This is a genomic window from Streptomyces sp. NPDC002232, from assembly GCF_042890295.1.
Taxonomy (GTDB): Bacteria; Actinomycetota; Actinomycetes; order Streptomycetales; family Streptomycetaceae; genus Streptomyces.
Genome location: NZ_JBIARV010000005.1, coordinates 171,690 through 227,239, shown reverse-complemented (window position 1 = coordinate 227,239; position 55,550 = coordinate 171,690). Strand labels below are relative to the sequence as shown.

At 73.6% G+C, this 55,550-nt stretch carries 51 protein-coding genes (2 of these 51 cut by a window edge); 25 read left to right on the top strand and 26 right to left on the bottom strand.

Annotated elements, in window-relative coordinates; genetic code table 11:
• The 3 genes from ACFYXU_RS24160 to ACFYXU_RS24150 form a co-directional block, all read left to right on the top strand.
• Positions 1-399, top strand: the 3' portion of a protein-coding gene (locus ACFYXU_RS24160) for a polysaccharide deacetylase family protein (RefSeq protein ID WP_389459881.1). It extends 396 nt beyond the left edge of the window; only the last 399 of its 795 coding nucleotides appear in the window; its start codon lies off the left edge, out of view; its stop codon occupies positions 397-399.
• Between the two features lie 71 nt (positions 400-470).
• Positions 471-2,657: a hypothetical protein gene (locus ACFYXU_RS24155; protein WP_389459879.1), complete on the top strand. Its 2,187-nt coding sequence runs from the start codon at positions 471-473 to the stop codon at positions 2,655-2,657.
• Between the two features lie 167 nt (positions 2,658-2,824).
• Entirely contained in the window at positions 2,825-3,130 is a 306-nt protein-coding gene (locus ACFYXU_RS24150) for a hypothetical protein (RefSeq protein WP_376511699.1), read from the top strand.
• Positions 3,131-3,295: 165 nt separating this feature from the next.
• On the opposite strand, the gene ACFYXU_RS24145 is transcribed toward ACFYXU_RS24150, so the two are convergent.
• A complete protein-coding gene (locus tag ACFYXU_RS24145) occupies positions 3,296-3,790 on the bottom strand; it encodes a carboxymuconolactone decarboxylase family protein (protein WP_376511697.1) in 495 nt (164 codons plus the stop codon).
• Between the two features lie 118 nt (positions 3,791-3,908).
• Between ACFYXU_RS24145 and ACFYXU_RS24140 the strand changes: the two genes are divergently transcribed.
• The 5 genes from ACFYXU_RS24140 (at position 3,909) to ACFYXU_RS24120 (ending at position 9,640) form a co-directional block, all read left to right on the top strand.
• Positions 3,909-4,832, top strand: a complete 924-nt coding sequence (locus ACFYXU_RS24140) for a pirin family protein (RefSeq protein WP_389459877.1) — start codon at positions 3,909-3,911, stop codon at positions 4,830-4,832.
• A 51-nt stretch (positions 4,833-4,883) separates the two neighbouring features.
• The gene (locus ACFYXU_RS24135; RefSeq protein WP_376511689.1) at positions 4,884-5,228 is read left to right on the top strand and encodes a GNAT family N-acetyltransferase; all 345 of its coding nucleotides are present in this window, start codon (positions 4,884-4,886) and stop codon (positions 5,226-5,228) included.
• 318 nt (positions 5,229-5,546) lie between these two features.
• Positions 5,547-6,959 carry a family 2B encapsulin nanocompartment shell protein gene (locus tag ACFYXU_RS24130; RefSeq protein WP_389459875.1) on the top strand — a complete coding sequence of 471 codons (1,413 nt, stop codon included), beginning with the start codon at positions 5,547-5,549 and terminating at the stop codon, positions 6,957-6,959.
• A 278-nt stretch (positions 6,960-7,237) separates the two neighbouring features.
• Positions 7,238-8,740: a family 2 encapsulin nanocompartment cargo protein terpene cyclase gene (locus ACFYXU_RS24125; protein WP_389459872.1), complete on the top strand. Its 1,503-nt coding sequence runs from the start codon at positions 7,238-7,240 to the stop codon at positions 8,738-8,740.
• 15 nt (positions 8,741-8,755) lie between these two features.
• Positions 8,756-9,640 carry a geranyl diphosphate 2-C-methyltransferase gene (locus ACFYXU_RS24120; protein WP_361406536.1) on the top strand — a complete coding sequence of 295 codons (885 nt, stop codon included), beginning with the start codon at positions 8,756-8,758 and terminating at the stop codon, positions 9,638-9,640.
• 55 nt (positions 9,641-9,695) lie between these two features.
• Here the strand turns inward: ACFYXU_RS24120 and ACFYXU_RS24115 are convergent, their stop codons facing one another.
• Positions 9,696-11,192 carry an MFS transporter gene (locus ACFYXU_RS24115; protein WP_389459870.1) on the bottom strand — a complete coding sequence of 499 codons (1,497 nt, stop codon included), beginning with the start codon at positions 11,190-11,192 and terminating at the stop codon, positions 9,696-9,698.
• A 155-nt stretch (positions 11,193-11,347) separates the two neighbouring features.
• Here ACFYXU_RS24115 and ACFYXU_RS24110 point away from each other — a divergent pair, with 155 nt between their 5' ends.
• Positions 11,348-11,788 (top strand): MarR family winged helix-turn-helix transcriptional regulator, encoded by a 441-nt coding sequence (locus ACFYXU_RS24110; protein ID WP_389459868.1) that lies wholly within the window; start codon positions 11,348-11,350, stop codon positions 11,786-11,788.
• A gap of 149 nt (positions 11,789-11,937) precedes the next feature.
• On the opposite strand, the gene meaB is transcribed toward ACFYXU_RS24110, so the two are convergent.
• The 3 genes from meaB to ACFYXU_RS24095 are packed head-to-tail and all read right to left on the bottom strand — an operon-like array spanning position 11,938 to position 16,903.
• A complete protein-coding gene (gene meaB / locus ACFYXU_RS24105) occupies positions 11,938-12,921 on the bottom strand; it encodes a methylmalonyl Co-A mutase-associated GTPase MeaB (protein ID WP_389459866.1) in 984 nt (327 codons plus the stop codon).
• Positions 12,918-15,092 (bottom strand): methylmalonyl-CoA mutase, encoded by a 2,175-nt coding sequence (gene scpA, locus ACFYXU_RS24100; RefSeq protein WP_389459864.1) that lies wholly within the window; start codon positions 15,090-15,092, stop codon positions 12,918-12,920. The genes meaB and scpA overlap by 4 nt, the downstream gene beginning before the upstream one ends.
• Positions 15,092-16,903, bottom strand: a complete 1,812-nt coding sequence (locus ACFYXU_RS24095) for a methylmalonyl-CoA mutase family protein (RefSeq protein WP_376511677.1) — start codon at positions 16,901-16,903, stop codon at positions 15,092-15,094. Before ACFYXU_RS24095 ends, scpA begins: the two co-directional genes overlap by 1 nt.
• Positions 16,904-17,045: 142 nt before the next feature.
• Here ACFYXU_RS24095 and ACFYXU_RS24090 point away from each other — a divergent pair, with 142 nt between their 5' ends.
• Positions 17,046-17,753 (top strand): DUF2470 domain-containing protein, encoded by a 708-nt coding sequence (locus tag ACFYXU_RS24090; RefSeq protein ID WP_389459862.1) that lies wholly within the window; start codon positions 17,046-17,048, stop codon positions 17,751-17,753.
• A 135-nt stretch (positions 17,754-17,888) separates the two neighbouring features.
• Positions 17,889-20,171: an MMPL family transporter gene (locus ACFYXU_RS24085; protein ID WP_376511675.1), complete on the top strand. Its 2,283-nt coding sequence runs from the start codon at positions 17,889-17,891 to the stop codon at positions 20,169-20,171.
• Positions 20,172-20,180: 9 nt separating this feature from the next.
• Here the strand turns inward: ACFYXU_RS24085 and ACFYXU_RS24080 are convergent, their stop codons facing one another.
• Complete coding sequence (locus ACFYXU_RS24080; protein ID WP_376511671.1) at positions 20,181-21,107, bottom strand: LLM class F420-dependent oxidoreductase; 927 nt, start codon at positions 21,105-21,107, stop codon at positions 20,181-20,183.
• A 77-nt stretch (positions 21,108-21,184) separates the two neighbouring features.
• Here ACFYXU_RS24080 and ACFYXU_RS24075 point away from each other — a divergent pair, with 77 nt between their 5' ends.
• Positions 21,185-21,688 carry an HD domain-containing protein gene (locus tag ACFYXU_RS24075; protein ID WP_376511669.1) on the top strand — a complete coding sequence of 168 codons (504 nt, stop codon included), beginning with the start codon at positions 21,185-21,187 and terminating at the stop codon, positions 21,686-21,688.
• Positions 21,689-21,706: 18 nt separating this feature from the next.
• Here ACFYXU_RS24075 and ACFYXU_RS24070 read toward each other — a convergent pair whose 3' ends face one another.
• Complete coding sequence (locus ACFYXU_RS24070; protein WP_389459859.1) at positions 21,707-22,624, bottom strand: glycerophosphodiester phosphodiesterase; 918 nt, start codon at positions 22,622-22,624, stop codon at positions 21,707-21,709.
• 170 nt (positions 22,625-22,794) lie between these two features.
• On the opposite strand from ACFYXU_RS24070, the gene ACFYXU_RS24065 reads away from it, so the two are divergent.
• Both ACFYXU_RS24065 and ACFYXU_RS24060 read left to right on the top strand, forming a co-directional pair.
• Complete coding sequence (locus ACFYXU_RS24065; RefSeq protein WP_376511665.1) at positions 22,795-23,523, top strand: helix-turn-helix domain-containing protein; 729 nt, start codon at positions 22,795-22,797, stop codon at positions 23,521-23,523.
• A gap of 158 nt (positions 23,524-23,681) precedes the next feature.
• A complete protein-coding gene (locus ACFYXU_RS24060) occupies positions 23,682-24,152 on the top strand; it encodes a hypothetical protein (RefSeq protein ID WP_389459857.1) in 471 nt (156 codons plus the stop codon).
• Positions 24,153-24,217: 65 nt separating this feature from the next.
• On the opposite strand, the gene ACFYXU_RS24055 is transcribed toward ACFYXU_RS24060, so the two are convergent.
• The 4 genes from ACFYXU_RS24055 to ACFYXU_RS24040 form a co-directional block, all read right to left on the bottom strand.
• On the bottom strand, positions 24,218-25,660 hold the full coding sequence (locus tag ACFYXU_RS24055) for a GH1 family beta-glucosidase (RefSeq protein ID WP_389459855.1): 1,443 nt from the start codon (positions 25,658-25,660) through the stop codon (positions 24,218-24,220).
• Between the two features lie 50 nt (positions 25,661-25,710).
• The gene (locus ACFYXU_RS24050; RefSeq protein ID WP_376511659.1) at positions 25,711-26,622 is read right to left on the bottom strand and encodes a carbohydrate ABC transporter permease; all 912 of its coding nucleotides are present in this window, start codon (positions 26,620-26,622) and stop codon (positions 25,711-25,713) included.
• Positions 26,623-26,626: 4 nt separating this feature from the next.
• Positions 26,627-27,637, bottom strand: a complete 1,011-nt coding sequence (locus tag ACFYXU_RS24045) for a carbohydrate ABC transporter permease (protein ID WP_376511657.1) — start codon at positions 27,635-27,637, stop codon at positions 26,627-26,629.
• Between the two features lie 90 nt (positions 27,638-27,727).
• A complete protein-coding gene (locus tag ACFYXU_RS24040; RefSeq protein WP_389459852.1) occupies positions 27,728-29,071 on the bottom strand; it encodes an ABC transporter substrate-binding protein in 1,344 nt (447 codons plus the stop codon).
• 511 nt (positions 29,072-29,582) lie between these two features.
• Between ACFYXU_RS24040 and ACFYXU_RS24035 the strand changes: the two genes are divergently transcribed.
• From ACFYXU_RS24035 to ACFYXU_RS24025, 3 genes are all read left to right on the top strand, one after another.
• The gene (locus ACFYXU_RS24035) at positions 29,583-30,608 is read left to right on the top strand and encodes a LacI family DNA-binding transcriptional regulator (protein ID WP_389406214.1); all 1,026 of its coding nucleotides are present in this window, start codon (positions 29,583-29,585) and stop codon (positions 30,606-30,608) included.
• Positions 30,609-30,831: 223 nt separating this feature from the next.
• Positions 30,832-32,379, top strand: a complete 1,548-nt coding sequence (locus ACFYXU_RS24030; protein WP_389459850.1) for a carboxylesterase/lipase family protein — start codon at positions 30,832-30,834, stop codon at positions 32,377-32,379.
• Between the two features lie 40 nt (positions 32,380-32,419).
• Positions 32,420-32,884 carry a pyridoxamine 5'-phosphate oxidase family protein gene (locus tag ACFYXU_RS24025; protein ID WP_389459848.1) on the top strand — a complete coding sequence of 155 codons (465 nt, stop codon included), beginning with the start codon at positions 32,420-32,422 and terminating at the stop codon, positions 32,882-32,884.
• 229 nt (positions 32,885-33,113) lie between these two features.
• Here ACFYXU_RS24025 and ACFYXU_RS24020 read toward each other — a convergent pair whose 3' ends face one another.
• The 4 genes from ACFYXU_RS24020 to ACFYXU_RS24005 form a co-directional block, all read right to left on the bottom strand.
• Positions 33,114-33,749: a lactate utilization protein C gene (locus tag ACFYXU_RS24020; RefSeq protein ID WP_389406211.1), complete on the bottom strand. Its 636-nt coding sequence runs from the start codon at positions 33,747-33,749 to the stop codon at positions 33,114-33,116.
• Positions 33,750-33,887: 138 nt separating this feature from the next.
• Positions 33,888-35,312, bottom strand: a complete 1,425-nt coding sequence (locus ACFYXU_RS24015; RefSeq protein WP_389459846.1) for a LutB/LldF family L-lactate oxidation iron-sulfur protein — start codon at positions 35,310-35,312, stop codon at positions 33,888-33,890.
• Entirely contained in the window at positions 35,309-36,025 is a 717-nt protein-coding gene (locus ACFYXU_RS24010) for a (Fe-S)-binding protein (RefSeq protein WP_389459844.1), read from the bottom strand. The genes ACFYXU_RS24015 and ACFYXU_RS24010 overlap by 4 nt, the downstream gene beginning before the upstream one ends.
• A gap of 79 nt (positions 36,026-36,104) precedes the next feature.
• Entirely contained in the window at positions 36,105-36,278 is a 174-nt protein-coding gene (locus tag ACFYXU_RS24005; RefSeq protein WP_389406468.1) for a hypothetical protein, read from the bottom strand.
• Between the two features lie 116 nt (positions 36,279-36,394).
• Between ACFYXU_RS24005 and ACFYXU_RS24000 the strand changes: the two genes are divergently transcribed.
• Positions 36,395-36,625 (top strand): hypothetical protein, encoded by a 231-nt coding sequence (locus tag ACFYXU_RS24000; RefSeq protein ID WP_389406208.1) that lies wholly within the window; start codon positions 36,395-36,397, stop codon positions 36,623-36,625.
• Positions 36,626-36,713: 88 nt separating this feature from the next.
• Here ACFYXU_RS24000 and ACFYXU_RS23995 read toward each other — a convergent pair whose 3' ends face one another.
• The 6 genes from ACFYXU_RS23995 to ACFYXU_RS23970 all read right to left on the bottom strand — a co-directional run bounded on the left by ACFYXU_RS23995 (position 36,714) and on the right by ACFYXU_RS23970 (position 43,140).
• A complete protein-coding gene (locus tag ACFYXU_RS23995; RefSeq protein WP_389406207.1) occupies positions 36,714-37,517 on the bottom strand; it encodes a phosphatidate cytidylyltransferase in 804 nt (267 codons plus the stop codon).
• The gene (locus ACFYXU_RS23990) at positions 37,514-39,304 is read right to left on the bottom strand and encodes an aminotransferase class I/II-fold pyridoxal phosphate-dependent enzyme (RefSeq protein WP_389406206.1); all 1,791 of its coding nucleotides are present in this window, start codon (positions 39,302-39,304) and stop codon (positions 37,514-37,516) included. The genes ACFYXU_RS23995 and ACFYXU_RS23990 overlap by 4 nt, the downstream gene beginning before the upstream one ends.
• A 183-nt stretch (positions 39,305-39,487) precedes the next feature.
• A complete protein-coding gene (locus tag ACFYXU_RS23985; RefSeq protein ID WP_389406205.1) occupies positions 39,488-40,936 on the bottom strand; it encodes an amidase in 1,449 nt (482 codons plus the stop codon).
• Positions 40,937-41,016: 80 nt separating this feature from the next.
• Entirely contained in the window at positions 41,017-41,547 is a 531-nt protein-coding gene (locus tag ACFYXU_RS23980; RefSeq protein ID WP_389406204.1) for a hypothetical protein, read from the bottom strand.
• A 94-nt stretch (positions 41,548-41,641) separates the two neighbouring features.
• Positions 41,642-42,574, bottom strand: coding sequence for a ketopantoate reductase family protein (locus tag ACFYXU_RS23975; protein ID WP_389406203.1), 933 nt, complete (start codon positions 42,572-42,574; stop codon positions 41,642-41,644).
• Positions 42,571-43,140, bottom strand: a complete 570-nt coding sequence (locus ACFYXU_RS23970; RefSeq protein WP_389406202.1) for a winged helix-turn-helix transcriptional regulator — start codon at positions 43,138-43,140, stop codon at positions 42,571-42,573. Before ACFYXU_RS23970 ends, ACFYXU_RS23975 begins: the two co-directional genes overlap by 4 nt.
• Positions 43,141-43,220: 80 nt before the next feature.
• Here ACFYXU_RS23970 and ACFYXU_RS23965 point away from each other — a divergent pair, with 80 nt between their 5' ends.
• The 3 genes from ACFYXU_RS23965 to ACFYXU_RS23955 all read left to right on the top strand — a co-directional run bounded on the left by ACFYXU_RS23965 (position 43,221) and on the right by ACFYXU_RS23955 (position 46,539).
• Positions 43,221-44,429, top strand: a complete 1,209-nt coding sequence (locus tag ACFYXU_RS23965) for an ROK family protein (protein WP_376511632.1) — start codon at positions 43,221-43,223, stop codon at positions 44,427-44,429.
• A 194-nt stretch (positions 44,430-44,623) separates the two neighbouring features.
• Complete coding sequence (locus tag ACFYXU_RS23960) at positions 44,624-46,060, top strand: WGR domain-containing protein (RefSeq protein ID WP_361404992.1); 1,437 nt, start codon at positions 44,624-44,626, stop codon at positions 46,058-46,060.
• On the top strand, positions 46,057-46,539 hold the full coding sequence (locus ACFYXU_RS23955) for a hypothetical protein (protein ID WP_389406201.1): 483 nt from the start codon (positions 46,057-46,059) through the stop codon (positions 46,537-46,539). Before ACFYXU_RS23960 ends, ACFYXU_RS23955 begins: the two co-directional genes overlap by 4 nt.
• A gap of 22 nt (positions 46,540-46,561) precedes the next feature.
• On the opposite strand, the gene ACFYXU_RS23950 is transcribed toward ACFYXU_RS23955, so the two are convergent.
• From ACFYXU_RS23950 to ACFYXU_RS23940, 3 genes are all read right to left on the bottom strand, one after another.
• Positions 46,562-46,984: a DUF350 domain-containing protein gene (locus tag ACFYXU_RS23950; protein ID WP_329853530.1), complete on the bottom strand. Its 423-nt coding sequence runs from the start codon at positions 46,982-46,984 to the stop codon at positions 46,562-46,564.
• 164 nt (positions 46,985-47,148) lie between these two features.
• Positions 47,149-47,763: an HdeD family acid-resistance protein gene (locus tag ACFYXU_RS23945; protein WP_361404998.1), complete on the bottom strand. Its 615-nt coding sequence runs from the start codon at positions 47,761-47,763 to the stop codon at positions 47,149-47,151.
• 35 nt (positions 47,764-47,798) lie between these two features.
• A complete protein-coding gene (locus tag ACFYXU_RS23940; RefSeq protein WP_376511626.1) occupies positions 47,799-49,175 on the bottom strand; it encodes a dipeptidase in 1,377 nt (458 codons plus the stop codon).
• 170 nt (positions 49,176-49,345) lie between these two features.
• On the opposite strand from ACFYXU_RS23940, the gene ACFYXU_RS23935 reads away from it, so the two are divergent.
• Both ACFYXU_RS23935 and opcA read left to right on the top strand, forming a co-directional pair.
• A complete protein-coding gene (locus ACFYXU_RS23935; RefSeq protein ID WP_376511624.1) occupies positions 49,346-49,885 on the top strand; it encodes a DoxX family protein in 540 nt (179 codons plus the stop codon).
• An 81-nt stretch (positions 49,886-49,966) separates the two neighbouring features.
• The gene (opcA, locus tag ACFYXU_RS23930) at positions 49,967-50,878 is read left to right on the top strand and encodes a glucose-6-phosphate dehydrogenase assembly protein OpcA (RefSeq protein ID WP_361405005.1); all 912 of its coding nucleotides are present in this window, start codon (positions 49,967-49,969) and stop codon (positions 50,876-50,878) included.
• Between the two features lie 686 nt (positions 50,879-51,564).
• Here the strand turns inward: opcA and ACFYXU_RS23925 are convergent.
• Positions 51,565-52,332, bottom strand: a complete 768-nt coding sequence (locus ACFYXU_RS23925) for a class I SAM-dependent methyltransferase (protein ID WP_389459842.1) — start codon at positions 52,330-52,332, stop codon at positions 51,565-51,567.
• Positions 52,333-52,363: 31 nt separating this feature from the next.
• Positions 52,364-53,545, bottom strand: a complete 1,182-nt coding sequence (locus tag ACFYXU_RS23920; protein ID WP_389459840.1) for a cytochrome P450 — start codon at positions 53,543-53,545, stop codon at positions 52,364-52,366.
• A gap of 281 nt (positions 53,546-53,826) precedes the next feature.
• Between ACFYXU_RS23920 and ACFYXU_RS23915 the strand changes: the two genes are divergently transcribed.
• Positions 53,827-55,017 (top strand): cytochrome P450, encoded by a 1,191-nt coding sequence (locus ACFYXU_RS23915; protein ID WP_389459838.1) that lies wholly within the window; start codon positions 53,827-53,829, stop codon positions 55,015-55,017.
• Between the two features lie 359 nt (positions 55,018-55,376).
• On the top strand, positions 55,377-55,550 hold the 5' portion of the coding sequence (locus tag ACFYXU_RS23910) for a hypothetical protein (RefSeq protein ID WP_376515500.1). 108 nt of this gene lie beyond the right edge of the window; only the first 174 of its 282 coding nucleotides appear in the window; the start codon lies at positions 55,377-55,379; its stop codon lies beyond the right edge, outside the window.

Genomic DNA, 55,550 nt, shown 5'->3' with positions numbered 1-55,550 from the left:
CACACCATGACCCACGACACCACGATGGACAAGAAGTCCGTCGCGTACCAGAAGCGGCAGATCCTCGACGCGAAGCGGCTCATCGAGAACGCGGCCGGGGGAGCGAAGGTCGAGTACTACCGGGCCCCGGGCGGTGCCTTCACCCCCGACAGCCGCAAGATAGCCGCCGCCGTGGGGATGCGGCCGCTCGGCTGGAACGTGGACACCAAGGACTTCGAGCAGCCCGGCACCGCCGCCATCGTGCAGACCGTCAAGAACGAGCTGTCCAACGGGCCCACGATCCTCTTCCACGACGGCGGCGGCGACCGCAGCCAGTCCGTCGCCGCCCTGCGCCAGGTGCTGCCCTGGCTCAAGCAGAACGGGCACACCTTCAGCTTCCCCGTCATCACCACGCCCTGAGACCGCGTACGTCCGCCCCGCGGCCCGAAATCCGCGTGCACCGGGCCGCGCGGGGCTGACAGCATGCCGGAATGGTCCACGCTCTCGAACGTCTGGTCGTCCGGCACACCCATCGCCTGCCCCTCCCGGAGGCCACCGCCTCCGGTGACGGGCGGGGCCACGGGGACGTCGCGGCGCGGAGGTTCGACGCCGCCCTAATGTCGGTCGGGTTCAAGCTCTCGGCCGGCCTGCTCGAAGAGCTGGCCCGGCTGCCCGAGGAGACGGTCGTCGCCGTCGCCGCCCGCACCCTCGACACCGTCCGCGAGCTCGTCGGCGACCACGTCCGGCACAACGCCTACTTCGTCGACTTCCCGGCCCACGTCCCCGACACCTTCGACTTCTGGATGCGCTGCGTCGCCGAGGCCCTCGACGACGACACCGCCCGCCCCGGGGTGCTCGAACGGCTGCGCGCCGGCGTCCTCGACCTCCTGACCCTCCCCTCGTACGGCACGTACCGCCACACCTACGAGGAGATGCTCGCCGGGCACGACGAACTGATCGCCGCGGCGGGCGACCGCATCACGGTCCTGCACGTCGGCGGCGCCGCCGACGAGGAGATCACCGCCCTCTACCTGTCGCTGGCCGGGAGCACCACCCCGCTCGGTGACGACCACCGCGACGACCTCGCGCTGCTCGCCGCCCACCTGGTCGACGGGCCCCAGCCGGAGACGATCCCCGTCCGGGAGCACCGCGCCGTCGTCAACCGCGCCCGTCTCGACGCCGGAGCGGGTCTCCTCCTGGACACGGTCACCGACGTCCTGCGCCTGGCCTGCGCCCTGTCGGACGGGGACGTCGGACTGTACGAGCCGACCCGCTTCCGCGCGCTGTCGCGCCCCGTGCGCCGCGCCCTGCTCGCCGGTCTCGACGCCGTCGTCGCCGGGGCACCCGCGAAGCTCGGCGACGTCGCCGCCCACCGGGAGGCGTGGAAGCGCCTCGGAGAGCGGCTGCACCCGCACGAGTACCCGCGGTGGCCGCATGCCGCCGAGGTCTTCGCCGTCGCCCGCGGGGAGCGGAAGGCCCCCAGCTTCGACGGCCGCGTCGAGGAACTCCTCGGCGGCGGCGACGTCGTCGGCGCGGCCGCACTCCTCACCTCCGCCCCCGGCCGGCTGCTCCGGGCCCTCGACCGGCTGCTGTGCGCGGCGGACGGGCCGGGGGAACTCGACGCCGTACTGGCCGCGTTCGAGAGGGCCGTCCCCCAGGCCTCCGGGTGCGTCCTCCTCTCGCTCCGCGAGCACGTGCAGAACCGCACGGGCGCGGAGGGGGACCGGCGGGTGTTCGTGAACCGGGTCGGAGCCGCCTGGGTCACCCCGGAGACCCGCCCGCCGCTGCCGCCCGAGGTGCGGCAGCGGCTGTGCGCCGTGCTCGACGCGGAGACGCGGCGCCGGCTTCCCGCACCGGAGCGCCTGCTCGTCGACCCCGCCGTCCTGGACGTGGCGCTGCCGCTCAGCGGCCGGGCGACGGCGGCGGGGCTCGGCGTGCTGCCGCGCGGTTCCGTCTCCCCGGTCGAGGGAGAGCTGCTGCGCTTCTTCACGTACTGGAAGCAGACCGCACGGTGCACCGACTACGACCTGTCGGCGCTGGTCCTCGACGACGGCCTCGCGACGGTCACCTGGCTCTCGTACACGGCCCTCACCGACGTCGAGGGCGTGCACTCCGGCGACATCACCGAGGCGCCCGACGGCGCCACGGAGTTCATCGAACTGCGGCTCGGCGCGGTCCGGGGCCGCTATGTCGTCCCGCAGGTGAACCTCTTCTCCGGCGAGGACTTCGAGACGGTCGAGGAGTCGTTCTTCGGCTTCATGCTGCGCGAGACCGAGCAGCGGGGACGGCCGTTCGAGCCGCGCACGGTCCGGATGAAGTCCGATCTGCGGGGGCCCGGCCGGGTCGCGCTGCCGCTGGTGTTCGAGCGGGGGGAGGACGGCGTGTGGCGCGCGCGGTGGCTGCACCTGTACCTGCGGGGCACCCCGTCCGCGAACCGGGTCGAGGAGAACCGCGTGTCGGTCGCGGTCCTGCTCCGGGGCCTGCTGGCCCGCACCCCGCTGACGGTCCGCCACCTGACGGGTCTGATGGCCTCCGAGGCCACCACGACGACCTGGTGGGACGGCTCGACGGTGCCGGACGGGCCCGTCACGTACATCGGTCTGGACCGGCCCGAGGGCCTGCCGCCGGGCTCGCGCGTCCTCACGCCCGAAAATCTGCGCGACCTGATCCCCGCCTGACTGCTACGGTCGTCGCAGGGCGAGGCCATGGAGAGGCTTCCTTCTCACACCTCCTTGAAATAGCCTCTCCGCTTTCCTCGCCCGCCCTCTTGGCGCCGGGACCCCCGTTCGGACGGTGAGTGCGGGGGCGGGCCGTGTCCCCCGGCAGCCCGGTCCGTTGTGAGGGTGTGACCTCTACACGACGCATCTCCTCGATCCTCGCCGTGGCCGCCGCCTTCTCGTGCCTGGGCGCGTCCGCGGCCTCCGCCGCGACCGCCGCCGACACCACGGGACCGCTCGGCCCGAAGGTGAACCCCGTCAGCGAGCTCGACGCCCTCACCACGACCGGCATCCCCGAGGAGTCCCGAGGGCGCTTCCCCGGGATCGCCGAGCAGCTGGGCGGGCTCAGCCGGGTGAACGAGCTGGGGCAGCTGCGCCAGCTGACGGACCTGGCGGCGCCCGTCACCGGCATCCTCCCGGAGATCTCCACCTGACCGGTCCGCACACCCACGTCACGAAGGTCCGGCGCCCCGGCGGCCCCGGACCTTCGCCGTGCCCGGGGCCGCCGGGGCCAGGGACTCCACCGGGCCCGTGCCCGGGGCCGTCCATGCCGGGGACTGCCCGTGCCTCGGGCCGCCCGTGTCCACGAGTGGGCGCGTTCAGGAGACGGCGGTGGCGGCCTCCCGTACCGGGTGCTTGCTGAGGATCGAGACCCGGTTGAAGGCGTTGATCGTGATCGCCACCCAGACGACCGCCGAGATCTCGTCGTCGGTGAGCGACCCGCGCGCGACCGCGTACGCGCGCTCCTGCGCGAGCGCGTCCGAGGGCGCCGTGGTGGCCTCCGCGAGGCCCAGGGCCGCGCGCTCCCGCGCGGTGAAGAGCGCGGTGTCCCGCCAGGCGGCGAGGACGCCCAGGCGGCGGTGCGTCTCACCGGCGCGCAGGGCGGCCCGGGTGTGCACGTCGAGGCAGTACGCACAGCCGTTGATCTGGGACACGCGGAGGTTGACGAGCTCCACCAGGAGGCGGTCCAGGCCCGCGTCGGCCGCCGTGGCGCGCACCGCCTCGGCCGTCTGCACCAGCGCGTGATAGGCCTGGGGGCTCTGCTTGTCGACGTAGACCCGCCGGTCCTCCGTGGTTACCGCCGTGTCGTTCACCCTGTGCTCCTTCCCGAGGCCTCACGGCCTCGCCGGCCGACGGTGCGCCTCACCGCCGTGGGAGCTATCATCGTCCATGATTGTTGAAAATGGAACTAATTCCATGGAGGGGTCGGGGATGAGCACCACGGAGATCGAGGTCCTGACGGCACGGGACGTCCCCCTGGGCGGGCCGCGCGCCATGACCGTACGGCGCACGCTCCCGCAGCGGGCCCGCACCCTGATCGGGGCCTGGTGCTTCGCCGACCACTACGGCCCCGACGACGTCGCCGAGTCCGGCGGCATGGACGTCGCACCCCACCCGCACATCGGACTGCAGACCGTGAGCTGGCTCTTCAGCGGCGAGATCGAGCACCGCGACAGCCTGGGCAGCCACGCCCACGTGCGCCCCGGCGAGCTGAACCTCATGACCGGAGGCCACGGGATCAGCCACACCGAGGTCTCCACCGCCCGCACCACCGTCCTGCACGGCGTCCAGCTGTGGGTGGCCCTCCCCGAGGAACACCGGAACACCGCGCGGGACTTCCAGCACCACGCCCCCGGGACGGTCCGCGTCGACGGCGCCGACGTCCGGGTGTTCCTCGGGTCGCTGGCCGGTTCGACCTCCCCGGTCCGCACCTTCACCCCGCTCCTCGGCGCCGAACTCCTCATCGACGCGGGAGCGACCGTCACCCTCCCCGTGGACCCCGCCTTCGAGCACGGTCTGCTCGTCGACGAGGGGGAGGTCATCCTGGCGGGCGTGCCCCTGCGCCCGGCCGAACTCGGCTACGCCCCCGCCGGAGCCGCGACGCTGACCGTCACCAACACGTCCGGCGCCCCCGCCCGCGCGGTCCTGCTCGGCGGGACGCCGTTCGAGGAGGAGATCGTGATGTGGTGGAACTTCATCGGCCGCAGCCACGAGGACATCGTCGAGGCCCGCGCGGCGTGGGAGCGGGCATCCGACCGGTTCGGCGAGGTCGACGGCTACCCGGGCGCCCGCCTCCCGGCCCCCGCCCTCCCGCACGCCCGCATCGCTCCGCGCGGGAACCCCGCGCGCCGCTGACGGCCGGTGCGGTCCGTACCCCGAACACCCCTCACGCGAAAGGCACTCCCCATGACCGAGCAGACCCCCGCCGCCCCCGTCGTCCGGCGAGTGGACCCCCGGCACCGCTACGAGATCCTCGTCGACGGCGCCCGCGCGGGCCTCACCGCCTACCGCGACCGTGACGACCGGCGCGTCTTCTTCCACACCGAGGTCGACGAGGCCTACGCGGGCCAGGGCCTGGCCGGGATCCTCGTCGAGCAGGCGCTCACCGACGTCCGCTCCGCCGGCCTGCGCATCGTCCCCGTCTGCCCCTACGTCGCGAAGTTCCTCAAGAAGCACGAGGAGTTCGCCGACATCACCGACCCCGTGACCCCCGAGGTCCTCGAATGGCTCGACGGGCAGCTGCGCCGCTGACCCGCCCGACGGTGCCGTTCGGCCCCCGGTGAGCGGGGCCGAACGGGACATCGGAGAGGCGGAGTTCGCGCACGTCGTGGGCCGACTTCGATCGGTTGGCCGGAACCATACTGATCAAGCGGATAAACATGGTTTCGAGCAAGATCACTGCATGGAGGTAATGCCCTCGGACTCTTCGGGCGAGGCGGGCTCGGCGGCCGTTAGTGTTCCCCGAGATCTGGACGGACCTCCGGATCTTCGCCCCTCTTCATCTTCTCTCACCTGATTCCGGCGCACTCGTGCGCCGGGCTCCGGTGCCCGCGAAGGAGAGCTCGCCCGATGACCGTTGACGACCGCCCGGACGTGACGTCGGCACCGCCCCGGCAGTCCAGCCTCAGCACCGCCGCCGCCCGCAACCTGGCCCACACGACCAAGTCCGCCCCCCAGATGCAGGAGATCAGCTCCCGCTGGCTGCTGAGAATGCTCCCCTGGGTGGAGACCAAGGGCGGCGCCTACCGGGTGAACCGCCGGCTGAGCTACACCGTCGGCGACGGGCGCATCGAATTCGTCCAGGACGGGTCCCGCGTCCGCGTCATCCCCCGCGAGCTCGGCGAACTGGCCCTGCTGCGCGGCTTCGAGGACGACGGCGTACTCGAAGCGCTCGCCGGCCGCTGCGTCCAGCGCGACTTCCAGGCCGGTGAGGTGCTCGCCCGGCGTGGCGGCCCCGCCGACCGGATCCACATGATCGCCCACGGCCGCGTCAGCCAGACCTCCCTCGGGAAGTACGGCGACGAGGTGGCCGTCGCCGTGCTCGCCGACGGCGACCGCTTCGGGGAGAACGCCCTCCTCGACGACGACGCCGGCTGGGACTACACCGCCACCGCCGAGACGGCGGGCACCCTGCTCACCCTCTCCCGCGCCGACTTCGCGAACATCCTGGCCTCCGCGCCCAGCCTGCGGTCCCACATCCAGGGCTTCAGCTCGCTGCCCCTCCAGCGGCAGAACAAGCACGGCGAGGCCGAGATCGCGATGTCGGCCGGCCACAAGGGCGAGGCCGCCCTCCCCGGCGCCTTCGTCGACTACGAGCTCAAGCCGCGCGAGTACGAACTCTCCGTCGCCCAGACCGTCCTCAAGGTCCACACCCGGGTCGCCGACCTCTACAACGGGCCGATGAACCAGACGGAGGAGCAGCTCAGGCTCACCATCGAGGCGCTGCGCGAGCGCCAGGAGCACGAGCTCATCAACAACCCGGAGTTCGGGCTGCTCCCCAACGCCGACTTCAAGCAGCGGATCCAGCCGCACGCCGGCCCGCCCACCCCGGACGACCTCGACGAGCTGCTCTGCCGCCGCCGCGGCACCAAGCTCTTCCTCGCCCACCCGAGGACCATCGCGGCGATCGGGCGCGAGTGGAACAGGGCCGGTCTCTACCCGGACACGGTGGAACTCGACGGGCACCGCGTCCCGGCCTGGCGCGGGGTCCCGATCCTGCCCTGCAACAAGATCCCCATCAGCAAGGAGAACACCAGCTCGATCCTCGCCATGCGCCTCGGCGAGGACAACCAGGGCGTCATCGGTCTGCGTCAGAGCGGTCTGCCCGAGGAGTACGAGCCGGGCCTCTCGGTGCGGTTCATGGGCATCAGCGAGCAGGCGATCATGTCGTACCTCGTGACGACGTACTACTCCGCCGCCGTCCTGGTCCCGAACGCGCTCGGCGTCCTGGAGAACGTGCAGATCGCGCGCCGGCGCGACTAGGGCGGGCCGTCGCACTCCCGTCTGCCCGCGACGCCTGCTGGCACGGGCTCTCGCCGCACCGGGCGAAAGCCGAGCACGTCCCGTACGCGTGCTTCCACCCGGCGCAGCCGAGAGCACGCACCAGACGCCGCGAGGCCGCCCTCCGGGCGACGACGGGAGTGCGACGACCCGCCCCAGCCCCCTCACGACGCCCGCCACCTCCACCCGGACCCTCCGGGCCGGCCCGGCATGCCCGGAGTCCGGGACGGCCCACCCCCCCTCTCTCCAAGGAGTCACGGATGCCCGATCCCGGGCTTTCCCCTCTGCAATCCAGCCTGCCCGGCGCCGCGGCCTCGTTCACCGCCCGCGTCCTCGCCGACCTGGCGTCCCACGGCATCGCGGTGCCCCAGGGCGTCGCCTCGCCCGAGGGCCTCACCGAAGCGGGCAGCGCACCCGCCGCACCTCACCCGGAACCCCCGGCCGAGGTCCCGGCCGCCAGGCTGCCCGCCGGACCGCCGACCGGTCTCCCGGCGGGTCCTGCCTCCCGGACCTCCGCCGCACCGCCCGCCGGTGTCCGGTCCGGTCCCGCCGCAGAGGCGGGCCCCCTCGGCCTCCCCACCGGGGTACCCGTCCGCGTCCCCGCCGGGCCGCTCACCGGCCTCCGGGTGGCCCTTCCCGCCGACACCCCCGCCGCGCCCGCGCCGACCGCGCCCGAATCCGGCCGGCTCCCGCGGGGGCCCCGGGGGCTCGGGACGGCGGGGCTGTCCCTGGCGCCCCGTACGGAAGCACCCGGGCTCCCGGCGGAGCCGGCCGCTCCGGCGGACGCCCTGATCATCCCGGGTCTCTACTGGCATCCGGTCCCGGAGCCCGACCCGGTGCGGGTGGCGGAGGTCAGCCGCCGCATCAAGTCCTGGGCGCTCGACGAGATCCAGCTCTACCCCGACGACTGGGAGGGGGACTTCGACGGGTTCCACGTCGGGCGCTACATGGTGGCCTGCCACCCGGACGCCCCGACCCTCGACCACCTCATGGTCGCCACCCGGCTGATGGTCGCCGAGAACGCCGTCGACGACTGCTACTGCGAGGACCTCGGCGGCTCACCCGTCGGTCTGGGCGGACGGCTCCTCCTGGCGCACACCGCCCTGGACCCGCTGCACTCGACGGCCGAGTACCAGCCCGCGTGGGCCGAGTCGCTCCACGCGGACGCGCCGCGCCGCGCCTACCGCTCGGCCATGGAGTACTTCGTCCGTCAGGCGACGCCCTCGCAGGCCGACCGCTACCGGCACGACATGGCCCGGCTGCACCTGGGCTACCTCGCCGAGGCCGCGTGGGACCAGACGGATTACGTGCCGGAGGTGTGGGAGTACCTCGCGATGCGGCAGTTCAACAACTTCCGTCCCTGTCCCACCATCACCGACACCGTCGGCGGCTACGAACTCCCCGCCGACCTGCACGCCCAGCCCGCCATGCAGCGGGTGCTGGCCCTGGCGGGCAACGCCAGCACCATCGTCAACGACCTCTACTCGTACACCAAGGAACTCGCCAGCCCCGGCCGCCACATGAACCTGCCGGTGGTGCTCGCCGACCGGGAGTCCCTCTCGGAGAAGGACGCCTACCTGAAGGCGGTCGAGGTCCACAACGACCTCATGCGCGACTTCGAGACCGCGTCCGCCGAACTGGCCGCCGCCTGCCCCGTCCCGAGCGTGCTCCGCTTCCTCAGGGGAGTGGCCGTGTGGGTCGACGGCAACCACTACTGGCACCAGACCAATACGTACCGCTACAGCCTGCCCGATTTCTGGTAAGAACGGATTCGATCTGTGACCAACACCGAGCTCCCCACCGTCAACGGCACCACCGCGTTCGTCCCCGGCCCGGCGACGCCGTACCAGGGGGACATCGCCCGCTACTGGAACGCCGAGGCCAGGCCCGTGAACCTGCGCCTGGGTGACGTCGACGGGCTGTACCACCACCACTACGGCATCGGTGCCGTGGACCACGCCGCCCTCGGCGACCGCGAGGACAGCGAGTACGAGAAGAAGCTCATCGCCGAGCTGCACCGGCTGGAGTCGGCGCAGGCCGAGGTCCTCCTGGACCACCTCGGTGCCATCGGCAGCGAGGACACCCTCGTCGACGCGGGCTGTGGCCGCGGCGGTTCGAGCGTCATGGCCCACCAGCGCTTCGGCTGCAAGGTCGAGGGCGTCACCCTCTCCTCCACCCAGGCCGAGTTCGGCAACCGGCGGGCCAGGGAGCTGGGCATCGGCGACCACGTCCACGCCCAGGTGTGCAACATGCTCGACACGCCCTTCGAGAAGGGCAGCGTCGCCGGGTCCTGGAACAACGAGTCGAGCATGTACGTCGACCTCGACGACCTCTTCGCCGAGCACGCCCGGTTCCTGAAGGTCGGCGGCCGGTACGTGACGATCACCGGCTGCTGGAACCCGAAGTACGGTCAGCCCTCGAAGTGGGTCTCCCAGATCAACGCGCACTTCGAGTGCAACATCCACTCCCGCCGTGAGTACCTGCGGGCGATGGCCGACAACCGGCTCGTCCCGCAGGCCGTCATCGACCTGACGCCGGACACCCTGCCCTACTGGGAGCTGCGGGCCACGTCCTCGCTGGTCACCGGCATCGAGGAGGCGTTCATCGAGTCGTACAGGGACGGCTCCTTCCAGTACGTCCTGATCGCGGCCGACCGCGTCTGACGCACCGGGCACCCCAGGGGGACGGGCCCGTCGCGCGACGGGCCCGTCCCTCGTGTCACGCGGCCGAGACCTTCGGGGCCTCCGGGACCGCGGCGGCCGGCGCGGCCACCCGCTCGGTGCGGGGTGCCTGGCCGTGCCGGAGGCCGAACCGGGCGATAACCGCGACCAGGGCGAAGGCGGCCGCCCCGATCCAGAAGGTGAGGGTGAAGCCGGACTCGGCGGGCAGGGCGGGCACGCCCGCCGGCAGGTGCTCGATGGTCTGCGAGGCCAGGATCGTGGTGACGACGGCGCTGCCGATCGCGCTGCCGGTGGAGCGCGAGATGGAGTTGATGCCGTTCGCGATGCCGCTCTGGTGGTGCGGGACGCTCGCCATGATGACGGCGGGCATGGCCGCGTACCCGAAGCTGACGGCCGCGCCGACGATCACGCCCGCACCGATCACCGACAGGGTGTGGCCGTGGTCGAGGGCGAGCCAGCCGAAGCCGACGGCGCCGAGGACGGCGGCCAGGGTGAGCGCCGTGCGGGGGCCGCGGTGGCGGACCAGCCGGCCGCCGATCGGCGAGGCGAGCAGCGAGACGATCGCGCCGGGCAGCAGGAACTCGACGGAGGCGCGCAGGATCGAGGCGCCGAAGCCGTAGCCGGTGAGGGCCTCGGGCATCTGGACGAGGTACGAGACGCCGAGGAAGTTCGCGAACATGCCGAAGCCGACGAGGATGCCGGCCAGGTTGGCCATGAGCACCGGACGGTGCACGAACATCCGCATGTCGACGAGGGGCTCGCGGACCTTGAGCTCGGTGAGCACCCAGACGGCGGTCATGACGGCTGCGGCGGCGAAGCTGCCCAGGGTGCGGCCGGAGGTCCAGCCCCACTCGTGGCCCTGGGAGATCGGCAGCAGGAGCAGCAGCAGGGTCGCGCCGAGGGTGAGCGCGCCGAGGAAGTCGGTGCGGCCGCCGGTCTTGTGGCGGGTCGCCGGGACCAGGAGGACGACGGCGAGCAGGGCGATCGCGGCGAAGCCCGTGGCCATCCAGAAGGCGCTGCGGTAGTCGGCGTCGGCGCCCGAGGTGAGCAGGCCGGTGGCGACGAGCGCGAGGCCGCTGCCGAAGGCGAGGGTGCCGCTGACGAGGGACATCGCGCCGGGCAGCTTCTGCGGGCGGACCTCCTCGCGCAGGACGGACAGCGCCAGCGGGAAGATCGCGGTCGCGGCGCCCTGGAGGACGCGGCCGAGGATCAGCAGGGGGAGCGAGGTCGCCAGGGCGGCGACGACGGAGCCCGCGACCATGACGCCGAGGACGGCGACCAGGGTGGGCTTCTTGCCGTGCTGGTCGCCGAAGCGGCCGAGCAGCGGGGTGAAGACGGCGGCGGAGAGCAGGGTGGCTGTGGTGACCCAGCTGACGTTCGCGGCCGAGGTACCGAGGTCGGCGCGGATGAGGCCGAGGATCGGGACCGGCAGGGTCTGCATCATCGACACGACCATGGCGGCGAGGCTCAGCGCGAAGACGACGAGCGTCTCGCGCCGGGGATCGGCGGCGGGCGGGGTGGTCTCGTGACTCATGTGTGGGGGCCTTCTCGGAGCTTCAGATCGTCGATGTTTGAGGTCATCAAGTAATGCGACGACGGTAGGCCCCGATGCTTGAGGGGGTCAAGTAAATGCTTGAGGTCGTTAAGTAAACAATTGATAATGTCAAGGATCCTGCGTAGGCTCGTACCATGAGCGCGACGACCCGTGAGACGCCCACCAAGCTCCAGCTCCTGGAGCTCCTCGCCGCCATCGGCACGGCCCAGTGGCGCGACTTCGCCGCGGCCGCCGCCCGCCACGGGCTCACGTCCACGCAGGCCAAGGTCCTCGCCCAGCTCGACGGCCCGCTCCCGATGCGCGCCCTCGCCACCCTGCTGGTCTGCGACGCGTCGAACGTCACCGGGATCATCGACCGCCTGGAGGCCCGCGACCTGGTGCGCCGCGAGCCCGACGCCTCGGACCGGCGGGTCAAGAACGTGGTGGCGACCGACGAGGGCCGGGAGGTCATCCGGCGGGTCCGCGAGGAGATGCAGGCGACCCACGGCGCCCTGGACACGCTCGGCGCGGAGGACAGCGCCACCCTGTACGCCCTGCTGGCGCGCCTGCGCCCGGGCATGGAGAACAACGCCTGAACCCCGGGGCCGATCCGGGCCAGGGCCGGGGCCCGGAGCTCAGCCAAGGGCCCGGAGCTCAGGCAGGGGCCCGGAGCTCAGCCAGGGGCCCGGAGCTCAGGCAGGGGCGGGCGCTTCGGCCCGGCCCGTCGAGCGGGCCGGGCCCGGGATCAGTCCCGGCGCTCCCCGAACGTCCTCAGGATCTCCTCGGCGGCCAGCGTCGCCGTCAGCTCGCCGTCCCTGACCCGCCGCTCCAGGGCGGGCGTGACGTCCTGGACCGCCGGATCGGCGCTCAGCCGCCGCAGCAGCTCCTCGCGGACCATCGTCCACGTCCAGTCGACCTGCTGGTCCTGGCGCTTGGCCGTCAGACGGCCGGTCGAGTCGAGCAGCGCGCGGTGCTGCCGCAGCCGCTCCCAGACCTCGTCGAGCCCCGCCGACTCCCGCGCGCTGCAACTGAGGACCGGCGGCGTCCAGACCGCGTCGGCGCCGTGCATGAGCCGCAGGGCTCCCGCCAGCTCGCGCGCCGCGGCGCGGGCGTCGCGCTCGTGCGGGCCGTCCGCCTTGTTGACGGCGACGACGTCGGCCAGCTCCAGGACGCCCTTCTTGATGCCCTGGAGCTGATCGCCCGTACGGGCCAGGGTGAGCAGCAGGAAGGAGTCCACCATGTTCGCGACGGCGGTCTCGGACTGGCCGACGCCCACCGTCTCCACGAGCACCACGTCGTACCCCGCGGCCTCCATCACCACCATCGACTCACGGGTCGCCTTCGCGACGCCGCCGAGCGTGCCGGCGCTGGGGGAGGGGCGCACGAAGGCCGCCGGGTCGACGGCGAGCCGCTCCATCCGGGTCTTGTCGCCGAGGATGGAGCCGCCCGTCCGGGTCGAGGACGGGTCGACGGCGAGCACCGCGACCCGGTGTCCGAGCCCAGTCAGCATCGTCCCGAACGCGTCGATGAAGGTCGACTTGCCGACCCCGGGCACCCCGCTGATCCCGATCCGCACGGCCTTGCCGCTGTGCGGCAGGAGCTCGGTGAGGAGCTCCTGCGCGAGGACCCGGTGCTGGGGGCGTGTCGACTCGACGAGGGTGATCGCCCGCGCGATCACCGCCCGCTTCCCGTCGAGCACGCCCTTCACGTACGTGTCGAGACCGATCACAGGTCGTGCCCGAGGCCGCCCGCGAGCCGGGTCACCAGGTCGTGGGCCGCGTCGGGGATCACCGTCCCCGGCGGGAAGACGGCCGCCGCGCCCATCTCCAGGAGCGTCGGCACGTCCTGCGGGGGGATGACGCCGCCGACGACGACCATGATGTCCCCGCGGCCCTCCGCCGCCAGCTCGTCCCGCAGCGCCGGAACGAGGGTCAGGTGCCCCGCGGCCAGCGACGAGACCCCGACGATGTGCACGTCGGCCTCGACGGCCTGCCGCGCCACCTCGGCCGGGGTCTGGAACAGCGGGCCGACGTCCACGTCGAAGCCCAGGTCGGCGAAGGCCGTGGCGATCACCTTCTGGCCCCGGTCGTGGCCGTCCTGGCCCATCTTGGCGACCAGGATGCGCGGCCGGCGCCCCTCGGCCTCGCCGAAGGCGTCGACCAGGGCCCGGGTGCGCTCCACGGACGGGGACTCGCCGGCTTCGTTGCGGTACACACCGGAGATCGTACGGATCTGGCCGGCGTGCCGCCCGTAGACCTGCTCCAGGGCGTCGGAGATCTCGCCGACGGTGGCCTTCGCGCGGGCCGCGCGCACGGCGAGCTCCAGGAGGTTGCCCTCGCCGCCGGCGGCGCGGGTGAGGGCGTCGAGCGCGTCCCGGCAGGCCGTCTCGTCGCGCTCCTCGCGCAGCTTGCGGAGCTTGGCGATCTGCTGGGCGCGGACCGAGGAGTTGTCGACCTTGAGGACGTCGATCTGCTCGTCGGACGCGACCCGGTACTTGTTGACGCCGATCACCGGCTGCCGTCCGGAGTCGATCCGGGCCTGCGTGCGGGCCGCGGCCTCCTCCACGCGCAGCTTGGGGATGCCGGCGTCGATGGCCTGCGCCATGCCGCCGGCCTGCTCGACCTCCTGGATGTGCTGCCAGGCGCGGCGGGCCAGGTCGTAGGTGAGCTTCTCGACGTACGCGCTGCCGCCCCAGGGGTCGATCGTCCGGCAGGTGCCGGACTCCTGCTGGAGGAGCAGCTGCGTGTTGCGGGCGATGCGGGCGGAGAAGTCGGTGGGCAGCGCGAGCGCCTCGTCGAGGGCGTTGGTGTGCAGCGACTGGGTGTGGCCCTGGGTCGCGGCCATCGCCTCCACACAGGTCCGGGTGACGTTGTTGAAGACGTCCTGCGCCGTCAGCGACCAGCCGGAGGTCTGCGAATGGGTCCGCAGGGACAGCGACTTGGTGTTCTGCGGGTCGAACTGCTTCACCAGCTTCGCCCAGAGCAGCCGGGCGGCGCGCAGCTTGGCGATCTCCATGAAGAAGTTCATGCCGATCGCCCAGAAGAACGACAGGCGCGGCGCGAACGCGTCCACGTCGAGGCCGGCCGCCCGGCCCGCGCGGATGTACTCCACGCCGTCCGCGAGCGTGTAGGCCAGCTCCAGATCGGCCGTCGCCCCGGCCTCCTGGATGTGGTAGCCGGAGATGGAGATGGAGTTGTAGCGCGGCATCCGCTGCGAGGTGTACGCGAAGATGTCGGAGATGATCCGCATCGACGGCCCGGGCGGGTAGATGTACGTGTTGCGGACCATGAACTCCTTGAGGATGTCGTTCTGGATGGTCCCGGCCAGCTTCTCGGGCGGTACGCCCTGCTCCTCGGCGGCCACGATGTACAGCGCGAGGACCGGCAGCACGGCGCCGTTCATCGTCATCGACACGGTCATCTTGTCCAGCGGGATGCCGTCGAACAGCTGCCGCATGTCGTAGATCGAGTCGATGGCCACGCCGGCCATGCCGACGTCACCGGTGACGCGCGGGTGGTCGCTGTCGTAGCCGCGGTGGGTCGGCAGGTCGAAGGCGACCGACAGGCCCTTCTGCCCGGCGGCGAGGTTGCGCCGGTAGAAGGCGTTGGACTCCTCGGCCGTGGAGAAGCCCGCGTACTGACGGATCGTCCAGGGCTGGTTGACGTACATCGTCGGGTACGGGCCGCGCAGGTACGGCGCCATGCCCGGACGGGTGTCCAGGAAGTCCAGTCCCTCCAGGTCCTGACCCGTGTAGAGCGGCTTGACGGCGATGCCCTCCGGGGTCTCCCAGAGCAGGTCGTCGCCCCCCGCCGCCTTCTTGACGGCCGCGCGCCACTCGTCGGGCCCGCCGCCGGCGGCCTGTGCCCCGAGCTCGATCCCGGTGAAGTCGGGGATGGACATCAGGACACTCCCATGCGGTCGAGGGTCGTGGAGAGCAGGGCGACGGCGTCGCAGCCGGCGAACACGTACGTGTCGACACCGGCGTACGCCGCGGGGCGTCCGGCGAGGAGGACGTGCTCGGCGCCCGCCGCGCGCAGCTCCCCGGCGGTGGCCTCGGCCCGCTCCTCGTAGAGCGCGTCGCTGGAGCAGAGACAGGCCTCGCGGGCACCGCTCTCCTCGAACGTGCCCTCGGTGACGGCCTCGATGCCGCCGGCCTGGAAGAGGTTCGCGGCGAAGGTGAGACGGGCCGAGTGCGCGGCCGCCGGGCCGAGCGCGGCCAGGTAGACGCGGGGCCGGGCACCGGTCGCCGCGAGGTGGGCGTCGGAGCGGGCGCGCAGCTCCTCGTACGCCTCGTCGCGCCGGACGCGGGGCAGGCCGCCGGACGGCGCTTCGGGCGCGGGCGCCCGGTCGACGGGCTTCTCCGCGAGGTGCGGGAACTCGCTGACTCCGGTGACGGGTTCGCGCCGGGTGGCGAGCCGCTTGCTGCGCGCGGCCCAGGTCTCGGCGAGCCGCTCGCCGACGAGGCCCGAGCGCAGCGCGGCCTCCTGGCCGCCCGCCCGCTCGACGGTCTGGAAGAACTCCCAGGCGGCGTGGGCGAGTTCGTCGGTGAGGCGCTCCACGTACCAGGAGCCGCCCGCCGGGTCGATCACCCGGGCGAGGTGGGACTCCTCGATGAGGACGGTGGAGGTGTTGCGCGCGATCCGGCGGGCGAAGGCGTCCGGCAGGCCGAGGGCGTCGTCGAAGGGCAGCACGGTGACGCTGTCGGCGCCGCCCACGCCGGCGGCGAGGGTCGCGATGGTGGTGCGCAGCATGTTCACCCAGGGGTCGCGGCGCGTCATCATCACGGGCGAGGTCACCGCGTGCTGGCGCTGAGCGCCGGCCTCCGGGGCGCCGCAGGCCTCGGCGACGCGGGCCCAGAGGCGGCGCGCGGCGCGGAGCTTGGCGATCGTCAGGAACTGGTCGGCGGTGGCCGCGTAGCGGAACTCCAGCTGTCCGCAGGCCTCGGTGACGCTCAGTCCGGCCTCGGTCAGGCCGCGCAGGTAGGCGACGCCGGTCGCGAGGGAGCAGCCGAGCTCCTGCGCGGCCGAGCCGCCGGCCTCGTGGTACGGCAGCGCGTCCACGGTGAGGGCGCGGAGCCCGGGGAGGGTGTCGGCGCAGCGGCGCGCGAGCCCGGCGACGGAGGCGAGGTCGTGGTCCGCCCGGCCGGTGCGGGCCTCGTGGCCCAGCGGGTCTGCGCCCAGGTTGCCCCGGGCTGCCTCCGGGGCGACGCCGCGCTCCTCGTACAGCCGGAGCAGCCGCTCGGCCGCCGCCGGGGTCTCGGCGCCGGCGTCGAGCACGACGGGCGCGAGGTCGAGGTAGACGCCCTCCAGGACGCCGTCGAGCGCGGACACCGGGATGCCGGCGTCGCCGACGCCGAGCCACAGGGAGGTGACGCCGTTCTCCAGGTCGGCGAGGACGGCCTCGCCGTCCGCCGTCGCATGGCGCTGGCGCACGTCCCAGCCGCCGCCCGTGCTGCCCTCGGCCCGTCCGCCGCGCACGAAGGGGGCGAAGCCGGGGAGTCCGGGGTCGGGCGCGGCGTCGCGCGCGGTGTAGAGCGGGCGGGTGTCGAGGCCGTCCTCCAGGAGGGTGGACAAGGCGTCCTCGGCGGCGGCGCCGGAGACCTCCTTGCCCGACTTGCGCAGGACACCCGCCACGAGGTGTTGCCACTGCTCATGTGGCGCGTCTGGGAATTCGGACGCCAGGGAGAGCCCGTCGTCAGGCAGGACCGTCATGGCTCGGATGCTAGGGGAGATCGACAAAGGAGCAGGAGAGCGTACGACTGTGACCTTCTTCTCTTCGCCCTGATGAGTTAGGTTAGGCTTGCCTAAGTCATCGGCCGGGGTGTTCCCGCCGTCTCATCCAGGGAGAACGTGCATGCGTCCCTTCAGCGCCCACCCCGCGCGGCCCACGACCGCCGAACGCGTCCGGTCGATCCTGACCTCCGCCCACTCGATGACCGTGGTCACCGACGGCCTGCACCAGGAGGTCCACCGCCTCGACGGCCCCGGGCCGATGGGACACATCCACCTCCACGACCCCGCCGAGGACTGCCCCTCGGGCCAGACCGCGCGCATCCCCGTCCGCCTCGAACTCACCGACATCGCCCCCACCCCGGCGCGCCGCCGCCTGCGCGCCCGTGTCACCCTCACGGGTCTCCTCTCCGCCCCGTACACCACCGACTCCACCACCAGCACCTGCGTCGAGTTCCACCAGGCCGTCCTCCAGGACGACGACGAGCGGGCGTTCGTCACCCTCGACGAGATCAGGACCGCCGAACCCGACCCGATGGCCGGCTGCGAGGCGAACATGCTCACCCACCTCGTCGACCGCCACGCCGAACTCGTCCCCCTGCTCCTCCGCCTGGTCCGCCCGCTCCCCGAACGGGACGTGGCCCGTGTCCTGCCCCTCGCCCTCGACCGGTACGGCATCACCCTGCGCATCGAGCACCGCGACGGACACGACCGGGACGCCCGGCTGCCGTTCCCCACCCCCCTCGCCGACGTCGACCAGGCCGCGCCCCGCATCCACGCCCTCATCACCGCCGCGCGCCGCGCCTCCCACACCGGCGGACTCCTCGCCTGACCCCGCGCCCGCGCGCGCGGCGCCCTTCCGGCCGAGATGCCGGAGCGCCGCGGCGGGCGCACCATGGACGGCGTAGGCCCGCGGCCAGCGGGCGCCGGATCGCTCGGGGACTTCCCACACGGACACGGCCACGCCATGAACGCAGGAAGCCCGGCCAAGAGCCGGCCAGGACCCTCCCGAGGCGTCCTCTACCGCACCGGTCACTGGTGCGCCCGCCACTTCGTCGTCGTCATCGTCCTCTGGCTCGCGGCCGTCGCCGGACTCCAGGTCCTCGACCGGACCGTCGGCGGCGAGTACGAGGACGACTTCGCGCTCCCCGGAGTGCAGTCGGCCGAAGGGCTCGACGTCCTCAAGGCGCACGACCCCGCCGCCGGCGGATACAGCGCCCAGGTCGTCCTCAACGACCCCGCCAAACCCCTCACGCAGGACGCGTCCGCGGTCAACTCCGCCGTCGCCGCGCTCGCGAAGCTCCCCGACGTCATCGGCGCGCAGAACCCGCTCCCACCGCCCGGGACCACCCCGCCCGCGCTCCCGGCCGGGACGCCCAACGTCGGACCGCTCTCCACGGACGGCAGGACCGCCTACATCACCGTCCGCTTCAGCGTGGCGCCCTCCACCCTGGGCCCCGACTACCTGAACGGCGTCGACGCCGCCGTCCAGCCCCTCAGGGACGCCGGCGTCGACGTCGAGTACGGCGGCTCGCTCGGCGAACTCGCCCGCCCGGCCGCCGACGACCGCACCAGCGAGGCCATCGGCTTCGCCGTCGCCATCGTCGTCCTCCTCATCGGCTTCGGCAGCGTCATCGGCGCCGTCATGCCCCTGGTCACCGCCCTGCTCGGAGCCGTCTGCGGACTGGCCCTGCTGGGCCTGATGGCGGCGGCCTTCACCTTCGGAACCGTCTCGCCCACCCTGGCCACCATGATCGGCCTCGGCGTCGGCATCGACTACGCGCTGTTCCTCATCACCCGCCACCGCCAGAACCTGATGAACGGCCACGATCCCGCCGACTCGGCCGCCCTCGCGACCACCACCAGCGGCCGTGCCGTCCTCGTCTCCGGCTGCACCGTCATCATCGCCCTGTCCGGCCTCTGGGTCTCCGGCGTCACCTTCATCGGCAAACTCGGCCTGGCGGCGGCCTTCACGGTCGTCACCGCCGTCATCGCCGCGCTCACCCTCGTCCCGGCCATGCTCGGACTCGTCGGCCGGCGCATCGACCGCTACCACGTCCGCACGCCCGTCGCCGAGACCGACGCCGAACCCGGCGCCCCCGCGCACGGCACCTGGCACCGGTACGCCCAGCGCGTCGAGAGGCGTCCCTGGTGGTTCCTCACCGGCGGAGTGCTCGCCCTGCTGGTCCTCGCGTTCCCCCTGCTCTTCATCCAGCTCGGCCACATCGGCGACGGCGCCGACCCGGAGTCGTTCACCGACCGCCGGGCCTACGACCTGATCTCCACCTCCTTCGGACCCGGCGCGAACGGCCCCCTCACCCTCGTCGTCGACCAGTCCGCGGTGCCCGCCGCCGACCGGGCCGACCTCGGCACGAAACTCAAGGACGCGCTGACCGGCGTCCCCGACGCCTCCTACATCACCCCGCTCAAGACCACCTCCGACGGCGACGTCCTCGTCGGCACCGCCTACTCCGTGGCCTCCCCCCAGGACGCCAGGACCACCGACCTGACCAACCACCTGGTCGACGACGTCCTCCCGCAGGCGGTGAACGGCACCGGCGCGCAGACCTACGTCACCGGGAACACGGCCGCCCAGGTCGACTTCCTCGACATCGTCTCCAGCCGGCTGCCGCTGATCATCGCCGTCGTCGTGGGGCTCGCCTTCTTCGTCATCCTCATCGTCTTCCGCGGCCTGCTCGTCGCGGTGAAGGCCGCCGTGCTCAACGTGCTCTCCATCGCCGCCTCGTACGGCGTCGTCGTCGCCGTGTTCCAGTGGGGCTGGGGCGGACCCGCCCTCGGCGTCCACGGCAAGGTGCCCATCGAGAGCTACGTGCCGATGATGATGTTCGCCATCGTCTTCGGCCTGAGCATGGACTACGAGATCTTCCTGCTGTCCCGCGTCCGCGAGGCCTGGCTGCGCACCGGCGACCCCAAGGCCAGCGTCGCCCACGCCCTGGAGATCACCGCCCGGGTCATCACCTGCGCCGCGCTCATCATGGTCAGCGTCTTCGCGGCCTTCATCGTCTCCGACAACATCGTCGTCAAGATGCTCGGCCTCGGCCTCGCCGCGAGCGTCCTCATCGACGCCACCGTGGTGCGCCTGCTCCTCGTGCCCGCCGTGATGACCCTCCTCGGCAGCCACGCCTGGTGGACCCCCGCCTGGCTCGACCGCGTCCTGCCGCACCTGGACACCGAGGGCGAAGAGGCGCTCCAGGCCGACGAGCAGGCCAGGAGCGCCGGAAAGACCTAGGGAGGTCTCCTACGTCCGCGAGAGCTCGCCCAGCAGCTTCCAGGTCCGGCGGCGGTCCTCCTCGCCGCCCAGGTCCGTCGACGTGAAGACCACCTCCGTCGCACCCGCCTCGCGATAGCGCCGCACCTCCGCGGCGACGGCCTCCTCGTCGCCGATCACCGCCAAGTCCGCGGCCCGCCCCGCCCCGGAGAGCTCGATCACCCGCTGGTAGGAGGGGATCCGCTCGTACAGCGCGTGCGCCTCGGCCGCCCTCTCCCGTACGCCCTCGACGTCCGCCGTCACCACGCCCGGGACCAGCGCCACGATCCGCGGAGCGGGCCGCCCGGCGGCCTCGGCGGCGGCCGTCACCGCCGGCACGACGTGCTCCGCGAGCGCCCGCGGCCCCGCGAGGAAGGGCAGTACGCCGTCCGCCAGTTCACCGCTGACGCGCAGGGCCTGCGGCCCCATCGCGGCGACCAGCACCGGCACCGTCGGCCGCGCCCCCGGAACCGCGGCCGAGTAGGGGGTCGTCGCGGTCAGCAGTTCGCCGTGGAAATCGGCCTCACCCGTCTCCAGGAGCGGCCGCAGCGCCGTGAGGAACTCCCTGAGGAGCCCGATGGGCCGCTCGTACGGGAGGCCGAAGCCGGTCTCGGTCAGGTGCCGGGTGCCCAGGGCGAGGCCGAGGTGGAAGCGGCCGCCGGTGGCCGCCTGCGCGGTCTGCGCCTGGCTGGAGACGAGCAGCGGATGGCGGCCGAAGACGGGGATCGCGGACGTCCCCACCTGGAGCCCGGGCACCTCGCGCCCGACGATCGCGGCCAGCGAGGGCGAGTCGTACGCGAAGGTCTGGCCGAACCACGCCGAGTGCAGGCCCGCGTCGCGGGCCTCTCTCGCGAGCTCCACCGTGTCGTCGATCGGAAGCTGCCGGGAGGTCGAGCTGAGCGTCACTCCAAGGGTCATGCACCCGGCAACCCGCCCCTCCGGGACCCGCATTCCCCCGTCCGTGTGAACAACATGTGGCAGGGATGATGGGACGCATGAAGACGCTCGCCGAAGTGGACGCCCTGGCCGACCGCGCGCACGCCGGACAACTCGACAAGACCGGCGTCCCGTACGTCGCCCACGTCCGCGCGGTCGCCGCCGGCCTGGAGCCGTTCGGCCCGCACCTCGTCATGGCCGGACTGCTCCACGACGTGATCGAGGACACGGACTGGACGGCCGCGGGGCTCCGCGCCGCCGGGATCCCCGCCGAGGTCGTCGCCCTGGTCGAAGCCGTCACCAACCACCCGGACACGGCCTACGAGGACAAGCTCCGCCGCATCACCGAGAACCCCGCCGCCACCCTCGTGAAGATCGCCGACAACGCGCACAACAGCCGCGCGGACCGGGCCGCCGCCCTGCCGCCCGCACAGCGCGAACGGCTCGCCGCCAAGTACCGGGCGGCCAGGGCCGTCCTGTGGCCGGCGGCCGACCCCGGCGACATCGAGACCATCCTCCGGGTGGTCAACCCCGGCCTCCTGGACGAGCTGACCGCCCCCTGACCACCCGCCCGGGCCGGCTCAGCCCGCCCCGCCGGACAGCCAGCCGCTCAGCTCGGTGGGACGGTTCGTGATGACGCCGTCCACGCCGAGCGCGTCCAGGGCCTTCCAGCGGGCCGGCTTGTCGACCGTCCACACGTTCACGGCCACACCGGCCGCGTGCAGGTCGGCGACCACCTGCGGTCGGGTGGCGAGCGCGGTGTCCCCGACGTTGTACGCCGAGAGGCTCAGGTCCCGGGCGACCGCGACGGGGTCCGCGTCCAGGGTGTCGCGCAGCAGGCCCAGGGGCAGTTCGGGCGCCAGCTCGTGGGCGTACTGCAAGGACGGGACGTCGAAGCTCTGCACGAAGACCCGGTCCGTCATGTCCTGATCGCGGACCTCCCGCACGATCCGCGCCACCTCGGCGCGACTGTGCCGGCCCTTGATCTCCAGGAGCAGCTTCCCGCCGCGCTCCCTGAGGTCCGCGAGCTGGGCGGCCAGGGTGGGCACCCGCGTCCCGGCGTAGGCGGGGGCGAACCAGGACCCGGCGTCCAGCGCGTCGATCCGGTCCGAGGTCAGCGAGCGGATCGGGCCCGTGCCGTCCGTGGTCCGGTCGACGGTCGTGTCGTGGAGGATGTACGGCACGCCGTCCTTGCTCGGCTGCACGTCGTTCTCGATCCACACGGCCCCGCCCCGCCGGGCCACCTCGTCGGACACCAGGGTGTTCTCGGGCGCCGCGGACGACGCGCCCCGGTGGCCGATCACCGTCAGCGGCGCCCCCGGCGCGCGCATCCAGGGACCCGACGGCGCGGGAGCCCCGCCCGCCGGGCGCGGCGCGGACGTCGAGGGCGGCGCGGAGAGGGCGAAGGCGGTCGCGGTCCCCGCGACGACGACGGCGACGGCGGCCAGGCCGATGACCCCGCGGCGGCGGGACCGGGCGGGCGGTTGAGCGTCTCTCATGGCCGACCACACTAAGGGGTGACCCGGCGATCGGGCCGCGCCGGCCGGCGACACGACCGGCGACACCAGCCCTTCGCCGGTACGGCCCGGTCTGCGGCATGGTGTGACGTATGCCCGGAGCCGCGCCGTCGGGGGACCTCGGCCGGGCGCACGGAGTCAGGGGGACTCGCATGGACACCGGAACGGGACCGAGAGCGGACGGCGCCGAGGGGACCGCCGCGCCGGGACGGACCGAACGCGGCAGGGGCGTACTGGAAGGCGCGTTCGCGCTGCTCGAAGCCCTGCGCCGGAACGGCGACGAGGCGGGGGTGACCGAACTCGCGCGCGTCTGCGGCGTGCCGAAGGGCAGCGTGCACCGGCTGCTCGACCAGCTGGTCGCGGTCGGCGCCGTCGAACGCCGGGGCAGCCGCTACCGGGTCGGCCCGCAGCTCTACCGCCTCGGCCAGGCCTGGGAACCGCACCCCGGCCTGCGGACCGCCGCCCGGCTGCCGCTCCAGCGCCTGCGCGCCGTCACCGGAGCCAGCGTCGTGCTCACCGTGATGCGCGACGACATGGCGATCACGGTGAGCTCGGTGCCGGGAGACCTCGAGCCGCTGCTCCCCGTCCGCGACGGGATCGCGTTCCGCCTCGACACCGCCGCCGGGACGGCGCTGAAGGGGCCTTCGCGGGGCGGCGCGGTGCTCGACCGCGAGGACGTGATGGCCGGGGTGTGCTGCGCCGCGCTGCCGGTCCGCACCCCGGACGGCCGTACCGTCGCGGCCCTCGCCGCCCTGGTCCCGGCGGGTCGCGGACTCGACGCCCTCGCCCGGGCCGTCGCCGGGACGGGAGCCGCGGTCACCCGCGCCCTGGCCCGGAGCGGGCAGCGGCGACCGCTGCCGGCGGCCGTCCTCGTCCCGTAGTCCCGGGCCCCGTTCCGGCCAGTGGAACGCGCGTGGAGCAGGGGCGACGCGCCCGGCACAGTGGGTGTCGTGCCGGGGGGGAAACGGCACACCGGGACCGCCGGGACGGCGGACCGGACACCACGTCACATCCGTGACCCGAAGTGTGGGGGGACCACATGCGCAAGAACCGGATCGCCCGAACGGCCGCCACCGCCCTGCTCGCGCTCGGCAGCCTCGGCGCCTTCGCCGGCACCGCGCACGCCGAGCCGATCGACTACGTGCGGATCGAGCTGCTCGAGCTGCACTGCCAGCAGAACAGCGAGGGCGACCACGACGAGGCCTACCTCAAGATCACCGACGCCAACGGCAACGCCGTCAAGGTCTGGCCCGGAAACGGCGTCAAGTACCAGACCATGGGCACCGGTTACGTCCGCTCCATGGCCGACGGCAACGGCAACGCCGTGCTCATCCTCGGCAAGCAGCAGGCCCGCACCCTGACCCTCTGGGACTACGACTCCACCAGCTCCGACGACAAGCTCGGCGCCACGCTCGTCACCGGCAGCGAGGTCGGTGCGGAGACGCAGTGGCGCACGGTCGAGGGCTCCGGCGGCGTCTACGTCATCGGCTACCGCGTCATCGACATCTGACCGACGGGCCCCTGACGGGGAAGGGCCGCGCCGGGCGTCCGGCACGGCCCCTCCCCGCTCCCGGGTCAGACCCCGTCGGGCGCGTGCAGCTCACCCGAGCGCGCCACCCGCGCGTACCAGCGGGCGCTGGACTTCGGTGTGCGCTCCAGGGTGTCGTAGTCCACCCGGACCGCGCCGAACCGCTTCGCGTAGCCGTACGCCCACTCGAAGTTGTCGAGCAGGGACCAGAGGAAGTAGCCGCGCACGTCCACCCCGTCGGCCATCGCCCGGTGCACCGCCTCCAGGTGCGCGTGCACGTACGCGGCACGCTCCGGGTCGTGCACCGAACCGTCCTCGCCGACCACGTCCTCGTACGCCGCCCCGTTCTCGCTGATCACCAGCGGCAGGCCCGGGTACGCGGCGGACACCCGCCGCAGCAGGTCGTACAGCGCGCCCGGGTCGACCGCCCAGCCCATCGCCGTCGGCTCGCCCGGCGCCCGGTGGAACGCGACCGCGTCCGCGCCGGGCCACGGAGAGTGCTCGCTGTTGCCGTGGCCGTCGTCCTGCGGCCTCTCCGCGCCGTCCGGCACGTGCGAGACCAGCGTCGGCGTGTAGTAGTTGACCGCGAGCAGGTCCAGCGGCTGGTTCGCGACCGCCGTGTCCCCGTCCCGGACGAAGGACCAGTCGGTCAGGTGAGCCGTGTCCGCGAGCAGGTCCTCGGGATAGGCGCCCTCCAGCATCGGACCGAGCCAGATCCGGTTGCCGACGGCGTCGATCCGGCGGGCCGCGTCCAGGTCCTCGGCCGCGCCGGTCAGCGGCCGGATCTCGTGCAGGTTGAGCGAGACCGCGAGCTGCCGGTCCGACGGCAGCCCGGCGCGCAGCGCCTGGACCGCGAGCCCGTGTCCGAGGTTGAGGTGGTGGGCGGCCCGCAGCGAGGCCACCGGATCGGTCCGGCCCGGGGCGTGCACCCCGGACCCGTACCCCAAAAAGGCGCTGCACCAGGGCTCGTTGAGCGTCGTCCACCGCTTCACCCGGTCGCCCAGCGCGCCCGCGACGATCCCCGCGTACTCGGCGAACCGCTCCGCGGTCGACCGCTCCGGCCAGCCGCCCGCGTCCTCCAGCTCCTGCGGCAGGTCCCAGTGGTAGAGGGTCAGGGCCGGTTCGATCCCGGCGGCCAGCAGCTCGTCGACGAGCCGCCGGTAGAAGTCGAGGCCCCGCTGGACGGCGGGACCCCGGCCGGTGGGCTGGACGCGGGACCAGGAGACGGAGAACCGGTAGGCGTTCAGACCGAGTTCGGCCATGATGCCGACGTCCTCGCGGAACCGGTGGTAGTGGTCGACGGCCACGTCACCGGTGTGGCCCTCGAAGACCTTTCCGGGCGTGTGCGCGAAGGTGTCCCAGATGGACGGGGTGCGGCCGTCCTCGGCCGCCGCCCCCTCGATCTGGTACGCGGCGGTGGCGGCGCCCCACAGGAAGCCGGCGGGGAACGAGCGGACGGCGGTGAGCGGCCGGGTTTCGGGCGCGGTCATAGGAGAGGTCTCCCAACACGGGTACGGGGTTCGGAAGGAGGGACGGCCGGTCAGCTCTTGACGGCGCCGGCCGTGATGCCGCCGACGATGTGCTTGCCGAGGAGGGCGAAGACGAGCAGCAGCGGCACGGTGGAGATCAGGGCGCCGGTGAGCACCACGGCCTGGTTCACGGCGTGGTTGCCCGCCCCGAGCCCGGCGAGCGCCACCTGGAGCGTGGGGTTGCCGTCGGGGGTGAGCGCGATGAACGGCCAGAAGAAGTCGTTCCACGCCTGGACGAAGACCAGCATGCCGAGCACGGCCATGGCGGGCCGGGCGACCGGGAAGACCACGTGCCAGATGATCCGGAGGCTGTGCGCCCCGTCCATCCGGGCCGCCTCCACCAGCTCCACCGGCAGCGCCTCCACGAGGAACTGGCGCATGAAGAAGACGCCGAAGGCGGCGACCAGCGAGGGCAGGACGACCGACTGGAGCTGGTCGAACCAGCCGAGGTCGGTGATGATCCGGTAGAGCGGGATCACGCTGAGCTGCGGCGGGATCGTCATCGTGGCGACGACGAGCGAGAGCAGCATGCCCTTGCCGCGGAACGGCAGCCTGGCGAAGGCGAAGCCCGCGAGCGTGGAGAACAGCACGGTGGACAGCGCCACCAGGCTCGCCACGACCGTGGTGTTGACCAGCGCCTCGCCCATGTCGACCTGGTTCCAGGCGAAGGTGAGGTTGTCGAGCAGCCGCGTGCCGGGCAGCAGCGGCGCCGGGGCCTCCACGACCCGCTCGCCGGTGTGGGAGGCGGCGACCACGTTCCAGTACAGCGGGAAGAGCGAGACGATCGCCGCGACGGCGAGCAGGACGTACGTCAGCGGACCGGCGTGGTGCTGGCGTCCGGCCGGCGTGCGCGGACGGCGGTCGGACGCGGTGGCCGGGCGGGCCGGTGCGGCCGGGCGGGCCGGTGTGAGTGTGCGGGCCATCAGGTCATCCCCCCTGCTTCTTGCGGTCGTTGCGGGAGACGAGCGCCTGGACGCCGCCGATCAGGAGGAGCAGCAGGAGCATCACCCAGGCGATCGCCGAGGCCTGCCCCAGGGCGCCGGTCACCCAGCCCTTCTCGTACATCAGCAGGCTCAGCGTCTGGAACTGGTTGCCGCTGCCGCCGCTGATCCCGACGCTGCCGCCGTACAGCATCGGCTCGCCGAAGAGCTGGGTGGCGCCGATGGTGGAGACGATGATCGTGAAGAGGATCGTCGGCCGGATCGACGGGATCGTGACGCTGAGGAACTGGCGCCAGCGGGAGGCCCCGTCGAGCGCGGCCGCCTCGTAGAGGTCCCGCGGCACCGCCTGCATGGCGGCCAGGTAGATCAGCGCGTTGTAGCCGGTCCAGCGCCAGGTGACGATCACCGAGATCGCGATCTGCGCCGGCCACCTGGACGACTCCCAGTCGACCGGGCCGAGGCCGGTCCAGCCGAGGAGGCCGTTGATCATGCCGTAGTCGGTGTTGAAGAGCTGGGCGAACACCAGCGTCGCCGCCGCGATCGATGTGGCGTACGGGGCGAGGATCGCGACCCGGAAGAAACCCCGGGCGCGGAGGCGGTAGTTCAGCAGGTGCGCCAGCCCCAGGGCCATGAGCAGCTGCGGCACGGTCGAGAGGACCCCGATGGTGAAGGTGTTGAGCAGCGCGTTCCAGAAGAACTCGCTGGTCGCGAGGTCGGTGTAGTTCTCCAGGCCCTTCCACGTGGGATCCCCGCCGAGTTCGACCCGGTTCAGGGACAGCCAGCCCGTGTAGATCAGAGGGAACAGTCCGAAGGCGGCGAAGGTGAGGAAGAACGGGGCGACGAAGACGTACGGGATCGCCTTGAAGTCCCAGCGGTAGAGCGTGCCGCGCAGGCCGCCGGGGGCGGAGCGGCGGCGCCGGGACCCCGGGGACCCGGGGGAGGAGGGCGGTGCGGCGGGCGGCGTACCGTCCCGCCCCGCCCGAACGGAGGTGGCCACGGGGGCGTCCTTCCAGGTCGATGCGTGCGGTGGTGCGGACGGTGCCGGTCCGCCGCCCGGCAGACGGCGGCGGACCGGCGGGCGCCCCCGCTACTGGTCGATCTTGTCGTCGACCAGCTTCTTGACGTTCTCCCAGGCCTTGGCCGGGTCGGTGCCGCGCTGCTCGATGTCGAGGATGCCGTTGTCGGTGAGGAAGGTCTTCACCTGGCCGTCGTAGCGGCTGATGGCGGCGGGGGTGATGTCGGCCGCCGCACTGGAGAAGATCTTGCCGACGGGGGTGTCGCCGAAGTACGGCAGCTTCGCCTCCTGGACCGCCGGGGAGAGCAGGGTGTCCTTGGAGGAGGGGATGTTGCCGTTGACCGCGAACACCTTGGCGTGCTGCTCGGGGGCGGTCAGCCAGGCGGCGAGCGCCGCGGCCTCCTCGGTGTGCTTCCCGGCCTTCGGCACGGCGAGGAAGGAGCCTCCCCAGTTGCCGGCCACCGGCGGCGCCGCGATGTCCCACTTCCCCTGGTTGGCGGGGCCCGCCTGGTCCTTGATGATGCCGGTCATCCAGCTCGGGCAGGCGACCGTGGCGAACTTCGCGTTCTTGAAGGCCGCGTTCCACGTGCCCTTCTCGTCGAACTGGCGCAGCTTGGCCGTGAGTCCGCCCCGGGCCGCCTTCACGGCCGTGTCCCAGGCCTGTTTCACGCCGGGGCTGTTCTCCCAGTCGAGCTTGCCGCTCGCGTCGGCGTACTGCACCGGGTCACTGGAGACGACGGCGTTGAACAGGCCGCTCGCGGAGTCGTGGAAGGCGGTGCCGGCGGGCGCGGCCGCCTTGTACCGCTCGCCCGTCGCGAGGAACTTGGACCAGTCGCCGGCCCACAGCTTGGCGACCTCGTCGCGGGCGGTGGGGAGATTGGCCTTGGCGAAGAGGTCCTTGTTGTAGCAGATGGCCATGGGGCCGATGTCGGTGCCGAGCCCGATGACCCTGCCGTCGGCGGTCGTCGCCTGCTTGACCTTCCAGTCGAGGAAGTCACCGAGGTCGGCGCCGCCCTCCTTGCCCAGGTCGACCCACTTGTTCGCCATGGCGGGGCCGGTCGCCTCGGCGATGTAGCCCACCTCGACGGCCTGGATGTCGGCGACGCCGCTGTTCTGGGAGAGACGCAGCTTCAGCGTGTCCCAGTACTTCTGACCGTCGGAGACGTTCGACTCCTCGATCTTGATGTTCGGGTGGAGCCGCTCGTACTCGGAGTAGAGCTTGGCGCCGGTCTTGTCGTCGTAGCCGAAGGAACCGAAGGTCCCGATCCGCAGGGTGATCTTCCCGCCGTCCTGGCCGCTCGCGCCGCCCTTGCCGTCGTCGCCGCCGCAACCGGTGAGCAGGGCCGTCCCGGTCACGACGGCGGCGACCGCCGCGATCGCCGCGCGGCGTCCGCGTCTGCTGATGGAAGTGCGCATTCCACTCTCCTCGTCCAAGGTGTGCTCTCGGTGCGCCAGGTGGCCCGGCCGGCTGATCGCGGCTCGGCGGTGCCGGCCGGGGCCTGTGCCCGCCGCGTGGCGGTGGTCGCCTGCGTGGTGCGTGCGTGGTGCCTGTGCCTGCCGCGTGGCGGTGGTCGCCTGCGTGGTGCGTGCGTAGTGCCTGTGCCTGCCGCGTGGCGGTGTTCGCCTGCGTGGTGCCTGGGGGTGTGTCGGGTGTGCGGTGCTACAGGGGAGCCGCTGTATGGGAGCGCTCCCACGTCGCTGCCGGAAGGTTCCTGCCTGCCGGGTGCGGGTGTCAAGAGATGAACGCGGATTCGTTACCGGAAGGTTTTCCGGGGGTTTCGTGACATCGCGCGGCCGTTCGGCCGTCATCTCCTGAACGCGGGCGCGTGGCGCGGACCGGCGGTCGTGGACTAGGTTGGGAGCGCTCCCACGCGTCTGTGGATCGTCGGTGAGGGGGCGTCTTTCTGTCGAGGGGAGTTCGGGAGTCGTGAGCGGACGGAGCGGCGGCAGGCCCACCCTGGAGCAGGTCGCGTCCAGGGCCGGGGTGGGCCGGGGCACGGTCTCCCGGGTGATCAACGGCTCCCCCCGGGTGAGCGAGCGCACCAGGGCCGCCGTCGCCCGGGCCGTCGCCGAACTCGGCTACGTGCCCAACCAGGCCGCCCGCGCCCTGGCGGGCAGCCGCACCGACGCGATCGCGCTCGTCATCCCCGAGGCCGAGGCCCGGCTCTTCGCCGAGCCCTACTTCCTCGACCTCATGCGCGGCGTCGGCGCCGAACTCGCCGAGGCCGACCGCCAGCTCCTGCTCACCCTGGTCCGCGGCGAGCGGGAGCGGCAGCGCTTCGAGCAGTACCTCGCCGCCGGGCGCGTCGACGGAGTGCTGCTCGCCTCGGTCCACGCCGACGACCCGCTGCCCGACCGCGTCAGGGAACTGGGCCTCCCCGTCGTGATGAACGGCCGCCGCACAGAGGCCGAGCCCGTGCCGTACGTGGACTCCGACAACATCGGCGCCGGGCGGGCCGCGGTCGCCCACCTGGTGGGCCGGGGCCGGCGGCGCGTCGCCACCGTCACCGGACCCCTCGACATGTACGTGGCGCGCGCCCGGCTCGGCGGCTACAGGGCCGGGCTCACCGAGGCTGGACTCCCGCCCGACGAGACCCTCGTCGCCGCCGGCGACTTCACGGAGGAGGGCGGCCGGCGGGCCATGCGGCGACTGCTGGACCGGAGGCCCGACCTGGACGCCGTCTTTGCCGCCTCCGACGTGATGGCGGCGGGCGCGCGCGGGGTCCTGCGTGAGGCGGGCCGCCGGGTGCCGGAGGACGTGGCGCTCGTCGGGGTCGACGACTCGCCGGCCGCGCGGCTCATGGATCCGCCGCTGACGAGCGTGCGGCAGCCCATCGAGGAGATGGGGCGCACGATGGCACGGATGCTGCTCCGGGAGATCGCGGAGACCGGGCCCGAGGAGTCCGGCCGGCATGTGCTGCCGACGCAGCTGATCGTGCGGGAGTCCGGCTGAGGAGGTGGGCGGGGGCGACCTCGGGGGTCGGATCATCACGGGGTCTGCGGGCTGGGCCGGGCGGGCACGGCCGCCCCTGTGAACCGGACCGTCCCGAGTGGAGGCGCGACTGCCGTGCACCGCGGCAGGCATCCTCCCCAGGCCCGCATTGACATCGCGGACGGGTCAATCGTCATCATCTCGGTGTTGGCGCGGACGAGGGGAGCGCTGGCAGGCTCGGGCCATGGACATCTTCGAGACGACACACGGTGCGGTGCGGGGCTTCCGGGCCTCCGACGAGGTCGTCGCCGTACTCGGAATCCCTTACGCGGCACCGCCGTTCGGCGCCCTCAGGTTCCGGGAGCCCGCCCCTGCCGCCGCGTGGACCGGGGTGCGGGACGGGACGGCCTTCGGCCCGATCGCCCCGCAGTCGGCGGAGCTGCCCGGCGCGCCGGTGTGGTCGCCCGGTGACGAGGACGTCCTCACGGTCAACGTGTGGACCCCCGCGCCGGGCGGCGGTTCCCTGCCCGTCCTGGTCTGGATCCACGGCGGCGCCTACACGTTCGGCTCCTCGGCGCAGCCGGACTTCGACGGCCTCGCCCTCGCCCGCGCCGGTCTGGTCGTGGTCACCCTCAACCACCGGCTCGGCTTCGAGGGCTTCGGGCACGTGCCCGCCGCCGACCGGACCGTCTTCCCCGACAACCGGGGGCTCCTCGACCAGGTCGCCGCCCTGCGCTGGGTGCGGGAGAACATCGCCGCGTTCGGCGGCGACCCGGGCAACGTCACGGTCGCCGGCCAGTCCTCCGGGGCCGCCTCGGTGGCCTGCCTCATGGTGATGGACCGGGCCCGTGGCCTCTTCCGCCGCGCCGTCCTCCACAGTCCCGCGAGCCCGCACCACACGCTCTCCATCGCCGCCGCGACCACGCGCGAGGTCGCCGCCGCGGCGGGCCGTCCGGCCACCCCCGAGGGTCTGGCCTCCGCGACGCCGGAGGCCTTGGTCGCGGCGACCGACCGGGTCGTCGAGGCGTACCGGCGGGATCCCGCCTCCGGTTCCCGCCACTACGACCCCTCGCTCTACGCGCCCGTCCTGGACGGCGACGTCCTGCCCCTCGACCCCCTCGCGGCCCTTGCCGCCGGTGCCGGACGGGAGGTGGACCTGCTCGTCTGCCACACCACGGAGGAGTACTGGCTCCTCGACGCCGTCGGCAGCAGCGCGAAGGTCACCACGGAAGAACAACTCGACCGATTCGCGACCGACTTCGGAGTCCCCGACGGTCTGGTCGACGGCTACCGCGCCGCCCTGCCGGGAGCTCCCGTGCTCGACGTGTACCTGGCCGTCTTCGGCGACCTCCTCTTCGGGGAGTACGCGCACCGGCTGGCCGAGGAGCACGCACGGGGCGGCGGCCGGGCGTTCCTGTCCCGCTTCGACCGCCGCCGCGCCGGTCCGCACGGGCCCGTACGGGCCTGGCACTGCGGCGACGTCCCGTTCGCCTTCGGCACCGTGGACGAGGACTGCGCGGCCTTCCTCATCGGCGGCGCCCCCACCCCGGCCGACCGCGACCTGTCGCGCCGGATGGTGTCGGCCTGGGCGGGCTTCGCGGCCACCGGGGACCCGGGCTGGCCGCCGTACGAGGACACCGCGCGGCGGGTGAGGGTGTGGCGGACGGAGGAGGAGCCGGGGGACGACGGTGGTGGCCGCGTCGAGGAGAGGGGGCAGGGGGGCGGTGAGGACGGCCGCACCGACCTCCGTGCGCTCTGGACCGACGCTGCCTTCCCCCTGCTCCGCCCCTGAGCAACGGGCGTGAGTGGAACGGAGGCGTAACCTCCCGATCATGACGAACACTCAGCCTCTGCGTGACACCGCCCACCGCATACGGGACGTGCTCGGCCGACTCGAAGCGGAGCAGGACATCTGGGTGGCCACGGCCGGCGCGGCCGGGGAGCCGTACCTCGTTCCGCTCGCCTTCCTCTGGGACTCCCCGCACCTGTGGCTCTGCACGCGCATCGGCAACCCCACCGGCCGCAACCTCGCGGGCGGGGGCCGCGTGCGGCTGGCACTCGGGCACACCCGGGACGTCGTCCTGCTGGACGGCGACGTCACGGTACACACCCCGGAGGAGGTGCCGACGGAAGTGGCGGACGCGTTCCACGCGAAGACGGGCTGGGATCCGCGCGGCTCCGGCCCGGCCTACCACTGGTTCCGGGTGCGCCCCACCGCCGTCGAAGCCTGGCACGAGGAGCCCGAACTGGTGGGCCGTCACCTCATGCGTGACGGCGTCTGGGCGAAGACGCCGTGATCCGTCGCGCGGGATCGCGATGGGTCTCAGCGGGCCAAGGGAGCTCCGTGGCCCGGTAGTTGGCCGCCCGGCGGCACATACCGCTTCCGACCGCTCTCGTCGGTCACCGGCGTGAACCCGGCCGCCCCCAGACGTACGGTGTACGTGACGAGGAGGCGTCGGCTGATGGCGAAGCTCACCGTCGCCAGGGCCGCCGGCACTCGCGAGAAGACCCCGGCGACGGGGGCGCTCAGGCTCCCGTCACCAGCAGGACCTCCAGGGTCCGCGGGCCGTGGACGCCCTCCACCCGGTCGAGTTCGATGTCGCTCGTGGCGGACGGGCCGGAGATCCAGGTCAGGGGGCGCCCGGGATCGAGCCGAGGGAGCGCGAGCGGCACCGAGGCCACCACCTGGTCCGGGGCCCGCACCACACACAGGTGCAGGTCGGGGACGAGGGTGAGGGCCCGGCGGCCCTGGCCCGGGCCCCCGTCGAGGACGATCGTGCCGGTCTCGGCGATCGCCACCGCGCACCCCGTCACCACGGCGTCCGAGCCGTCGAGCGCGTACGGATCCAGGCGGGGTTCGTCGAACCGCCGCACGGCCTCGGTCGTGGCGAGCCACGCCTCCGGCAGGCCGGGCGGGACGACGACGCTGCGGGCACCGCGCTCCGCGAGCCGTCGCGCGACGAGCCCGGGCAGATCGCCGGGCGCGGTGCGGTGGACGTGCGCCCGGTAGTCGGCGAGGTTCTCCTGGAGGAGGTCGAGCAGGGCGTCCGGATCGTCCGGGGTGTGGCTGGTGCGGTAGTCGCGGGCGACGGGGACGGCCTCGGGCGCGTCCGCGACGGCGGCGCGGACCCGGGCGAGGATCCGTGCGCGGGAGTCGGTCATGGGCGGTCGCTCCTCGGAGGGCGGGCGGGTGCGTGGACCGGGAGCGTCATGCGCGGTTCTTCCTCACCGGTCGGCGTCGTGCGTGGTTTCCTTCTCCACCGGTCGGCGTCATCGTGGTTTCTCCTCCACCGGTCGGCGTCATGCGCGGTTCTTCCTCCACCAGTCGCGGAACGGCTCTTCGGGCAGTTCCGGAAGGTCGCGGTGGTCGGTCCACTGGCGGGCGCCCGGTCCGGGCAGCCGCCTCGGGAGCGCCTTCCGGGCCGCCGACGCGAGCCGTTCCCCGGTCGCGAGCGCGCCCGGATGGTCCAGGATCCAGGTCGACGCCTTGACGGCGGCCCGCTCCAGGCGGTGTCCCTTCCCGCCCTCCCGAGCGACCTTCTCCCGCAGGTGCACCAGGACTTCGGGGATGTCGATGGCGACCGGGCACACCTCGTAGCAGGCGCCGCACAGCGAGGAGGCGTACGGCAGGGAGGCGTCGACCTCGCTCGCCGTGCCCCGCAGCTGCGGCGTCAGGATGGCGCCGATCGGTCCCGGGTAGACCGAGCCGTACGCGTGACCGCCGGCCCGCTCGTACACCGGGCAGACGTTGAGGCAGGCCGAGCAGCGGATGCAGCGCAGCGCCTGCCGTCCGACCTCGTCGGCGAGGGCGTCGGTGCGGCCGTTGTCGAGGAGGACCAGGTGGAAGGCGGCCGGTCCGTCGCCGTCGGCGGTCCCGGTCCACATGCTGGTGTACGGGTTCATCCGCTCGGCCGTCGAGGAGCGGGGGAGCGTCTGGAGGAAGACCTCCAGGTCGCGCCACGTCGGCACCACCTTCTCGATGCCGACGACCGAGATGAGCGTCTCGGGCAGGGTGAGGCACATGCGGCCGTTGCCCTCGGACTCCACCACCACGAGCGTGCCGGTCTCGGCGACCATGAAATTCGCGCCCGAGATCCCGACCCGGGCCCGGAGGAACTTCTCGCGCAGGTGCAGCCGGGCCGCCTCCGCGAGATCCGCCGGGGTGTCGCTCAGCCCCTCCGGCGCCGGGCGGCCCCAATGGCCCATCCTGTCGCGGAAGATGTCGCGGATCTCGCCCCGGTTGCGGTGGATGGCGGGCACCAGGATGTGCGACGGACGGTCCTCGCCGAGCTGCACGATCAACTCCGCGAGGTCCGTCTCGTACGCGGCGATGCCCTCGGCCTCCAGATGCTCGTTGAGCCCGATCTCCTGCGTGGCCATCGACTTGACCTTGACGACCTCGGTCTCCCCGGTGGCGCGCACGAGTTCCGTGACGATCCGGTTCGCCTCCTCGGCATCGGTCGCCCAGTGCACGGTGCCGCCCGCCGCCGTGACCGACTCCTCCAACTGGAGCAGATACATGTCCAGGTGACGGAGTGTCCGGTCCTTGATGCGCCGGCCCGCCTCGCGGAGGGCGGCCCAGTCGTCCAGCTCGGCCACGGCCCGCGCGCGCTTGTCGCGGATGGTGTGGGTGGCGTGCCGGAGGTTGGCGCGCAGCGTCGGATCCCCCACCGCCTCCCGTGCCGCCTCGGGAAAGGCGGGCATGCCCACGAAGGTTCCGCTCAACGCCAGGGCTCCTCTTCCGTGCTCGCCAGGATCTCCGCCAGGTGCAGCGCCCGCAGCGGCGCCTCCTGGCGTCTCAGCATGCCGCCCACGTGCAGCAGACAGGAGTTGTCCGCGCCGCACAGCACCTCGGCGCCCGTGGACAGCGCGTTCGTGATCTTGTCGGCGCCCATGGCCGCCGAGACGTCGGGGTTCTTCACCGCGAACGTGCCGCCGAAGCCGCAGCACTCCTCCGCGCCCGGCAGTTCCGCGAGCGCCAGGCCCTTCACCGCCTCGAGGAGCCGTCGGGGCCGGTCGCCCAGCCCGAGCAGCCGCAGGCCGTGACAGGAGGGGTGGTACGTCACCCGGTGCGGGAAGTAGGCGCCCACGTCGGTCACGCCGAGCACGTCCACCAGGAACTCCGTCAGCTCGTACACGCGCGGCGCCAGGTCCGCCGCGTCCGCGCCGAAGGACGGGTAGTGGTGCCGGACCATCGCCGCGCACGAGCCGGACGGGGTGACGACGTGGTCGTAGCCCTCGAAGGCCCGGACCGTGCGCCGCACCAGCGGCTCGGTCTCCGCGCGGTAGCCGGTGTTGAACTGCGGCTGCCCGCAGCAGGACTGCGCCGCCGGGAAGTCGACGTCCACGCCCAGCCGTTCGAGGAGCCGGACCGTGGCCACGCCCGTCGAGGGGAAGACGGCGTCGTTGACGCAGGTGACGAAGAGGGCGACACGCATCACGGTTCCTCGGGGACGGTCCGGGTCGGGCGGCGGCCCTGTCCCAGGCGGCGCCGTCGCCCTTGCGGTACGTAGTCTGTCAGGGCCGTGCGCGGCAGACGGTTCGGCGCACGCCGAGCAGATGCTCCAGGGCCAGTCGGTCCAGGTGCTCGAAGGCCATCGAGCGTGCCCCGGCCGCGTCCGGGTCGAACGTCTCGTACGCCGTGGGGTCGGCGAGCAGCCCCGCGAGCCCGTCGGCACCGAGAGCACGCACCAGACCCCGGGGGGCCGCCCTCCGGGCGACGCTCGCCTCCCGGACACCGGCCCGCGCACTCCTGTTCCCCGGGCCGAGCTGCGGGTTACCCTGCGGCAAACGACGGGGGAGGCACCATGACTTCGCTACTCATCCTGTTCGGCGTCCTCGGCGGCAGCGGGGCGCTGATGATCGTCACCCTGCTCCGCAGGGGCGGCGGCGGTTCCGACACGGTCGACGGCGTGCTCCAGGAACAGCGGGCGCTGCGCCAGGCCCGGACCGACAAGGTCTCCTTCAACTCCTTCGCCGCCCACAACTCGATGCCGACCGCGAACGACACCTACGTCCGGCGCGGCGGACGGCCCTGAGGCGCGTACCCACGGCAGACGAGGGGCCCCGGCACCCGCCGACGACGGGGGACGGCCGCCCCGCAACCGCTGCGGGGCGGGTCACCGTTCAGCTCAGGACCAGCAGCAGCGCCAGCGCGACGAGCAGGGAGTCGACGCGGTCCAGGAGGCCGCCCGAGCCGGCCAGCCAGCGGCCGGAGTCCTTCACCCGGGCGCCCCGCTTCACCATCGACTCCAGCAGGTCCCCGAGCGGCCCGCCGACCGCCACGGCCACCGCCGTCTGCCACGTCAGGGACGACAGCAGGGCCAGCGTCAGCAGACCGGCCGCCGCCCCGGCCAGCGTGCCGCTCCACCGCTTGGCGGGCGACAGCGGGGAGAGCGGGGGGCCGCCGAGACGGGGACCGGCCGCGAACGCGACGATGTCGGCGATCGACACGGCCACGAACAGGACGAGCCCCGTCGCGCCCAAAGGGATGAGCCCGGCCAGCACGCCCAGCCACACGAGACCGAGCAGGCCCGCCCCCAGCCGGCGCAGCCCGTGTTCGGCGTCACCGCTCAGCAGGGGCACACCGGCGATAGCGAGCGCCCCGACCGCCGCGACCCGGAGCAGCTCCCCGGGTGCCAGCCACGCGGTCAGGACCAGGCCCACCACGGCCGCGCCGAGCACCGCCCGGTCCACCGGGCCCAGCCGCAGCAGAGCGCCGAACTCCAGCACCGCGACGACCCCGACCACGGAGCCCAGCACCGCGATCCCGGGCGGCCCGAGCCAGAACGCGCCCGTGACCAGGGGCACTCCGAGCGCCCACACGCACCAGCGCAGGATCAGCTCGCGCCGCCGGGTCGCCGCCACCGCGAGCCCGCCGACCGCCAGCGCCCCACCGAGGTAGGGCACGAGACCGGGAACCGTCGTCACCGGGCCGCCCCGCCGCCCGCCGCACCCGCCGCGACCCGGTCCCGCGCCGGGACCGCAGCCGACGCCCCCGCGCGCAGCGCGTCCAGGGCGCTCCGGCACGCCGCCACGACCCGCGCGTTCTCCGCGGTGTCGCGGACGGCGACGCGGAAGGTCCGCCCCTCGAACGCCGGGGACATCGGCGACAGGTCTCGCAGATAGACGTCGTGGCGGCGGCACTCGCGCACCAGCCGGGCGGCGCTCGGTCCGTCCGGCGGCAGGGTCACGGTGAGGAAGTTCGCCAGGCCCTCGTCGACCGAGGCGAACCCGTCGAGCTCCGCCAGCGCGGCGGCGAGCTCCCGTCGCAGCTCCCCGGTGCGGGCCCAGCGCTCCGCGTAGTACGCGGGGTCGCGCAGCGCCGTCACGGCGGCCAGCTGGGCCGGCAGGCTGACGGGCCACGGCGGAGTCCAGCGGCGCAGCTCACCGGCCGTGTCGGGGTCGGCCACCAGATACGCCGCCCGCATGCCCGACAGCGCGTACATCTTCGACAGCGACGTGCACACCACCACCCGGGGATCGACCGAGGCGAGCCCGGCCAGCGACTCGGCGGGGTCGACGTACCCCAGGTACGCCTCGTCGATCCACCATCGGGTCCGGGCGGGCGACGCCTCGATCACCGCGCGCAGCGCGTCGGCCGGCGCGTGGCGGCCGGTCGGGTTGTTCGGGTTGACCACCACCACGAGGTCGTACCGGCCGTCCTCGGTCGCGGCGGCGAGCCGGGCCGGATCGAGCACCCAGCCGTCCTCCCGCCGCAGCCGGAGCCGGTCCACCCGGCAGCCGATGACCCGCTCGGTGACATGGGCGTACTCGCCGTAGGTCGGGTCCAGGAGCAGCACCCGGCTCTCCGGAGTCAGCCAGCGGCCGAACGCCCGGAAGATCAGATCGGACGAACCCGCCCCCACGGCCAGCGACTCCACCGGCAGCCCGCGCGCCCCGGCGATCTCCGCGAGCAGTCCTTCCGCCCCGGTGGGCGGGGAGGTGCGCGCCGTCCACCCCGCATCCTCCGTCAGCGCCGCGCGGACCTCCGGGGACGGGGGGAACCAGGCGTCCAGCACGTCGGCGGCGACCACCTGGTGACGGCGGCTCAGCGTCCGGAAGTCCGTACCGATCGCCGAGAAGAAGGCGCCGCCGTGCTCGCAGCCGTCCGCGCGCGGTGCGAAGTCCGCGTCCAGCCGCCAGTCGAGGCCCTCCCGCAACCGGTCCAGGGTCCGGCCGTGACGGTCGCGGACCGTCCTCGTCAGCTCGGCCACGTCTCCGGTCAGCACCTCGAAGGAGACCGCGCCCGAGCGGACCGTCCGGCCCACCGGCCGGAGTCCGGCGGCGAGGTACATGTCCAGCAGCTCCGTGCGGCCCATCGCCACCACCCGGCGGCCGCCCCGCGCCGCGACCCAGCGCAGCGCCGCGTACATCAGGAGCGGCGCCGCCGCGGTGGAGCGCCAGCGCTCCTCGACGGTCAGGACGCGGATCTCGAAGGGCGACTCCTCGGACAGGACCGGCAGTTCCTCACGGGTGAGGTACTTGTCCAGCGAGTAGCGACCGACCCACGGCGGGGTGAGGCTGACGAAACCGATCCGCGTGTCCCCGCGCGCAGCCACGAGGTACACGTTGTCGCCGTCGAGCCCGTCGCTCAACCGCCTGGACGGGTCCGCCTGATGCTGGCCCAGCTCCTCCGCGTACACCCGGTGCCGCAGCTCGTGGATCCAGTCGAGGTCCCCGGGTGCGGCGGTGCGCAGCTGTATGGCGTGGTCCATGCGTGCTCCTGTGGCGATCCGTCGTGGGCTCCCAGCATGAAGAAGTCCGCCGGGCGGCACCTGAGTACGTGTACTCACTTCGATCATTATCGTCCGGGCCTGCGGCTCCCCACCCATGGGCCCATGCGGGCCGCCGCAGTTCACAGCGCCGGGCGCCGGTTCCACGGGCGGACCGCCTCCCGTTCAGAGCACCGGGCGCCGGTTCCACGGCCGGACCGCCTCGATCGCCGCCGCCGCGCGGAAGACGGTCAGGTCGTCGTAGGTGCGTCCGACGAGCTGGACGCCGGTCGGGACTCCGTTCGAGGCGAGGCCCGAGGGCACGCTCAGGACCGGGCAGCGGCTCGCGATGTTGAACGGCGTGGTCATCGCGGCCTCCAGGTACGAGTCCAGCTCGACGCCGCCGATCACGACCTTGGTCGCGAGGTGGTCGTCGTCGGCCCGCAGCCCCGGGACGGCCATCGTCGGGCACAGCAGCAGATCGTGACGGTCGAGGAGGAGGCCGAGCGTCCGCTGCACCGAGGCCTCCAGCTCCAGGCCGCGCATGATGCTGCCGGGCTCGCGTACGGCCTCGGCGGTCCGCTCGGCGAAGTCGAGCGCGTACGCGGTCAGCAGGTCACCGTGCTCCGCGGCGACCGAGGCGACGTACGGACCGAAGACCGAGCCGAAGTGGATCATCGCGGCCTGCGTCACGACCGCCCGCGTGATCGGGACCTCCACCTCCTCGACGACCGCCCCGGCCGCGCGCAGCGCCTCCGCGACGGCACGGGTGTGGGCCTCGACCTCGGGATCGACCGGCCAGTCCCCGAGGGTGACGGACAGCGCCACCCGCAGGCCCGCGACTCCCGCGTCCGCCAGTGCGTCGAAGCGCTCCGGCAGTGTGACCTTCGGGCGCAGGGACACCGCGTCGAGCGGGTGCGGCCCCGCGATGACGTTCTGGAGGAGGGCGCAGTCGGCGACCGTCCGCGCCATCGGGCCGTCGTGGCAGTACGTGTCGAGGTTGAACGGCGCCATCGCCGGCACCCGGCCGTACGGCGGCTTGTAGCCGACCGTGCCCGTGAAGGAGGCGGGGATGCGGATGGAGCCGCCGATGTCGGAGCCGGTCGCGAGCGTCGTCTCGCCGGCCGCCAGCGCGGCACCGGCGCCGCCCGAGGAACCGCCCGGACTGAACTCCGGGTTCCACGGGTTGCGCGTCACGCCCCACAGCCGCGACTGCGTGAAGGCCGCGCAGCTGAACTCCGGGGTGGTCGTGCGCGCGTGCACGATGCCGCCCGCGGCCTGGACGCGCTCGACGACCGGGTGCGTCTCCTCGGCGATCGCGTCGCGGAAGGCCAGCGAACCGTCCGTACTGCGGCGGCCCGCGAGCGGCTGCTCCTCCTTCGTCGCCACCGGCAGCCCCTCCAGGGCCCGGGGCGCGTCCCCCTTGCCCGCGTACCGCGCCTCGGCCTCGCGCGCTCCGGCGAGGGCCAGTTCGACGGTCCGCTCGGCGAGCGCGTTGACCTCGGACTCGACGGCCTCGGCGCGCGCGATGACCGCGGTCATCAACTCGACCGGGGACAGGGAGCGGTCGCGGAACCGGCGCAGGGCCTCGGTGGCGGGCAGGTAGGCGAGCTCGAGGTCGCTGGACGTGGACATGGTGGTGCCCTTCCTGGGATGGCGGAGGCGCGTCGCCGGGCGGTGGACCGCCTCGACGGCAGCATCGAACCGCCGTCCTCTCACCGCGTCAACGATGTTGACGTAAGGCCTCGGCGGCGACGGTGGTAGGCGACCGCCACCGCGGCCAGCAGCGGGGCCCAGGCCACGAGCGGCAGGTAGCAGAGACGGAGCAGGGTCTCCTGGAACGGGCCCTGGACATGGGCGAGCGGGGAGTACTCCGTGACGTCCGCGTACGCCACGTACGTGAACCAGCAGGTCAGGGCCGCGAGTCCGGTCGCGCCCGCCAGCGCGGCGACGGTCGCGCCGCGCACGGAGACCGGGCGTCCGCCGAAGAAGGGCAGCCTGCGGGGGAACACCTCGCCCCACCCCCGGACCAGACCCAGCGTCAGGAAGGCGAGCAGCTCGGCGAGGACGGTGAGGCCGAGCTGGTACGCGGCGAGTCCGGGGCTCGGGTCGTCCACCCGGGCGACCGGCGCACCGAAGGTGAGGGCGACACGCCAGATCCCCGACGGCAGGACGAGCAGCGGAACGGCGTGCGCGGCGAGTACGGCCCAACGGGGCACGCCCGGAAGGGCCTTGAGCTTCATCATGCACTCAGCCTGTCGTGCGGTCGCGCCCCCGGGCATCGCCCCGGGGGCCGCTCCCGCTCCGCCGTGCGGGGGAGGGCGCCTCCTCCCCGGCGGGTCAGGCGCCGGCGGTCCTGCGCTGGTGGACCCGCAGGTGCAGGGTCGCCAGATCGAGGAGCGGGGTCGCCACGCCGAGCGCCCGCGCCCGCGCCGTCAGGTCGCCGAAGAGGTGCTCGACCTCGGTGGGGCGGCCCGCCGCCAGATCGCGGTAGAGGGACGGCACCATCGGCGAACCCGGCGCGGACACCACGGCGAGCGTCGCCGCGCGCTCCTGATCCGGTACGGGGTGCCCGGCCGCCGCCGCGACCGCGGCGGCCTCGTCGAGCACCGCCGGGCCCAGGGCCGGACCGCCCTCCGTGTCGTACACCTCGCCGACCGTGCCGCGCATGAGGCTCGTCACCGCGCCGAACGTCGTGATGAACACCCACTTGTGCCACATCGCCGTGAGGATGTCGGCCGGCACCGGCGCGTCGATCCCCGCGCCCTCCAGGACCTCGCGGATCCGCGCCACGCGCGCGGAGACCGTCCCGGCCGGTGCGTCCTGCTCGCCGAAGGCCAGGTGGGCCAGGGGGGCGAGCCGCCGGATGTCGCCCGCGTCGTCGAGGGTGGTGACCACCTTGGCGACGCCGCCGAGCACGGCCGTCGTCCCGAAGCGGGCGTTGAGCGCGTCGAGGTGGGCGAGGCCGTTGAGGAGCGGCACCACCGCCGTGTCCGGTCCGACGGCGGGCGCCACGTCCGCGATCGCGCGGTCGAGTCCGGTGGACTTCACGGACAGCAGCACGAGGTCGTACGGCGCGCGCAGCTCGTCGGCCGTGACGAGCCGGGGCCGCACCGTCCACTCCTCGTCCCGGCCCACGACCCGCAGCCCGCGCTCGCGCAGCGCCGCCGCGCGGGCCGGCCGGACCAGGAAGGTGACGTCCTCGCCGGCGCGGGCGAGCAGGGCGCCGAAGTAGCCACCGGTGGCACCGGCGCCGACGACCAGGATCTTCATCGGGGTGAACCCTTCGTGGAGCGCCCCGGGGGCGCGGTGGTGGGCAGGGGGGTGAGCAGCCGGTGGGGTCGGGCGAGTGCCGCCGTCACCGGGTCGTCGTCCGGGGCCGAGGGGGCGAGGCCCGGGCCGGGGGCGACCAGCAGGTCCTGGACGGGCACGGCCGCGCCGCAGCCCTCGCACCGCCCGTCGGGCGCGACCGCGTCCTGGTCCTCGGCGTGCAGGAAGACCCGTCGCGGGCCGCCCGGCGCCGCGTAGAACTCCTCGCCCCAGGCGGTGAGGGAACGGACGGCCGGCCAGAGCGCGGTCCCCTTGGGCGTGAGTCCGTAGACCTCGCGGCGGCCCGTGCCCTCCCCGGGGAGGCGCGCGAGCACGCCCGTCTCGGTGAGGCGGGCGAGCCGGTCGGTGAGGACGGCCCGGGGGACGCCCAGGTGCGCGGCGAAGTCGCCGAACCTGCGGACCCCGTAGAAGGCGTCGCGCAGGACCAGCAGCGTCCAGCGCTCGCCGACGATCTCCATCGAGCGGGCGAGGGCGCAGGCCTGACCGCGGTAGTCGCGCGGAAGCGTCATGACCGGAGCCTAACGTGGAAGAGTTCGGTCACCGAACTGTTTTCGTGAGGGCGAAAGGGGCGACTAGGCTCTCGCTCACCATGAACCAGCCCACGGGCCCCAAGGCCGACAAGTCGGGAGTGCGCAGGCACAACCTGAGCCTCGTCCTGCGGACCGTCCACGAGGCCGGCGAGACGACCCGGGCCGCCGTCGCGGCCCGCGTCGGCCTCACCCGGCCCGCCGTCTCCTCGCTCGTCGAGCAGCTTCTCGACCTCGGCTTCCTCGTCGAGAAGGGAAAGACGTTCAGCGGCCAGGCGGGACGCCCCGGCACCGTGCTGACACCGGCCGACACCGGACCCGCCGGTCTCGGCGTCGAGATCAACGTCGACTACGTCACCGTCCGCGTCGTCGACCTCACCGGCACCGACCGCGTCCACCGCACCGAGCGCCTCGACAACCGCGACGCCCGCGCCGCCGACGTCCTCGCCCGCGCCGCCCGCATCGCCGCCGAAGCCCTGGACGAGGCCGCCGGAGCGGGCCTCGCCGCGGCCGGCGCCGGACTCGCGCTCCCCGGGCTCGTCCGCGACGGGACCGTCCGGCAGGCCCCCAACCTCGGATGGAACGAGGTCCCCGCCGAGGCCCTCTTCGGCAAGGCCCTCGCCGCACGCCGCCCCGCCACCGCCGGTCTCCCGCTCACCTCCGACAACGAGGCGAACATGGCGGCCCTCGCCGAGCTGTGGTCCGGCTCCCTCGGCGAGATCCGCACCTTCCTGCACGTCACGGGGGAGATCGGCGTCGGCGGCGCGATCGTCGTGCACGGCGAACTCCTGCGCGGCGCCCACGGCTTCGCCGGAGAGATCGGCCACCTCGTCGTCGACGCCGGAGGACCGCGCTGCCGCTGCGGCTCCCGAGGCTGCCTGGAGCAGTACGCCGGCCAGGCCGCGCTCCTCGCCTCGGCGGACGCGCGCGATGTCCCGGACCTCGCGCGCCGGGCCGAGGCGGGGGAGGCGCACGTCCTCACCGCCCTCGCCGAGGCGGGCCGGATGCTCGGCCGCGCCCTGTCCGGCGCCGTGAACCTCCTCGACCCCGAGGCGGTCGTCCTCGGCGGCAGCTACCCCCGGCTGATGCCCTGGCTGGCGCCCGCCCTCGCCGAGGAGCTCTGCGCCCGCGTCGTCTCCGGACTCTGGACCCCGGACGCGGCCCGCCTGCGTCCGGCGTCCGCGGCCACGGACGCCTCGCGGGGCGCGGCGGCCCTCGTCCTCCACGACGTCCTGGCCGACCCGCTGTCCCACGCACCGCCGACGGACTGATCCCCGGACGGGCGGCCGGTCGGGCCGCGCCGCTCGGGCCTTGGTCGCTCGGTCCCTTGGGCTCTCGGCCCCTAGGTCTGTCAGGTCTGTCGCCCCCTTGGTCTCTCGGCCCCTTGGGCTTCCTTGGTCCGTCCGTCCCCTGGCCAGAGCCTCACCGGGGGTCGTTGTCAGTGGTGCCCCCTACCGTTTTCACCATGACGACGACGACCTATCTGGAGCTGTCGCAGGACGGCGGCGGTGCCCACAAGTTCTACGAAGTGACCGTCGAGGACCTCGCGGTGTCGGTCCGTTACGGCCGGATCGGCGCGGACGGCCAGACCCAGCGCTCCACGTTCCCGACGGCGGCGAAGGCCCAGGCCGCCGCGGCGAAGAAGATCGGCGAGAAGGTCCGCAAGGGATACGCCCCGGCCGTCCGGGGGCAGCGCGCCGCGCGCGCCGTGACGCGCCGCGAGGTCACCTCCGCGCCCTCCACCGCGCGGGCCGTCGCCCCCGTCCTGTGGCGCTTCCGCACCGGCTCGGCCGCCTTCGGCATCCACGTCGACGAGGAGCGCTGCTGGGTGGGCAATCAGGCGGGGGACGTGTTCACCCTCGACCGCGCCGGCGAGGTCCAGGCCCGGTTCAGCCTGCCGGACGGGGTCAAGTGCCTGGTCGCCGACGACTTCTGGATCTACGCGGGCTGCGACGACGGCAAGGTGTACGACCTGTCGTCCAAGCTTCCGTTCGCCGCGTACGACATCGCCACCGACGTCGACATCTTCTGGCTCGACATCCACGAGGGCGTGCTGAACGTCGCCGACCGCTCCGGCCGGCTCACGGTCATCGACCACGAGGACGAGCACCAGTGGGCGCGCTCCGGTGCCGGGGAGCACGCCTGGATGGTCCGCGCCGACGGGGACGCCGTCTACTACGGCGACACCCGGGGCGTCGCCGCCCACGCGCCGGACGGCGGCGGCGAGCTGTGGCACACGGCCACCGAGGGCGGGGTCCTCTTCGGCTGGCAGGAGGACACCGCGGTGTACGCGGGCACGTCCCGCAAGAAGGTGCTGCGGCTCGCCAAGAAGGACGGCCGCGTGGAGGCGGTGTACTCCTGCGACAGCCCGGTGTACTCCTGCGCCACCTCGGCCGGCGGCCGGTTCGTCTTCGCCGGGGACTCGTCCTCCTCGGTCTACTGCTTCGCCGAGGACGGCACCCGGCTCTGGAAGCTCGGCACCGGCGGCGGCTCGGCGCTCTCCATGCAGTACCGCGACGAGCGGCTCTACCTGGTGACCACGGACGGATCCCTCGTCTGCGTGGACGCGAGCGAGGCGGCGATCGAGGCCGCCAAGGGCGGCACCGTCCCGGTCGCCCGTGACATCAAGCTCGCCGCCGCCCTGCCGGTGTACGAGCCCGCGACGACCGTGACCGCCGTGGCCGCCGTCAGCGACGCCCCGGCCGGCTCGGTGGTCGTGGAGTGCGTGACCGAGGCGGGCAGGACCCGGGTGCGGGTCGTCTCGCAGGGATACGACTCCGCGTGGAACGTGCAGTTCCCGCGCGCGATCCGGGAGCCCGGAGCGCGGTACGTGGTGGACGCGCTGCACCCGGCCGCGGGCGGCTTCTACCGGGTGCGCGGCGACATCCGGCGGCTGCTGTGACGCCCGGCGGGGGAAGCGGCTCGGGTGGGTTCGAGGCGGCCACGGGCGACGGGCCGCCGCTGCCCCCGGACGGGGCCGAGCAGCGGTCGCGGGAGATCCGGGCGGCCGTCGACGGGCTCCTCCAGATCAGGCGGCTGACGCTGAGCGGGGGCGGCGACCCGAGGGCCGTGCCCGCCGCCTGGGAGCGCGGCCGGCCGGTCCGGGCGGTGGCCCTCGCCCTGGAGTCCGGCGGGATCGCGCCCTCGTCGGTGGACTCCGCCGGGACGCGGCTCTCCACCGGGTACCGGGTCACGGCGGGGGAGCGGTCCGGCACGGCCGTGGTGGAGTGGCTCGGCCCGCCCGGGGCGGGGGCGGCCCAGGAGGAGGCGACGGCGCTCGGGGCCTGCGTGCCGGTCCTGGCGCGGCTCGGCTGGGACGCCCTCCTCTACAAGGGCCCGCGCGGCCGGCGCTTCCTGGAGGTGGAGCCCCTGGAGTCCTGAAAGGCCGGGCGCGGGGCGGGGATCAGGCGATCGAGGCCGAGACGATCGCCGAGACCGCGAGGTTGCACGAGGCGGTCACCCAGACCGCCGGGTGGGGTTCGGGGTCGACGAGCGTGGCGCCCAGCTTCCCCGGCGTGACCAGGTCGACGACGAGGAAGGCCACCGCCATCATCACCAGGCCGAGGAGACCGAAGGCGGCCGTCGAGAGCAGCCCCTTGCCGAAGTCGTCGTACGTCGTCCAGATCGAGGTGAAGACGATGCCGCCGACGCCGAGGAGCGCCGAGCTCAGCAGCAGCGCGGCGTTGCGGTTGCGGTCCTCCCAGATCTGGCGCCCGAGCTTGCCGGGGGTCAGCACGTCCACGAGCACGATGCCCAGGATCAGCAGGACCACGCCGAGGGCGCCGTAGGCGCCGGCCCGGCCGAGGCCGTTGACGATGTCGCTCATGAGGTGCCGGCTCCGGAAGGTCGCGATCGGGGCGATCGGTGGTCAAGGACCGGCAAAATGTAGCGCACGCGTCAAGCCCGCCCACCGCCCGCCCGGGGTCGGGACGGACCGCGGGCGGGCGTCGGGCGTCGGGCGCGGTGGACGGCCCTCCCGGGCGGTGGGGTTCACACGCCCGCGGGGAGGTCCTTGGCGCGGGAGCGGACCATGAAGGCCGTGACGATCTCGGTGACCCCCACGACGAGCAGCCAGATGCCGCCGAGGACGGTGAGCACCGCCGCGGACGTCAGCGGGGACACGATCAGCACGACTCCGGCGAGCGCGCTCACGATGCCCAGGAAGACCTGCCAGCCGCGCGCCGGCATCGTGGGGTCGGAGGCCGCCGCCACCGTCTGCATGATGCCGCGGAAGAGCCAGCCGATCCCGATCCACAGCGCGAGCAGCAGGATCGACTGCGCCGCGCCCCGGAAGCAGAAGAGACCGAGCAGGATCGACAGCGCGCCGCTGATGAAGGCCATGACCCGCAGCGCGGTGGTGGCGTGCGTGCCGAAGGCGGCGACCAGCTGCACCACGCCGCTGAGCAGCAGGTACACGCCGAAGAGCACCCCCACCACCTTCAGGGTGGCCTCCGGCCAGGCCAGCACCAGGACGCCCAGGACGAGCGAGACGAGCCCGGCGACGACCAGGGCCTGCCAGGCGAAGCCCGCCAGCATCCCCAGCGGACCGGGCGGCAGGTCCGTACGGGCGGATCGGTCGTGCGGAGTGTCGTGAGTCTGTGTCATGGGACCGCACCGGTCCTTTCTCTACGGATGACGGTTCAGCGCGCGGTGGCGTAGGAGCTCAGGAACAGGGCCTCGGCCAGCGCCATGTGCTCGATCTCCGAGGGGTCCACGCTCTCGTTCGGCGCGTGGATGAGGCAGGCCGGTTCCTCGACCCCGATCAGGGCGATCTCCGCCTCCGGGAAGTGCGCGGCGAGCACGTTGCACAGCGGGATCGACCCGCCCTGCCCCGCCTGGACCATGTCCTTCCCGTACGCCTCGCGGAGCGCCGCCCCCAGCGCCCGGTAGGCGGGCCCGTCGGTGCGGGCCCTGAACGGCCCGCCGCCGCTCTCCGGCTCCACCTCGACCCGGGCGCCCCACGGGGCGGACGCCGTCAGATGGTCGGTGAGCGCGCGCAGCGCGTCGTCCGGGGCGATCCCCGGCGGCACGCGGAGGCTGACCCTGGCCCGTACCGTCGCCTGGATCGCGGCCGTGGAGCCCACCACCGGCGGGCAGTCGATGCCCAGGACGGTGACGGCGGGCCGGGCCCACAGCTCGTCGGCGACCGAGCCCGTGCCGACGAGGGACACCCCGTCGAGGACGCCGGCGTCCTCACGGAACTGCCCGGCCGGATAGTCGACGCCGTCCCAGACGCCGTCCCCGGAGAGCCCCTTGACCGCGGTGTTCCCGTGCTCGTCGCGGAGGCCGTCGAGGATCCGGACGAGCGCGGCCAGCGCGTCGGGCGCCGGGCCGCCGAACATCCCCGAGTGCATCTCGCCCTTGAGGGTGGAGACCGTGACCACCACGTTGGCGAGTCCGCGCAGGGAGGTGGTGGCGGTGGGCAGGCCGAGCGCGAAGTTGCCGGTGTCGCAGACCAGCAGGGTGTCCGCGGCGAAGAGTTCGGGCCGCAGCGGCACCAGCTGCTCCAGCCCGCCCGTCCCCTGCTCCTCCGAACCCTCCGCCACGAACTTGACGTTCACGGGGAAGCCCCGGCCCTCCGGTCCGCCGAGCGCCCGCAGCGCCGTCAGGTGCATGGCGATGTTGCCCTTGCAGTCGGCGGCGCCGCGCCCGTACCAGCGCCCGTCCCGCTCGGTCAGCTCGAAGGGAGGGGTCCGCCAGGCCGCGTCGTCCAGGGGCGGCTGTACGTCGTAGTGGCAGTAGAGCAGGACCGTCGGCGCCCCCTCGGGCCCCGGCGCGTGACCCACCACCGCGTCCGTGCCGTCCGGGGTGGTCACCCGCCGCATGTCCCGGAGTCCCGCCTCGGTGAAGGCCTGTACGAGGAAGTCGGCGGTCCTGGCGCACTCCTCGGGCGGGAACTGGCGCGGGTCGGCGACCGAACGCATCGCCACCAGCGCGGTCAGGTCCTCCTTCGCCCGGGGCATCAGCGCCCGGACCTTCTCCCGCAGCGCTGCGGTCTCGGCGGACTCGGCGGACATGCGGACCCACTTCCCTCGGGAACGAAAGCCCACCCAGTCAAGCAATCACGGGCAAAAGCTGCAAAACATGACTCGGATGGCGCAGTCGGCGCTTCCCCCGGAGAGCGCCCGCGCGCGGGCCGGACCAGAGTGGGCGGCGTACGCCTCCGCCGACGGCACCTGGAGAACCCATGGCCCACCCCAACCGACGCGACCTCGGGCTGCTCGTGCTCAGGCTCGGCACCGGCGCCGTGCTCGCGGCGCACGGCACGCAGAAGCTCTTCGGCTGGTTCGGGGGCGGCGGCATCGAGGGCACCGCAAAGGGCATGGAGGCCATGGGCTTCCACCCGCCCCGGGAGAGCGCGATCGCCGCCGGACTCGGCGAGGCGGGCGGCGGCGTCCTCCTCGCCCTCGGCCTCGCCACCCCGGCCGCCGGCGCCGCCGCGGCCGGCGCCATGGCGGGAGCCGTCGCCGTGCACGCCCCGGCCGGCTTCTTCGCCCAGGGCGGCGGCTTCGAGTATCCGGCCTTCCTCGGCTTCACCGCCGCCGCGATCGGCATCACCGGCGCCGGACGCTACTCCCTGGACCACGCCACCGGGCACGTCCTCGACCGGCGCTGGGTGGTGGCCACCGCCTTCCTCGGTACGGCGATCGCCGCCGCGGCCGTCGTCGGCCGCCGCGCCGTCGCGCAGGCCTCCCCCGAGGAACAGGGCCCCTCCGAAGCGGAGTAGACCGCAGGGGAGGGGGGACCCGCACACGGAAGCCGCGCGGGAGAGTTAGGCTCGCCGCAGAGGAAGGGACGGGCGCCGCACATGAAGATCGATCTGACGGACACCGACTCCAGCAAGATCAACAAGGCCATCCTGCAGGGCCGCCGGGCCGTCGGCACTCCCGCCGTCGGCGCCGTGCTCACCCTCATCGTCGTCACCGACGAGGAGAACGCCTACGACTCCGTCAAGGCGGCCAACGAGGCCTCCCGGGAACACCCCTCCCGCACCCTCGTCGTCATCAAGCGCCACGCCCGCACCCCCCGCGAGCGGAACGAGACCCGCCTCGACGCCGAGGTCCGGCTCGGCACCGACGCCGGCTCGGGCGAGACGGTCCTGCTCCGGCTCTACGGCGAACTCGGCTCCCGCGCCGACTCCGTGGTCCTGCCGCTGCTCCTGCCGGACGCCCCGATCGTCGTCTGGTGGCCCGTCGACGCCCCCGAGGTCCCGTCCCGGGACCCGCTCGGCTCGCTCGCGCAGCGCCGGATCACCGACATGTACGCGGTCGAGGACCCGCTCGCCGCGCTGGAGCGCCGCTCCGCCTCGTACGCCCCGGGCGACACCGACCTCGCCTGGACCCGGCTCACCCCGTGGCGCTCGATGCTCGCCGCCGCGCTCGACCAGGCACCGCTCACCATCACCTCCGCCGCCGTCGAGAGCGAGGCGGAGAACCCCAGCGCCGAACTCCTCGCCCGCTGGTTCGAGGTCCGGCTCGGCGTCGACGTCGACCGGGTCGTCACCGACGGCCCCGTCGTCACGGCCGTCCGCATGGGCACCGCGGACGGCGAGATCCGCATCGACCGCCCCGAGGGCCCGGTCGCGCGCCTCGCGATCCCGGGCCAGCCGAACCGGGTCCTGGCGCTGAAGGTCCGCACGACCGCGGAACTGATCGCCGAGGAACTCCGCCGCCTGGACCCGGACGAGGCGTACGAGGCGGCGCTGCGCGGCCGCGTCTGAAGCTCCGGCACGACGGAGGCCGGGCCCCTGGCGTCAAGCTCCCGCACCACGAAGGCGAGGCCCCTGCGCGGCCCCGCCTCGCTACGCCACCCCTCGACCGGCGCCCGGGAGCCCCTCGGCGAGGACAGGCCGCACCCGGGCGAGCCCCCGGCCACGACAGCCTGCGCCCGGGCCTGTGTGCGGCGCCCGCCCCGTGCGGGGGCCGTCGTCCACTAGAGCCCGCGTCCACGAGAGCCCCCGCTTGCGCGGGGCGGTGTCCACGCGATCGCGTCCGTGCGGTTTCCGCCCACGCGATCGCGCACGTGTGCTTCCTGCCCACGCGGGCCCGCGCCTGCGCGGCTCGATGCCCCGCGCCCGCGCGGCCCCGCCCGGGGCCTCCGCCTTCGCGGGCCGTCCGCCCGCGCCCGTGTGGGCGCTCGCCCGCTGCCCGTGTGGGCAATCGTCCCGCTGGGGCGGGACGGGTGGGCACACGGGACGGCGCCCTTCGCGGCGCCTCCGCGTTCTGTGCCCTGGCCCGCACCGCCCAGTGACCGTGCGCGGGGGTGCGGGTCTGGTCCAGGAGCCTCTGGCGCCGGCAGGGCGCCGTCCCGTTGTGCCCACCCGTTCCGCCCCTTGCGGAACGCCTGCCCACAACGGCGAGGCGGCAGGGGCGCGGCCCCGAAACGCACCGGCGGGGCGTGGCTCCGTCAGGGCGTTCGGGTGAAGCGGAGGGCGACGTCCGCGCCCCGGCGGACGCGGGGGACATCCGGGTCCGGCAGAGCGAGAAGCCGGGCCCGCGTCTCGTCGACCAGACGCGTCCCCCCGCCCCCCACTGCCCACGCCCCCGTGAACAGCCCCCGCGCCAGCGACGCCGCCATCGCCCGCGGCGAGACCGCGAACGACGTGGGCCGCTCCGAGGCCGTCCCCTCGTAGACGAGGCCGTGGGCCGCGGCGATCGGGGCCAGCCGCTCCGGATCGTCCCGGCGGCTGCCCTCCGGATCGAGGGCGTCCTCCAACTCCCCGACGAGGACCCCGATGTCGTCCGTCGGCCGCGTCCCGCCCGCCGGGATCACCAGGTAGCGCCCGCCCGGCCGGAGGACCCGCGCCACCTCGGCGAGGACGGCCCGGTTGTCCGGCCCCGCGTGCAGCAGCCAGGTCGACACCGCCTGGTCCACCGACCCGGTCCGCACCGGAAGACGGCAGGCGTCGGCCACCGCCACCCGCGCGCCGAGCCGGGCCCGCGCCCGGGCGAGCATCCCCGGCGAGAGGTCGAGCCCGTGCACGGTGTGCCCGAGCGCGGTCAGTTCGGCCGCGACGATGCCGGTGCCCACGCCGATGTCGAGCACCGGGCGGGCCGGGTCGAGCAGCGGCGCCAGCATCCGGGCGAAGCCCGCCGCCCGTTCCGTACCGCCGCGCGACTCGTCGTACCCCGGGGCGATCTCGTCGAACTCCGCGGTGCCGGATGTCGATCCCATGTGCCGGTGTCCTTTCGTCCGTCGCCGCGGGTCAGGCCTCGGGAGTGAAGGTCACGGGCAGCGTCGCCATGCCGCGCAGGATGCCCTCGCGGCGGCTCAGGTCGGCGTCCGGGTCGGCGAGCCGGAGGTCGGGGAAGCGCCGCAGCAGGGTGCCGATGGCGATCCTGGCCTCCGCGCGGGCCAGCGGAGCGCCCAGGCAGAAATGCACACCGTGGCCGAAAGCGAGCTGTTGCGGAACCTCGCGGCGTGCGACGTCGAGGATGTCGGCACGGTCGTAGCGTGCGGGGTCGCGGTTGGCCGCGGCGAGCCCGATGATGATCATCTCGCCGGGCGGTACGGTGACGCCGCCGATCTCGTACGCGTCGACCGTGAAGCGTGCGACGCCCCGGCTCACCGGCCCCTCGAAGCGCAGGAGTTCCTCGATCGCGCCGGGCAGCAGCGAGGGGTCGTCGCGCAGCGCGGCGAACTGCTCCGGGTGGCGCAGCAGGGCGTGGACGCCGTTCGCGATGAGGCTCGCCGTCGTCTCGTGGCCGGCGAGCGTCAGCAGGATGGTCATGGCCGTCAGCTCGCGGTCGCTGATCCTCGCCTCGGCCTGCGCGGCGCAGAGCGCGCTCAGCAGGTCGTCCTTCGGGTCCGCCTTGCGTGCCGCGATCAACGGCTCGAAGAACTCGGTGAGTTCGGCGCGCGCCCGTGCCCCCTTGGCGAGCCGCTCGGGGGTGTTGGGCGGCATGATCAGACCGACGGCGAGCCGGGCGAAGTCCGGCTGGCCCTCGGCCGGGATGCCGATGAGCTCACTGAGCACCGCCATCGGCAGCGGCAGGGCGAACTCGGAGACCAGATCGGCGGATCCGCGCCGTGCGATGGCGTCGAGGAAGGCGTCGGTGTGCGCCTGGACGCGCGGCGCGAGCGCCTCCACGCGGCGGAAGGTGAAGGCCTTCGAGACGAGGTTGCGCAGCCGGGTGTGGTCCTCGCCGTCGGCGACCAGCATGCTGGCCATCAGGACGTTGGTGCGTTCCTGGTGGGCCATCTCCTCCTCGAGCCCGGTGACCCCGACGGGGCTGCTGCTGAGGCGGGGGTCGGTGAGGGCGGCCACGGCCTCGTCGTAACCCGTGACCATCCAGACTTCAAGGGTGGGATTCAGCCGCACGCGCTGGACGACTCCGTGCTCCCGGATGCGCTCGAAGAGCGGGTAGGGGTTGGGCTGTTGAGCCACGTTTACCGGGACATCGTGGATGATTGTCTGGTCTTGACCGGTCATCTTCCGTAACTCCCCGAAGCTTTGTGAAAGATCTGAGGCAGGTAGTCATACCAGCCACCCCAGTTGCGTGGTAGCGTCACCGGCGCTCGGCTCGGATGATGTACGGGGAAGCACCGGCGAACGGTCGGTGAAGCACGGACGAGGCGTTCCACCCACCGGTGATCCGGCGTCTCGCACGCTCGACTCGCAAGCAGTCAAGGCCTGGACCAGGCCCGATGCGCAGGGGGAGACGTTTCGTGGAGCAAGCGGCAGCCGTGGACCCGATCCTGGATCTGGTCCGCCCGTCGGTCCTGCGGAACCCCTACCCCGCCTATGCCCGGCTGCGGGAGACCGCGCCGGTCTTCTGGCACGAACTGCTCGGTTCCTGGGTCCTCACCCGGCACGCCGACTGCCTCGCGGTGCTCACGGACAGCGACCGCTTCGCCTCCGACTGGCGCCGCGCCGGGGAGGACATCCCCGCGCCGCTGCTGAGCGTCCAGACCCTCGACCCGCCGGAGCACACCGCCATCCGGCACCTGCTGCTCGACGGCTTCCGCGCCCAGGACCGCCGGGCCCTGCACGACGGCCTGGAGCACGGGATCGCGGACCTGCTCGCCGAGCTGGCCCGACGGCCCTCCTTCGACCTCGTCGGCGAGCTCGCCGAACCGGTCGCCCTCCGCTTCGTCACCGCCTTCCTCGGGGTCCCCGCGCCCGGGCTCGACTGGTTCGTGCCCATGTCCCGCACCGTCGTCGACGGCATGGACGCCGGCCTGTGGCCCGAGAAGCACGAGCCGGCCGTCGCGGCCCGCGCACGGCTCGCGGAGTACGCCGGCGGGTGGCTCGCGGATCCGCCCGAGCGCGGCCTCATCGCCCACGTGGCGGAGCACGCGGCGGAGAGCGGTGTGGAGGAAACGGTTCTGCGCAACAGTCTGCGCGCCGTCCTCCACGCGGGCTACGAATCCGCGTCGCGGCTCCTCGGCAACGCGGCGGCCGCCCTCCTCACCACTCCCGGCGCACTCGACGCCTTCCGGGCGAGCCCGGCCACGGCCGTCGACGAACTCATCCGGTACGACGCACCGGTCCAGGCGGACGCCCGGGTCTGCGTCGCCGACACCGAACTGGGTGGCGTCACCCTCAAGGCGGGTGATCCGGTCACGCTGCTCCTGGGCGCGGCCAACCACGACCCGCTGCGGTTCGGCCACCCCACAGAACTGCGACTCGACCGCGCCCCGAACCCGCACCTCGGGTTCGGACGCGGGGCCCACGCCTGCCTGGGCGCGTCCATGGCGATCCGGCTCACCGGATCGGTCCTCGGGGCCCTGGCCAGGGACTACCCGCACGCGCGGGCCGTCGCGGCACCGGAACACCGGCGCAATCTGACCCTTCGCGGTCTCGACCGCTTCGAGGTCACCCTGCGCCCGCGAGCGGGGGAGGAGGTTCGACCATGAAGTACTGGCACTGAAACTCACGCGCGTGACGCCCGTCCGGGAGGCGGGCGGCCACGCCGGTGTACGGCTCACGTGCACCCGCCGGAGCCCGGGCCCGCTGCGCGGCCCGGGCTCCGGCCCTTTCGACACCCCGCGCCGTACGCCCGCCCCCCGCCGTACGCCCGCCCCCGCGTCGCATGCCCGCCCCCGCGCCGTACGCCCCCCTGCGCGCCGTACGACACACTCCGCGCCTTTCAACACTCCGAGCCGTGAGCGCCACGAAAGCGCCACAGAGTCCCCATTCGTGACATCCTCGGAAGAAACGCCCACACCGACGTCCCCCCCCGTGGGCCTTCCTCGTCCTCTGTGCGGAGGGACTCTTGATCATCAGCCACGCCGTACGTCACGACGCCCTGCACGTGACGCTCCACCACGACCTGGACGTCACCAACCGCGCCGCGGCCGCCCTCCAGATCCAGGCCCTCGTCCAGGAGCACCGGCCCGCCCACGTGGTCATCGCCGTCCCGGCCGCCGACCCCAGCCCCGCCACCCTC

What these genes read in the sequence shown, in the direction of transcription:
- ACFYXU_RS24155 (WP_389459879.1), top strand. Translation starts at nt 471, where the DNA reads ATGGTCCACGCTCTCGAACGTCTGGTCGTCCGGCACACCCATCGCCTG.
- ACFYXU_RS24140 (WP_389459877.1), top strand. Translation starts at nt 3,909, where the DNA reads ATGAGCACCACGGAGATCGAGGTCCTGACGGCACGGGACGTCCCCCTG.
- ACFYXU_RS24135 (WP_376511689.1), top strand. Translation starts at nt 4,884, where the DNA reads ATGACCGAGCAGACCCCCGCCGCCCCCGTCGTCCGGCGAGTGGACCCC.
- ACFYXU_RS24130 (WP_389459875.1), top strand. Translation starts at nt 5,547, where the DNA reads ATGACCGTTGACGACCGCCCGGACGTGACGTCGGCACCGCCCCGGCAG.
- ACFYXU_RS24125 (WP_389459872.1), top strand. Translation starts at nt 7,238, where the DNA reads ATGCCCGATCCCGGGCTTTCCCCTCTGCAATCCAGCCTGCCCGGCGCC.
- ACFYXU_RS24115 (WP_389459870.1), bottom strand. Translation starts at nt 11,192, where the DNA reads ATGAGTCACGAGACCACCCCGCCCGCCGCCGATCCCCGGCGCGAGACG.
- ACFYXU_RS24110 (WP_389459868.1), top strand. Translation starts at nt 11,348, where the DNA reads ATGAGCGCGACGACCCGTGAGACGCCCACCAAGCTCCAGCTCCTGGAG.
- scpA (WP_389459864.1), bottom strand. Translation starts at nt 15,092, where the DNA reads ATGTCCATCCCCGACTTCACCGGGATCGAGCTCGGGGCACAGGCCGCC.
- ACFYXU_RS24095 (WP_376511677.1), bottom strand. Translation starts at nt 16,903, where the DNA reads ATGACGGTCCTGCCTGACGACGGGCTCTCCCTGGCGTCCGAATTCCCA.
- ACFYXU_RS24090 (WP_389459862.1), top strand. Translation starts at nt 17,046, where the DNA reads ATGCGTCCCTTCAGCGCCCACCCCGCGCGGCCCACGACCGCCGAACGC.
- ACFYXU_RS24085 (WP_376511675.1), top strand. Translation starts at nt 17,889, where the DNA reads ATGAACGCAGGAAGCCCGGCCAAGAGCCGGCCAGGACCCTCCCGAGGC.
- ACFYXU_RS24080 (WP_376511671.1), bottom strand. Translation starts at nt 21,107, where the DNA reads ATGACCCTTGGAGTGACGCTCAGCTCGACCTCCCGGCAGCTTCCGATC.
- ACFYXU_RS24075 (WP_376511669.1), top strand. Translation starts at nt 21,185, where the DNA reads ATGAAGACGCTCGCCGAAGTGGACGCCCTGGCCGACCGCGCGCACGCC.
- ACFYXU_RS24070 (WP_389459859.1), bottom strand. Translation starts at nt 22,624, where the DNA reads ATGAGAGACGCTCAACCGCCCGCCCGGTCCCGCCGCCGCGGGGTCATC.
- ACFYXU_RS24065 (WP_376511665.1), top strand. Translation starts at nt 22,795, where the DNA reads ATGGACACCGGAACGGGACCGAGAGCGGACGGCGCCGAGGGGACCGCC.
- ACFYXU_RS24060 (WP_389459857.1), top strand. Translation starts at nt 23,682, where the DNA reads ATGCGCAAGAACCGGATCGCCCGAACGGCCGCCACCGCCCTGCTCGCG.
- ACFYXU_RS24055 (WP_389459855.1), bottom strand. Translation starts at nt 25,660, where the DNA reads ATGACCGCGCCCGAAACCCGGCCGCTCACCGCCGTCCGCTCGTTCCCC.
- ACFYXU_RS24050 (WP_376511659.1), bottom strand. Translation starts at nt 26,622, where the DNA reads ATGGCCCGCACACTCACACCGGCCCGCCCGGCCGCACCGGCCCGCCCG.
- ACFYXU_RS24040 (WP_389459852.1), bottom strand. Translation starts at nt 29,071, where the DNA reads ATGCGCACTTCCATCAGCAGACGCGGACGCCGCGCGGCGATCGCGGCG.
- ACFYXU_RS24030 (WP_389459850.1), top strand. Translation starts at nt 30,832, where the DNA reads ATGGACATCTTCGAGACGACACACGGTGCGGTGCGGGGCTTCCGGGCC.
- ACFYXU_RS24025 (WP_389459848.1), top strand. Translation starts at nt 32,420, where the DNA reads ATGACGAACACTCAGCCTCTGCGTGACACCGCCCACCGCATACGGGAC.
- ACFYXU_RS24020 (WP_389406211.1), bottom strand. Translation starts at nt 33,749, where the DNA reads ATGACCGACTCCCGCGCACGGATCCTCGCCCGGGTCCGCGCCGCCGTC.
- ACFYXU_RS24010 (WP_389459844.1), bottom strand. Translation starts at nt 36,025, where the DNA reads ATGCGTGTCGCCCTCTTCGTCACCTGCGTCAACGACGCCGTCTTCCCC.
- ACFYXU_RS24000 (WP_389406208.1), top strand. Translation starts at nt 36,395, where the DNA reads ATGACTTCGCTACTCATCCTGTTCGGCGTCCTCGGCGGCAGCGGGGCG.
- ACFYXU_RS23990 (WP_389406206.1), bottom strand. Translation starts at nt 39,304, where the DNA reads ATGGACCACGCCATACAGCTGCGCACCGCCGCACCCGGGGACCTCGAC.
- ACFYXU_RS23985 (WP_389406205.1), bottom strand. Translation starts at nt 40,936, where the DNA reads ATGTCCACGTCCAGCGACCTCGAGCTCGCCTACCTGCCCGCCACCGAG.
- ACFYXU_RS23980 (WP_389406204.1), bottom strand. Translation starts at nt 41,547, where the DNA reads ATGATGAAGCTCAAGGCCCTTCCGGGCGTGCCCCGTTGGGCCGTACTC.
- ACFYXU_RS23975 (WP_389406203.1), bottom strand. Translation starts at nt 42,574, where the DNA reads ATGAAGATCCTGGTCGTCGGCGCCGGTGCCACCGGTGGCTACTTCGGC.
- ACFYXU_RS23970 (WP_389406202.1), bottom strand. Translation starts at nt 43,140, where the DNA reads ATGACGCTTCCGCGCGACTACCGCGGTCAGGCCTGCGCCCTCGCCCGC.
- ACFYXU_RS23965 (WP_376511632.1), top strand. Translation starts at nt 43,221, where the DNA reads ATGAACCAGCCCACGGGCCCCAAGGCCGACAAGTCGGGAGTGCGCAGG.
- ACFYXU_RS23960 (WP_361404992.1), top strand. Translation starts at nt 44,624, where the DNA reads ATGACGACGACGACCTATCTGGAGCTGTCGCAGGACGGCGGCGGTGCC.
- ACFYXU_RS23950 (WP_329853530.1), bottom strand. Translation starts at nt 46,984, where the DNA reads ATGAGCGACATCGTCAACGGCCTCGGCCGGGCCGGCGCCTACGGCGCC.
- ACFYXU_RS23945 (WP_361404998.1), bottom strand. Translation starts at nt 47,763, where the DNA reads ATGACACAGACTCACGACACTCCGCACGACCGATCCGCCCGTACGGAC.
- ACFYXU_RS23940 (WP_376511626.1), bottom strand. Translation starts at nt 49,175, where the DNA reads ATGTCCGCCGAGTCCGCCGAGACCGCAGCGCTGCGGGAGAAGGTCCGG.
- ACFYXU_RS23935 (WP_376511624.1), top strand. Translation starts at nt 49,346, where the DNA reads ATGGCCCACCCCAACCGACGCGACCTCGGGCTGCTCGTGCTCAGGCTC.
- opcA (WP_361405005.1), top strand. Translation starts at nt 49,967, where the DNA reads ATGAAGATCGATCTGACGGACACCGACTCCAGCAAGATCAACAAGGCC.
- ACFYXU_RS23925 (WP_389459842.1), bottom strand. Translation starts at nt 52,332, where the DNA reads ATGGGATCGACATCCGGCACCGCGGAGTTCGACGAGATCGCCCCGGGG.